This window comes from Trichocoleus sp. ST-U2, assembly GCF_039961875.1.
Classification (GTDB): Bacteria; Cyanobacteriota; Cyanobacteriia; order Cyanobacteriales; family FACHB-T130; genus FACHB-T130.
In genome coordinates this window covers 1-57,671 of record NZ_JAMPJY010000028.1, presented here as the reverse complement: position 1 = coordinate 57,671, position 57,671 = coordinate 1, and the positions used below count along the sequence as shown (strand labels likewise).

44 protein-coding genes, 1 pseudogene and 1 CRISPR repeat array (1 of these 46 running past the window's edge) are annotated in these 57,671 nt (G+C 45.4%); of the genes and pseudogenes, 19 read left to right on the top strand and 26 right to left on the bottom strand.

The window, feature by feature from the left end:
* Both NC996_RS18275 and NC996_RS18270 read left to right on the top strand, forming a co-directional pair.
* Nucleotides 1–1,215: the 3' portion of a C2 family cysteine protease gene (locus NC996_RS18275; protein WP_190686491.1), read on the top strand. 999 nt of this gene lie to the left of the window's left edge; only the last 1,215 of its 2,214 coding nucleotides appear in the window; its start codon lies off the left edge, out of view; its stop codon occupies nucleotides 1,213–1,215.
* Between the two features lie 94 nt (nucleotides 1,216–1,309).
* Entirely contained in the window at nucleotides 1,310–1,900 is a 591-nt protein-coding gene (locus NC996_RS18270) for a hypothetical protein (protein ID WP_190686488.1), read from the top strand.
* A 133-nt stretch (nucleotides 1,901–2,033) separates the two neighbouring features.
* Here NC996_RS18270 and NC996_RS18265 read toward each other — a convergent pair whose 3' ends face one another.
* The 3 genes from NC996_RS18265 to NC996_RS18255 form a co-directional block, all read right to left on the bottom strand.
* Nucleotides 2,034–3,542: a TldD/PmbA family protein gene (locus NC996_RS18265; protein ID WP_190686485.1), complete on the bottom strand. Its 1,509-nt coding sequence runs from the start codon at nucleotides 3,540–3,542 to the stop codon at nucleotides 2,034–2,036.
* A 79-nt stretch (nucleotides 3,543–3,621) separates the two neighbouring features.
* Nucleotides 3,622–4,308, bottom strand: coding sequence for an ROK family protein (locus NC996_RS18260; RefSeq protein ID WP_190528509.1), 687 nt, complete (start codon nucleotides 4,306–4,308; stop codon nucleotides 3,622–3,624).
* A 125-nt stretch (nucleotides 4,309–4,433) separates the two neighbouring features.
* Nucleotides 4,434–4,904 carry an ABA4-like family protein gene (locus tag NC996_RS18255; RefSeq protein WP_190686483.1) on the bottom strand — a complete coding sequence of 157 codons (471 nt, stop codon included), beginning with the start codon at nucleotides 4,902–4,904 and terminating at the stop codon, nucleotides 4,434–4,436.
* A gap of 107 nt (nucleotides 4,905–5,011) precedes the next feature.
* On the opposite strand from NC996_RS18255, the gene NC996_RS18250 reads away from it, so the two are divergent.
* Nucleotides 5,012–6,451 (top strand): radical SAM protein, encoded by a 1,440-nt coding sequence (locus NC996_RS18250; RefSeq protein WP_190686480.1) that lies wholly within the window; start codon nucleotides 5,012–5,014, stop codon nucleotides 6,449–6,451.
* 121 nt (nucleotides 6,452–6,572) lie between these two features.
* Nucleotides 6,573–7,205, top strand: a complete 633-nt coding sequence (locus tag NC996_RS18245) for a D-Ala-D-Ala carboxypeptidase family metallohydrolase (protein WP_190686477.1) — start codon at nucleotides 6,573–6,575, stop codon at nucleotides 7,203–7,205.
* A gap of 123 nt (nucleotides 7,206–7,328) precedes the next feature.
* On the opposite strand, the gene NC996_RS18240 is transcribed toward NC996_RS18245, so the two are convergent.
* From NC996_RS18240 to NC996_RS18225, 4 genes are all read right to left on the bottom strand, one after another.
* Nucleotides 7,329–7,673 carry a hypothetical protein gene (locus NC996_RS18240; protein WP_190428074.1) on the bottom strand — a complete coding sequence of 115 codons (345 nt, stop codon included), beginning with the start codon at nucleotides 7,671–7,673 and terminating at the stop codon, nucleotides 7,329–7,331.
* 75 nt (nucleotides 7,674–7,748) lie between these two features.
* Nucleotides 7,749–8,033, bottom strand: a complete 285-nt coding sequence (locus NC996_RS18235; RefSeq protein WP_190412676.1) for a hypothetical protein — start codon at nucleotides 8,031–8,033, stop codon at nucleotides 7,749–7,751.
* Nucleotides 8,034–8,270: 237 nt separating this feature from the next.
* On the bottom strand, nucleotides 8,271–9,413 hold the full coding sequence (locus NC996_RS18230) for a class I SAM-dependent methyltransferase (RefSeq protein WP_190686474.1): 1,143 nt from the start codon (nucleotides 9,411–9,413) through the stop codon (nucleotides 8,271–8,273).
* A gap of 244 nt (nucleotides 9,414–9,657) precedes the next feature.
* Nucleotides 9,658–10,392, bottom strand: a complete 735-nt coding sequence (locus NC996_RS18225) for a glutathione peroxidase (RefSeq protein WP_190686472.1) — start codon at nucleotides 10,390–10,392, stop codon at nucleotides 9,658–9,660.
* 320 nt (nucleotides 10,393–10,712) lie between these two features.
* On the opposite strand from NC996_RS18225, the gene NC996_RS18220 reads away from it, so the two are divergent.
* Nucleotides 10,713–11,414: a Crp/Fnr family transcriptional regulator gene (locus tag NC996_RS18220; RefSeq protein ID WP_190429073.1), complete on the top strand. Its 702-nt coding sequence runs from the start codon at nucleotides 10,713–10,715 to the stop codon at nucleotides 11,412–11,414.
* Between the two features lie 110 nt (nucleotides 11,415–11,524).
* Here NC996_RS18220 and NC996_RS18215 read toward each other — a convergent pair whose 3' ends face one another.
* The 3 genes from NC996_RS18215 to NC996_RS18205 all read right to left on the bottom strand — a co-directional run bounded on the left by NC996_RS18215 (nucleotide 11,525) and on the right by NC996_RS18205 (nucleotide 14,047).
* A complete protein-coding gene (locus NC996_RS18215; RefSeq protein WP_190686469.1) occupies nucleotides 11,525–12,298 on the bottom strand; it encodes an EcsC family protein in 774 nt (257 codons plus the stop codon).
* A gap of 245 nt (nucleotides 12,299–12,543) precedes the next feature.
* Nucleotides 12,544–13,029, bottom strand: coding sequence for a cytochrome b6-f complex subunit IV (petD, locus tag NC996_RS18210; RefSeq protein ID WP_190429071.1), 486 nt, complete (start codon nucleotides 13,027–13,029; stop codon nucleotides 12,544–12,546).
* A gap of 121 nt (nucleotides 13,030–13,150) precedes the next feature.
* A complete protein-coding gene (locus NC996_RS18205; RefSeq protein WP_190686466.1) occupies nucleotides 13,151–14,047 on the bottom strand; it encodes an AraC family transcriptional regulator in 897 nt (298 codons plus the stop codon).
* 48 nt (nucleotides 14,048–14,095) lie between these two features.
* Here NC996_RS18205 and NC996_RS18200 point away from each other — a divergent pair, with 48 nt between their 5' ends.
* Nucleotides 14,096–14,317: a hypothetical protein gene (locus tag NC996_RS18200; protein WP_190412909.1), complete on the top strand. Its 222-nt coding sequence runs from the start codon at nucleotides 14,096–14,098 to the stop codon at nucleotides 14,315–14,317.
* A gap of 289 nt (nucleotides 14,318–14,606) precedes the next feature.
* Here the strand turns inward: NC996_RS18200 and NC996_RS18195 are convergent, their stop codons facing one another.
* Complete coding sequence (locus tag NC996_RS18195) at nucleotides 14,607–15,884, bottom strand: family 10 glycosylhydrolase (RefSeq protein WP_190686462.1); 1,278 nt, start codon at nucleotides 15,882–15,884, stop codon at nucleotides 14,607–14,609.
* Between the two features lie 574 nt (nucleotides 15,885–16,458).
* Between NC996_RS18195 and NC996_RS18190 the strand changes: the two genes are divergently transcribed.
* Genes NC996_RS18190 through NC996_RS18180 form a run of 3 tightly spaced genes read left to right on the top strand, consistent with a single transcriptional unit; the run spans nucleotide 16,459 to nucleotide 19,747 of the window.
* Nucleotides 16,459–18,324: a Mu transposase C-terminal domain-containing protein gene (locus NC996_RS18190; RefSeq protein ID WP_190686521.1), complete on the top strand. Its 1,866-nt coding sequence runs from the start codon at nucleotides 16,459–16,461 to the stop codon at nucleotides 18,322–18,324.
* Between the two features lie 2 nt (nucleotides 18,325–18,326).
* Entirely contained in the window at nucleotides 18,327–19,181 is an 855-nt protein-coding gene (locus NC996_RS18185) for an ATP-binding protein (protein WP_190686456.1), read from the top strand.
* Between the two features lie 50 nt (nucleotides 19,182–19,231).
* Complete coding sequence (locus tag NC996_RS18180) at nucleotides 19,232–19,747, top strand: TniQ family protein (protein WP_190686518.1); 516 nt, start codon at nucleotides 19,232–19,234, stop codon at nucleotides 19,745–19,747.
* A gap of 16 nt (nucleotides 19,748–19,763) precedes the next feature.
* Here the strand turns inward: NC996_RS18180 and NC996_RS18175 are convergent, their stop codons facing one another.
* The 5 genes from NC996_RS18175 to NC996_RS18155 are packed head-to-tail and all read right to left on the bottom strand — an operon-like array spanning nucleotide 19,764 to nucleotide 26,605.
* Nucleotides 19,764–22,787: an SMC family ATPase gene (locus tag NC996_RS18175; protein ID WP_190686454.1), complete on the bottom strand. Its 3,024-nt coding sequence runs from the start codon at nucleotides 22,785–22,787 to the stop codon at nucleotides 19,764–19,766.
* Nucleotides 22,774–23,943, bottom strand: a complete 1,170-nt coding sequence (locus tag NC996_RS18170) for an exonuclease SbcCD subunit D (RefSeq protein WP_190686451.1) — start codon at nucleotides 23,941–23,943, stop codon at nucleotides 22,774–22,776. Before NC996_RS18170 ends, NC996_RS18175 begins: the two co-directional genes overlap by 14 nt.
* A 12-nt stretch (nucleotides 23,944–23,955) precedes the next feature.
* A complete protein-coding gene (locus tag NC996_RS18165; protein WP_190686450.1) occupies nucleotides 23,956–25,689 on the bottom strand; it encodes an ATP-binding protein in 1,734 nt (577 codons plus the stop codon).
* Entirely contained in the window at nucleotides 25,686–26,429 is a 744-nt protein-coding gene (locus NC996_RS18160; protein ID WP_199303133.1) for a hypothetical protein, read from the bottom strand. The genes NC996_RS18165 and NC996_RS18160 overlap by 4 nt, the downstream gene beginning before the upstream one ends.
* A gap of 2 nt (nucleotides 26,430–26,431) precedes the next feature.
* Nucleotides 26,432–26,605 (bottom strand): hypothetical protein, encoded by a 174-nt coding sequence (locus tag NC996_RS18155; RefSeq protein ID WP_339380348.1) that lies wholly within the window; start codon nucleotides 26,603–26,605, stop codon nucleotides 26,432–26,434.
* A 651-nt stretch (nucleotides 26,606–27,256) separates the two neighbouring features.
* Between NC996_RS18155 and NC996_RS18150 the strand changes: the two genes are divergently transcribed.
* The 4 genes from NC996_RS18150 to NC996_RS18135 all read left to right on the top strand — a co-directional run bounded on the left by NC996_RS18150 (nucleotide 27,257) and on the right by NC996_RS18135 (nucleotide 35,278).
* Nucleotides 27,257–29,992 carry a DEAD/DEAH box helicase family protein gene (locus NC996_RS18150; RefSeq protein WP_190686448.1) on the top strand — a complete coding sequence of 912 codons (2,736 nt, stop codon included), beginning with the start codon at nucleotides 27,257–27,259 and terminating at the stop codon, nucleotides 29,990–29,992.
* A 91-nt stretch (nucleotides 29,993–30,083) separates the two neighbouring features.
* Complete coding sequence (locus NC996_RS18145; protein ID WP_190686444.1) at nucleotides 30,084–31,856, top strand: class I SAM-dependent DNA methyltransferase; 1,773 nt, start codon at nucleotides 30,084–30,086, stop codon at nucleotides 31,854–31,856.
* A 4-nt stretch (nucleotides 31,857–31,860) separates the two neighbouring features.
* Complete coding sequence (locus NC996_RS18140) at nucleotides 31,861–33,246, top strand: restriction endonuclease subunit S (protein WP_190686441.1); 1,386 nt, start codon at nucleotides 31,861–31,863, stop codon at nucleotides 33,244–33,246.
* 139 nt (nucleotides 33,247–33,385) lie between these two features.
* A complete protein-coding gene (locus NC996_RS18135) occupies nucleotides 33,386–35,278 on the top strand; it encodes an RNA-binding domain-containing protein (RefSeq protein ID WP_190686438.1) in 1,893 nt (630 codons plus the stop codon).
* Between the two features lie 177 nt (nucleotides 35,279–35,455).
* Here NC996_RS18135 and NC996_RS18130 read toward each other — a convergent pair whose 3' ends face one another.
* From NC996_RS18130 to NC996_RS18090, 9 genes are all read right to left on the bottom strand, one after another.
* Nucleotides 35,456–37,030 carry an ATP-binding protein gene (locus tag NC996_RS18130; RefSeq protein ID WP_190686435.1) on the bottom strand — a complete coding sequence of 525 codons (1,575 nt, stop codon included), beginning with the start codon at nucleotides 37,028–37,030 and terminating at the stop codon, nucleotides 35,456–35,458.
* Nucleotides 37,027–41,208: an N-6 DNA methylase gene (locus NC996_RS18125; protein WP_190686432.1), complete on the bottom strand. Its 4,182-nt coding sequence runs from the start codon at nucleotides 41,206–41,208 to the stop codon at nucleotides 37,027–37,029. The genes NC996_RS18130 and NC996_RS18125 overlap by 4 nt, the downstream gene beginning before the upstream one ends.
* Nucleotides 41,209–41,606: 398 nt before the next feature.
* Complete coding sequence (locus NC996_RS18120; protein ID WP_190686429.1) at nucleotides 41,607–41,777, bottom strand: hypothetical protein; 171 nt, start codon at nucleotides 41,775–41,777, stop codon at nucleotides 41,607–41,609.
* On the bottom strand, nucleotides 41,750–46,654 hold the full coding sequence (locus NC996_RS18115) for a hypothetical protein (RefSeq protein WP_190686426.1): 4,905 nt from the start codon (nucleotides 46,652–46,654) through the stop codon (nucleotides 41,750–41,752). The genes NC996_RS18120 and NC996_RS18115 overlap by 28 nt, the downstream gene beginning before the upstream one ends.
* On the bottom strand, nucleotides 46,651–48,018 hold the full coding sequence (locus NC996_RS18110; RefSeq protein ID WP_190686423.1) for a P-loop NTPase fold protein: 1,368 nt from the start codon (nucleotides 48,016–48,018) through the stop codon (nucleotides 46,651–46,653). Before NC996_RS18110 ends, NC996_RS18115 begins: the two co-directional genes overlap by 4 nt.
* A gap of 208 nt (nucleotides 48,019–48,226) precedes the next feature.
* Entirely contained in the window at nucleotides 48,227–48,478 is a 252-nt protein-coding gene (locus NC996_RS18105; protein WP_190686420.1) for a hypothetical protein, read from the bottom strand.
* Nucleotides 48,479–48,574: 96 nt separating this feature from the next.
* Nucleotides 48,575–49,057, bottom strand: a complete 483-nt coding sequence (locus tag NC996_RS18100; protein WP_190414902.1) for a PIN domain-containing protein — start codon at nucleotides 49,055–49,057, stop codon at nucleotides 48,575–48,577.
* A complete protein-coding gene (locus tag NC996_RS18095; RefSeq protein WP_199303131.1) occupies nucleotides 49,054–49,770 on the bottom strand; it encodes a hypothetical protein in 717 nt (238 codons plus the stop codon). Before NC996_RS18095 ends, NC996_RS18100 begins: the two co-directional genes overlap by 4 nt.
* A 213-nt stretch (nucleotides 49,771–49,983) precedes the next feature.
* Entirely contained in the window at nucleotides 49,984–50,499 is a 516-nt protein-coding gene (locus tag NC996_RS18090) for a hypothetical protein (RefSeq protein WP_190686414.1), read from the bottom strand.
* Nucleotides 50,500–50,574: 75 nt separating this feature from the next.
* Here NC996_RS18090 and NC996_RS18085 point away from each other — a divergent pair, with 75 nt between their 5' ends.
* The 3 genes from NC996_RS18085 (at nucleotide 50,575) to cas12k (ending at nucleotide 53,261) form a co-directional block, all read left to right on the top strand.
* A complete protein-coding gene (locus NC996_RS18085; RefSeq protein WP_199303130.1) occupies nucleotides 50,575–50,922 on the top strand; it encodes a hypothetical protein in 348 nt (115 codons plus the stop codon).
* Nucleotides 50,919–51,224 (top strand): hypothetical protein, encoded by a 306-nt coding sequence (locus NC996_RS18080; RefSeq protein WP_190686411.1) that lies wholly within the window; start codon nucleotides 50,919–50,921, stop codon nucleotides 51,222–51,224. Before NC996_RS18085 ends, NC996_RS18080 begins: the two co-directional genes overlap by 4 nt.
* Before the next feature lie 108 nt (nucleotides 51,225–51,332).
* Nucleotides 51,333–53,261 (top strand): type V CRISPR-associated protein Cas12k, encoded by a 1,929-nt coding sequence (gene cas12k, locus NC996_RS18075; protein WP_190686408.1) that lies wholly within the window; start codon nucleotides 51,333–51,335, stop codon nucleotides 53,259–53,261.
* A 524-nt stretch (nucleotides 53,262–53,785) separates the two neighbouring features.
* A CRISPR array of direct repeats spans nucleotides 53,786–54,187; the repeat unit is 37 nt; unit sequence GTTTCATCAACCCTCCCGCCTTGGGGTGGGTTGAAAG.
* 614 nt (nucleotides 54,188–54,801) lie between these two features.
* On the opposite strand, the pseudogene NC996_RS18070 reads toward cas12k, so the two are convergent.
* Nucleotides 54,802–55,176 (bottom strand): annotated as a pseudogene (locus NC996_RS18070) (ATP-binding protein); the annotation flags it as partial.
* Between the two features lie 201 nt (nucleotides 55,177–55,377).
* Here NC996_RS18070 and NC996_RS18065 point away from each other — a divergent pair.
* From NC996_RS18065 to NC996_RS18055, 3 genes are all read left to right on the top strand, one after another.
* Nucleotides 55,378–55,695 carry a hypothetical protein gene (locus NC996_RS18065; protein ID WP_190686405.1) on the top strand — a complete coding sequence of 106 codons (318 nt, stop codon included), beginning with the start codon at nucleotides 55,378–55,380 and terminating at the stop codon, nucleotides 55,693–55,695.
* Nucleotides 55,696–55,789: 94 nt separating this feature from the next.
* Nucleotides 55,790–56,104 (top strand): hypothetical protein, encoded by a 315-nt coding sequence (locus NC996_RS18060; RefSeq protein ID WP_190686402.1) that lies wholly within the window; start codon nucleotides 55,790–55,792, stop codon nucleotides 56,102–56,104.
* Between the two features lie 301 nt (nucleotides 56,105–56,405).
* Nucleotides 56,406–57,542 (top strand): hypothetical protein, encoded by a 1,137-nt coding sequence (locus NC996_RS18055; RefSeq protein WP_190686400.1) that lies wholly within the window; start codon nucleotides 56,406–56,408, stop codon nucleotides 57,540–57,542.
* Nucleotides 57,543–57,671 lie beyond the last annotated feature (129 nt).

The following is a 57,671-nucleotide window of genomic DNA, read 5'->3' as shown; positions in this document are numbered from 1 at the left end:
GCTTTTGGAACGGTACTTTGGCCCGCTATGCTTGAAAAAGCTTTTGCAAAATTTGCCGGTTCCTATCAAGCGATCGCTCCCGGAAGTTTAGATCCCTATGAATGTATCACTGGTCGTGAAATTAAAAGAGAGGAATTGTTTGAGAGTGTCAATGTTCAGCAATTTTCTACTTTAAAAACAAAGATTCCTAAGCTGAGCGACCCAGAGTACGCGAAAGATTTAGATAAATGGCAAAATTTTCTAGATTCAAAACTTAGCGATCTGCAAGATAAGTATAAGATATATGACATCCAGTATAACGATATGAAATGGCTACTCAAAAAAGCGGGTGTCAGTCAAGCTTTTGCCGATCTCATAATGAAGTATTATGAAAAACATTTTGATGGAGCAGTTGGCAGCGGGGATTATTCTGAAAGTACGCTTGCTGGTTTTAATAAAATAAAGGAAATCCTTGATAGAGGAGAGTTTGTAGAAACGGGCACCCGCAACTGGAAAGGTGAGAAGAAGGGCAGAGGACATTCCGGTGGCGAAGACGTTGATACTGTTCCTGGATTAGCCTCACCCCATGCCTATGCTGTTGTAGGAGCCGAAACACGCAAAAATAAAGAAGGTAAGGACATACACTACATCAAAGTCCGCAATCCTTGGGGAACAACAGGACTCGATTATGACGAACACTGGAAACGCAAGAAGATTACTAATCCAGAGTTCGATTTAGAGCTTTCTGATGCTCGTCGTTTCTTCGGTGAAGCTACCAGGAATAATTTCCAATGGAGATATACTGAGATTCAATTAGACGATTTATTTGCAAATGCTGAAAAGCAGTTAGAACGGGATGAAAAACTGGATGAAAAGATGGTAAATACTTTGCAATTCCATTCTAATAAGCTTGCTGAACAGTTATCAGAGCAACAAAAAGTTAAAAATAAAGCATTTCAAAAATTGCTAGATTTACGGAACGAATTTGAAGAAATTAAAAATGAATTGCAGGAATTAGAAGCCGAAGAAAATGAGTTATCTAATAAATCTAAAGAAACAGTAAATATTGATAACGAATATAATAAATATTATAAAAAATACAAGCTGGCTTCACAAAAAAAGGAAAGGAGTGAAGAATCTATCGGGAAACTGGAAAAAGATATTAGCGGATTAACTCAAGAAATTGAGAAAATTGAAGCAGCAATAGCAACAATAAAGAGTTACTTAGAAAATTGAATCAAAGGTAGGCTATATAGTAATTAAGCAACTGCTACAAATGCGGAACACCAACGTAAAAAGTGGCAGTTTAGTAGTATAAAAGCAGCAATTAATGATAAATAAAAGACAGGATTTTCCAATTTGGACTCAGGCTATAAAACTAGAAGGCTGGCAGACCCAAGTTGTAGAAAGTAAAGCACTTCGCTACACAGTGCCCCTTTGCCAAGGTTGGGATACAATTCCCCAAGTAAGCCAAACTCCTCTGGAGGTCGAACACATTTATCGAGGTCGGTATTTGTCAGAATGGTTTACTATCACTTTTATCGAAAATGCAGATCCAACAGCTGACCTGCGGAACTTAGTAGAAGTAATACTAGCTGCCACTGGGTTTCCCTTAGTGTCAATTTTGCCAGTAAATATCCAACCCAAACTTTTAGAGTGGCAGCCAGAGGGAAATTGCACGGCACTATCACATCGTTTAGGAGTTCATGAAACCTATCTATACCAAGGATTAGCGTTGCTTCCTATCAAACCTATAGAATTGTCTCGTTTCTATATTCTCTTAGTTAGGCGAGGAATGCTTGTCTGGAAAATTAGCTTATCATTTATATCTGCCTGCTCACCTGGCACATCCGAGGATATCGCGATCGCCAACGATCATGTACGCGCTGGAGCTACCTTCGGTTATCTACATCTTCTTTGAATCTGGCAATGTGTCTAAAAATCTAGTTTTAGCTAAGTAAGCGCGCACAACTCAAAATTCTACGAAATATAAAGAGCGATCGCGTTTATATAACACTTAGAGTTCACGCTTGCGATCGCATCTCCATTTCAAATCACGAGGAACTGCCAATCTGAATATCGCGCACTCGCACGGGTACGCAGGCGTGAGTCATTTGGGCAATTTGGATCGGTTCGCCTTTACCGCAATTGTTAGCACCGCACTGCATCCATTCTGAGGCGGGACCAACTGCATCCACGCTATTCCAGAAGTCAGTTGTCATTGAATGGTAGGTAACATTTTTGAGCATCCCTACCACTTTCCCTTTCTCGACTTTCCAGAAAGCATCGCCGCCAAATTGGAAATTGCGGCGCTGTTGATCGATGGAGAAACTGCCAATCCCGTCGATTAAAATCCCGTCTTCGGTGTCAGCAATCATCTGGGCTAAAGTGGCGGTGTGGCTGCCTCCCTCTGGCCCTGGCTCTAGCCCTAAATTAGGAATGCGAACCATCGGCACGCTTGACCAACTATCAGCATAGGCGCAACCGTTACTGCTGGGGCGTCCGAGTCGATGGGCAGTTTCGCGGTCTGTTAGATAGTCTACTAAAATGCCATCTTTGACAACGTACCAATCTTGTGAAGCAACGCCTTCATCGTCGTAGCCTGCGGTACTGCGTCCTCCCGGCTGAGTGCGATCGCATTTAAAATTCACCCAAGGCGCGGCATATTGCAGTTTGTCCAATTTATCAGTCGTGGCAAAACTGGTGCCTGCAAAGTTGGATTCGTAGCCGTACACGCGATCGAGTTCTGTGGGATGTCCGACTGATTCGTGAATGGTTAAAAATAAGTTAGTCGGCTTGAGAATTAAGCTGGAACGAACCCCCGAAGGACCAACCGGCGCGTGAACTTTCTCCATCGCTTCTTCAGCAACCCGATCGACTTGGCTGAGGATATCTGACTGATCGATATGCTCATAACCGATGTTCAAGGGCGGACGTTCGTAGCTGCGGCTTTGAGCATCGCCATTGGCGATCGCTGTACAGCCAAATCCCGGATAGCTGCGATAAATTGTCTGCTGGATCAGAGAACCTTCTGTAGAAGCGAAGGTTTTGTCTTCGCGGCTGAAGCTGAGGTAAGAATAGGCTTTTTTGATGCCGCGACTGCCATAATTCAACAACTGTTCGTTCAAATTCAGCAGCAGTTCCGCCTTTTCGGCAATTGGCACCGTAAAAGGGTCAATCTGGATCGGAGTGATGTAAGTATCCCGGTGCGCTTCAACCGGAACTAACTGTACCCGCGTGAGTTGGGAAAGGCGGCTGGCTTTAGCGATGTCTACCGCTAAGGCAACAATTCTGGCAACTTCTGCCGGAGTTTTGTTATGGCTGGCAGCGAAACCCCAAGCGCCATCTAGCAGCACCCGCACCCCAAAGCCAGAATTGACATTGTCTGACAAATTGCTCAAAGAGCGATCGCGTGCATAAAGATTCTGAGTTCGGTAGGAGCAAAAGCGGACATCTCCGTACTCGCACCCAGCTTTCCGAATCAGGTTGATCGCGAGTTCGCTCAATTCAGTCGTATAGCCTGGGGTTTTAACCTCAGAAATGGGTGCAGGAGCTTGTACCATAGCGATCTCCAATTAAAAACTAAAAATGTAAAATTAAATGCAAAAAGACTCTTTTTTAATTTTACATTTCTAATTCATTCTAATCCCGCCATAAAGCAATTCCACCCAATAAACCTGTCACATTGGGCACGATTTTCGTGTTTGACGGTAACTCAAACGCGATTTTTTTCGCTTCGCCGCCGCCGATATAAAGAGAATCGTAATTAAACAAATGTTGAAGAGATGCGAGCGCTTTTTCTAGACGATTATTCCATTTTTCCTTACCGACTTTATCCAAAGCAGCACGCCCCATCTGCTCTTCGTAGGTTTCCCCTTTGCGAAACGGATGATGACCCAGTTCCAGATTGGGTACCAGTTTCCCGTCTACAAACAAGGCGGAACCAAAGCCGGTGCCAAGGGTAATGACCAACTCAACACCCTTGCCGGAAATTGCCCCCATTCCCTGAATATCGGCATCATTTGCCACCCGCACCGGCTTGCCCAAGCGATCGCTCAGCACGGTTGCCAGATCGAATCCAATCCACTCTGGAGTTAGATTAACCGCCGTTTTCGTCACCCCGTCGCGCACAACACCTGGAAAACCTACTGATACGCGGTCAAATTCACCGGCTCCAGCAGCAAGACTTGCGATCGCATCAATCACAGGCTCCGGTTTGGCTGGAGCTGGAGTCTCTACTCGACTACGTTCGGTCTGTGGCTCTCCAGCTTCGTCTAAGACGATTACCTTGATGCCACTGCCGCCAATGTCAACCGCTAGGGTACGCATACATCTATTCTCTCTATTTGATAATGAATTGATTGCGAATTTTAGATTGACAATTTACGACTCGTGCAAATGTTAAAACTAACCTTTTTACACCGCTAGATTGTAATCCAAAATCCAAAATTCTCTTACGCCTGTGAAGTTGGAGTCGAGGCAGCTACGGAATCGGTTCCAGTTGGAAAGAAAAATTTATTTGTCACCCACTTTGTCAAAATATGAGACAACAGTCCCATTGGCCCTGCAAATAAGCACAACACCAGCGAGTGGATTGTCCAGACACCAGTACGCTGTCCTTCCCAGTAGATATAGCGACCGACGAATAAATCCATTACCAGAAAATGAACCCATCCGATAGCAGCAGCTTTCTCGTCTGCAAAGAATTGAGCAATATCAGCTAGCTGAGGATTGGACATTGCTTGAGCAGATTCCGGTGTAATGGATGTAAAAAACCAATACACATATAAAGCTGCTAAAGCTACAAAGGGGAGATAAGATTCCATCACCCGCTTCGTCACGCCCCAGTTGGGTAGGAAAATCATTAGCGCCCAGAAAGGCAGAACAAACAGATTCGCGCCGTTGAATAGTTGAGCAATTGTCATAGATATGAAGAATTAACCTGACTATCGTCATCGTAAGCGACTGTTAAGCAGATTGCCGGTTAAAATCGGTGCCCAGAAACCTACCAATCGTCGCAGGAGCTTTCTGAATGAAGGTCAAAATGATTTTACCGGCTTTGACTGAAGCCCTCAGCCCCCACTGGCGACCGATTAAATATTCGCTGTTTCCGCCACTGGGATTAGCGACGATTGCCAGTTTTTTCAGCGAAGATGATGAAATTATCCTGCAAGACGAACACGTTGAGCGACTGGATTTAGATGATGAGCCAGATTTGGTAGTGATTCAGGTTTATATCACCTCAGCTTACCGAGCTTACGAACTAGCCGACCATTACCGTAAAAAGGGTGCATACATTTGTCTGGGTGGATTGCACGTTACCTCCCTTCCAGAAGAAGCTGCGACTCATGCGGATACAATTTTCCTAGGTCCTGGTGAAGATACCTGGCCTGAATTTCTCCAGGATTTCCGGGCAGGTCATCCTGGTAAAGTGTATCAGTCGAAACTGCGATCGCTCCTCGGCGTTCCTCCCATTCGCCGCGATTTAATTAAGCGCCATCTGTACTTAATTCCGAACTCCATTGTCGTTTCGCGGGGTTGTCCTCACACCTGCGATTTTTGCTACAAAGAAGCTTTCTTTAAAGGCGGTAAATCTTTCTATACGCAACCTGTAGACGACGCACTGGCTGAAATTGAGCGGCTACCAGGGCATCATCTTTATTTTCTCGACGATCATCTGTTTGGCAACGCTGAATTCGCCGCCGCGTTGTTTGAGGGGATGAAGGGGATGGGGCGCGTGTGGCAAGCAGCCGCAACGGTACAATCTATCTTGCAGCCGGGATTGTTGGAAAAAGCAGTCGAATGTGGCTTACGCAGCTTGTTTGTTGGCTTTGAAACCCTTAACCCGACGAATCTCAAAGAACAGCATAAATATCAAAATCTCAATAGAGATTACAGCGCTGCGATTCGCCGTTTGCGGGATTTGGGCGTGATGGTGAATGCTAGCTTCGTTTTTGGCATGGATGACGATGATGAAACCGTGTTTGAGCGCACCGTTGAATGGGCGGTGCAGCAAGGGCTAGAAACTGCCACGTTTCACATTTTGACGCCTTATCCCGATACTGCTTTGTACAAACGCATGGCAGCGCAGGGACGAATTACTCATTCCAACTGGGATTTATACGATACTCGTCATGTTGTCTACAAGCCAACTAAGATGACGCCGGAGGTGCTAGAGGCAGGCTACTGGCAAGCGTATCGAGATTTTTATCGTTGGAGTAATATTTTCCAAGGTGCTTGGGCTAAGGATCGTTGGTCTGACCGGATGCGGCATTTGGTCTATGCTGGGGCGTGGAAGAAGTTGGAGCCAGTTTGGGACGGGATCATTCGGGCGAAAAAGGTCACTCAATGCTTGCCAACGTTGGAAAGTGTTTTAACCAGTTTTGGCGCTCATCCATCCCCGCAACCGCGAGAAAAGTTACCCCTTAAGAGGGAGGCATCTGTTTTGAAAGAGCAAATGCCAGTTTCATGAAAGTCTCTCTAATCTTCCAGAGCAGGGTTTTGTCCCTCCAGCCGAGAAACGAAAGAATAGTGGTACAGGTTGCGCGGTAGGCTGGTATTTAGGGAATTGCCCGCTGGAGGGATAGACCGAGATGGAGTTCAAACTAACAAATGCCTTTAAGTTTTATCAGAATTTAGAGCATCAAAATCAAGCGATTGATGAGCTTGAGCAATGGTTCAAAGATAATCACCCAGAGCAGTTAGAGAAGTTTCACCAAGCTTTATTAAATGGCCCAAGCCCCGATCTTGCCCCGGAAGCGATGGAGAAACTGACACTCAAAAGTAGTCAACCGTTGGCTTTGGCAACCTATTCGTCTTCGTCAGAAATTCATCTGAACGATCCGATCATTGCGGGTGGTGACTTGACGTGGGCAGACGCGATTCCTAATGGCGATCGCCATCTCCCCGAAAATCTAGAAGTCGTGGAGAATATTATCGCTCTTGCCAAGCAGCTACAAGTTGCCAGAGACCAGATTGGTAAGCCTTTCCTGATCACCAGTTGGTATCATCACAAACCCTTTGGGGCTAAGGTTCATGGCGCGTCCAAAAATCAACCGATGACGGGCGGTGCTGTTGATTTCAGGGTGGAGGGCTACACCGGGCGACAGCTCGCAAAGATGCTGGATTGGTGGGAAGGCGGTTTAGCGACCTATATGTATGTGCCCTATATGCTGCATCTGGACATGGGTCCCCAGCGACGCTGGCAAGCACAATATCCAGGCTAGGGAACAATTAAAGATTAAAAAGCCTCAATTTTTAATTCTTAGTTTACGCGGTGTGCAACCTTTTCTTAACCTCCCTTGGCAAGAGAGGCAGAAATACAGAAAGTCGCACGCCGTGTTAGTTTCTTACCGAACGCCGGGAAAGTTATTGACAAACTGAATCTGGATATCGGGAAAATTCTCGACAATCTGCACCTTGAGATCGGGAAAAGATTCAACAAATTGCCACTGACCGCACCGTTGGGGAAAAGCGGTGACAGGTTCGACGATTAAATCCGGGGAGGATGAGACAATCTTTACCTTGATATCTGGCAAGCTTTCAACAATTTTTATTTTGCCGTAAAGTGGCTTGCCATTGTAGGTGCAAGTGGCTTTGTTAATGACACTTTGAGCAGAAGCGATCGCTCCTAGCGGCAGCGTCACCAGTAGGCTAGTGCCAAATACAACCCAGTTCAACCAACGTTTCATCATCAAGATACCTGGAACAAGTTTAAATCTGCTCAATCTCAATCTATAAATTTAGGATTTGTGACTTTTATATTCTGCTTATTCAGTTAATGTATCCAGTTCCTCTTTGACAACCCGTAGAATTCGATCGAGATAGGCTTGTCGCCACTGTTCTCTCTCTTGTTCTACCTGCTCACTTGGCTGGTAATTCTCAATTTCTTCAATCGAAATCAGACCTTTTGTTTGAGCCAACCGTTCAACTGTATCGAGACGTTCGTGTAGAACAGAGACTTCCCCAGTTAGCGCCAAAACCATTGCCAGTAACTTGTCGCTTTCGGGATTTTCAAAATAAATAGGTTTTTTTCCCTTAGCTTTTTTTGCCATTACTACAAATTCTCTTGAATAACTTTATTTGTATTTCTTCGTTTTTGACAAATGGGTAAAAAATGCTGGAAATAGACTTTTTATAGAAGTCGGGGAAAGGTTAAAGTAACTATTTTTTCCTTCTTTTTTACCCAATCAAATCAACCAGTCGATGATTTTTACCAGAAGTCTCATGACGAGTCTTTAGTCAGTCGTTACTCACTCATCACTGATGACCGATCGCTAATCACTGGTGACTTATTTACTGGCAACCAAGAGAAACCAATTGCCCCGACTGCCAAAACCGCCTCCTTGGGATGTGCCTTTCCAGCCACCTGTAGCAGCAACAGTTGGGGTAATTTTATCTGCTTCAAAACCAGCTTGGCTAGTCAGCGCTACCAAGTCTAGATCGCGCATGGCACTCCACCAAGGTTCGTTGTTATTTTGCGTTTCCCAATCAAACATGAAGGCGCTGTAGGGTTCCATGTTTTGATAAAGGGGAGCTTCCACATGAACCATCAGTCCACCCGGTGCTAATAGTCGATAGCATTCGCGCAGAATATTCGCGATCGCTGGTGGCGATGCTTCGTGCAACAAAATATGGGAGACGATCAGATCGAACGACTCATCGGGGAAATCTGTAGACTCACCATTCTGCTGCGAGAAGTGTACTCGCTTACCCAAAGCCTCCGCTCTTGCATGAGCGTACCGCAGCATCGGTGCCGCTACATCAATCGCATAAACTTCAGCTTCTGGGTAAGCATCCACATAAGGAAGCGTGCTGTGACCGACGGAACATCCGATGTCGAGAATTTTTCGAGGGCGCAAGTTGGGATGCTGCGGCTGTAGATAATTACGAACCACAGACTGCCCCATGTCGTCGTTCATTGGTCCCAGACGACCCATTACATAAACATAAACACCGCGATCGTAGACAGCCCCGGCTGCGATATCGTCTTCGGTATATTCGCTATGGTATCCACCCGGCATACAGTGAATATCGACTGCGGTGTGATAGGCGGGTATTTTTAAATCTGCATTTAAGGTTAAAGAACCCAAAGGGCTATCCTTGTCCCGCGCCTGCTCAATTAAATCGGCAAGCTGCCGATCGACGCTCGTGTTGACTGAATCCCACATCATCTCTTGAGTTGTACGCCGTAATGCACCCCATGTTCGGTAATAGGGTTCGTGCTGCATCAGACGGCGAACTTCATGCCGATCTTGAGGCGATCGCTGATGCTCCTGCTCAAACTGCGGTTTAAGCCGCTTCTCGTAAATTTCTTTATTTCCTGGGGTAACCTGACTGGTCAGGTAGCCTTTTAAGCTATTGACAAAGTTTTGGCGTGCTAACTCGTCATGGGTAGCTTGAGGTAACATCCGGTGTTGGAATTGTTTATCCATATCCTATTTCCTAACCCCTTATTGTTTACTCTAACAAGTTATCGTTAGCTTTCAGGGGTTTTGGTGTAGGTAAGCGCTCCCATTCACATCACGTTACTCTCACCGAAGCGATCGCTAACCAACATAAATGCGAGAGCGATCGCGCCTAGGACAAAATCTAGAAGCGATCGCTCTTTCCTCAGTTAAGGACTCAGTTAAGGACAGAATCGCTTACTTGAGGTGACTGGCTGTTTTTTGCCTTCTTCTATCTAGCACTGAGGTAAGCTTCTAGCTTCTCAGAACCCCCAATCAACTTGCCATCAATAAATACTTGGGGAACCGTTGTTCCGCCTGTGACAGCCCGTAAAGAGCGAGTAGTAATTTCTTTGCCTAAGACAATTTCTTCGTAATCCAACCCATGCTCCTTCAGCATCACCTTTGCACGAGAGCAGAAAGGACAACCTACTTTTGTGAACAGGGAAACGATCTGAGGCTTTGCTGCCTCAGGATTGATATAGTTGAGCATTGTCTGGGCATCAGACACCTCAAAGGGGTCTCCCTCCACAACTGGCTCAATAAACATCTTTTCAATCGTGCCATCCTTCACCAGCATGGAATAACGCCACGACCGCTTCCCAAACCCTAACTCAGCTTTATCAACCAGCATTCCCATGCCTTCGGTGAATTCACCATTCCCATCGGGAAGCAGAGTTAGATTCTCTGCTTCTTGGGATTTAGCCCATTCATTCATCACAAAGGCATCATTGACGGAAATACAAATAATGTCATCAACGCCATTTTCATGAAAGACTCTAGCCAACTCGTTGTAGCCAGGGAGATGGGTTGATGAACACGTCGGAGTAAAAGCACCCGGTAGCGAGAAAACAACCACTGTCTTCCCAGTAAATAAGTCGTTAGTCGTCACATTCACCCACTCGTTGTCATGGCGAGTACGGAAGGTGACGTTGGGAACTTTTTGTCCTTCTCGATTAGGAAACATGAATTTCACTCCTTGACTACAAGCGATCTGAATGATGAACTTCTATTAAGCGTACTCATTATGACTACATTTTGTCAAGACAAAGACTTTTTTAACTCGCTTTCACGGCTAGAGAAAAATTGGATAAAACTGGGAAACCTGGCTCTGAAGCGTGGGGCTACATAAACGAAGCCTGCTCCCGGCAGGCTAAAATTCTTCAGGCTGCTCCCAGCAGCCTTCGCACGCGCCAGCCCCGCCCTTCAGGGTGTGGGCGCATACATTGGGTGGGATGCTCCCATGATTTTCTAGTCGTCTTATCGTCTTCTTGAAGCTCAGAAAAAATGCAGGCAACGGTCGAACAGCTTTCTCGGATTTTGGTTTTTGTAGATTTAACTTTGCCAGAATTAGAGCGTTTACAACCCCACACGCAGGTGCAGCACTACAGCCAAACAGAGATTGTCATGCAGGAAGGCGATCGCCTTCCTGCAAAGCTATATGCTCTCCTGAGCGGTTCCTTACAAGTCGTTAAAACGGCAATAACCGGCAAGGAAACGATTCTCCGTACTTTGCCACCAGGAGAAATCTTTGCGGCTCCCGCCTTATTGGGTGATGGAATTGCCCCAGCGACCGTTACTGCTGAGTGTGATTCTCAAATTCTGACGGTAAAAAGAGATGCGCTGCTAGAAGCGATTCAGCAAACTCCGGAAATTGCCTTACGAATGCTGATGGTTTTCAATTCTAGGCTGCAACAACTCCATGAAACGGTGCATGGATTGGTTTCTGAGCGGGCAATTGTGCGCTTAGCTAGATTGATTCAGTATTCTGCAACTCGATATGGTACCTCTCCAGCGGCGGAAGGTCAGTGTTTGAAGGAGAAGCTTTCTTATTATCAAATGGCTCGCAGTATTGGTATTACCTATGAGGAGTGCGTGCGACTATTTAAAAGTTTGAAGCCGGTTATGGCTTACAGTCGGGGTGGAAAAATTACGGTGCTTGATGCACAGAAATTGGAGGCGATCGCTTCTGGCACCGTTAATTGCTAAGGAATACGCTGGGTGCAAGGTTTCTCCCGGCTGAAGTTGGTCGCCACTTTGCGATCGCCCAAAAGCTAGGAAAGCCATTCAACTTTTTCTTCCCTACCTAACAAGCAGCTTTAGTTAGCAACACTCCCAACACCATTTCCCTCAGCTTGAACATTAAACTTTCTTTTCGCTTCATAGAATCGGCAGGCGACAGATCCCAGCGAGTAAAGCAATGCAGCGTTATTCGACGCTCCAACGACGGCACCGATTACAGGCAAGAGTTCTATAAAGCCTAGCCCAACTTTCAGGACTCCAGAACCGCCAACAGATAAACCGAAAATGGCTAGAACTTCGCCTCGTCGAGTTGGATCTTCTAACGAAAAACCGTATGCAGCCGCAATGCGGTAGATCATCTCTGCTTGAAGCGCTGTAACCGCTGCCACATCGACTGCAAACAGAGTGAGCGCTATCGGAGGCACGAAGTTAGTGAGTAATCCAACTCCCCCGCCTTTCAGGGAGGTGTCAACAATAATTCGGTGAGCAAGCTGCTCAGAACTTTCTAGAGGATATTCCTGTCGGAGCTTGTTTACCTCATTCTGAGCTTTTTGGGCATCAACTTGACCCAATGCAGTCGTTAACCAATTGATGCCTGGAACCTTGGCAGCAAACTTCACAACTGGACTTTCAGCGATTGGGGTGACGATTTTGCCTACGTTTTCCGTTCCCTGCTCCACGAAGCGCACAGCCGCAGATCCAACCGTTTCTCCTAGGGCAGTAGTAGTGCTGGTAACGTTTTCAGCAGTAGACTGCAATGTATCAGAAGCTAATTTAGCAAACTGAATTGCTGTAGCGATCGCTTCACTCATTGGGTCGGTGCTGGAACCTTCTTTGCCTGGTGCTGCCATAGATTTTGGTAACTTTTAAACTTTAGACTGAAACCTACTTTATAAAAGGCAAAGACTCCGTAGCCTCTATCCTCTGATAGTGATTGAATCTTCTAAAAGTCTGAAATTCAGTACCCAGTCTCATCGCTCAGTTTTTTACAGATACCAGTCTTTGGAAGTTTAGAACAATAAGCGATCGCGCTTTCTCTGCTAGATTTCGGTGCTGGAGGCGATCGCTTTGAAATAACTGCCACGCTTCAGCAACTTTAGAACAAACCCAAAGTCAGGGATTTGTCAATCGGTAAAGTAGCACCAATTCCTAGCCAGAGTGTAACTAAGGTACCCACTAAGAAAACAACTGTGGCAACTGGGCGACGGAATGGGTTTTGGAACTTGTTAACGTTTTCGATGAAAGGAATTACGATTAAGCCCAAGGGAATCGAAGCATTGAGTACAACTCCCAATAGTTTGTTAGGAACAACGCGAAATATTTGAAACGTTGGGTAGAGATACCACTCTGGCAAAATCTCTTGAGGAGTCGCAAAAGGATTTGCCGGTTCTCCTACCATCGCTGGATCGAGAACTGCCAGCCCTACACACAATGCAATGGTTCCTAAAATCACTACTGGAAAAATATAAAGCAGATCGTTAGGCCAAGCTGGTTCTCCATAGTAGTTATGCCCCATCCCTTGAGCTAGCTTTGCCCGCAGTTTTGGATCGCTCAGATCGGGTTTCTTCTTGATTCCTGTCATATCACAAACTCCACTGCTGCCATGTAACGCAAGTTTTTTGCTTATGGCTGTTGAGTTTAGCGATCGCTTGTTATTGCTGTCTTGCCTATTCTTCTGAAAATGTTCTAATCTTCCAAAAATTTTAGAGAGCGTCTCTGTATGCCTTTGGCGTAGTTGCAGTATATTGACGAAAGACTCTGGTGAAGTGACTCTGACTCTTAAAACCTACTTGCTGAAGTATTTCTGCAATTGTCAACTCTTGCCTAGCTAGCAGCAATTTAGCTTTCTCAATCCGACATTTGGTTACATATTGATGCGGTGCAAATCCGGTAGATTGTTTGAACAAGCTGGCAAAGTAATGTGGACTCATCTGAACGGTGGCGGCAATTTCAGCCAACATCAAGTCTTGATCTAAATAGTCGTTGATGTAAGCGATCGCTTCTCTTAACTTGTGAAGAGGTAATCCCCCGGTGTAGTCTGACATGAGCGATCGCTTGACAGAGTATCGCTGTAGCAAATGAGCCGAGAGAGCAGTTGCCATAGACTCAGCATACAGACGACTATCTACTCCACCGGATTCAAGTTCAGTTTTCAGTGATAAACCAATTTGCTGAATCAGTGGATCGTGTACTTTGAATTGCGGCACTATCTCTACTCGATCTGCATCAACTGATTCATACGCAACACGAGCAAATGTTGCTGGTTCAAGATAAAGATTAATAAACTCAGCTTTGCGATCGCATTTAGCGATTAAATCTGATTGATTTGCCGGAAAAATGCCAACATCATCTTCTGTATAGTACTCACTTTGCCAGTGTCCATTTCTTTTTAGCCTTATTTCAAATTGCCCAACACAGATGGTGATAATATGCTGGGCAAAGCAACATTCAGGAAGTTCGTGAGCAGACTGTCGATGATAAGCGAAGTGAATACCTGACCACGCAGAAGTATTACTTGAGAGTACAGGTGCGTTTAGGACAAGCTGCTTCCAAACTTTTTCTTGTGTGAGATCGATATTCGGTAGTTGAGCTTCTGGCATGACTGGTATAGCTTTGCATGGCTATCCTTAGTTTATGGGGTTAACCGAATGAATGTGACACCGGGACACTTTATCCGTGAAAAGAAAAGCTTAAAGCAGTTATTAGAGTTACCTTTTTTGCGATTATTGATTCTGGTACTTACTATTTACCCTGCTATCAGAATGGACAACGATATCGTTCTTTTTCTTGCCGGTGTTGGCGTACTCGTCTTCTATCTCATCTTCTCGGCGCTGACTGAAATGGGGACTAAACTCCCCTGGAAGAAATAGCTAGTTTTGTTGTATGGTGGGCTTCTGCCCACACGTTTTGAAGCATTTATAGAAAGATGCGATCGCGTCCTTCTAGGCCTAAAATTATTGAAGATCCGCAATCATCCTTGGGCAGAAAGAAGGGCGATCGCACTTGCTTCTTACGTTACTTTTCACAGTTACAGAACCATTGGAAGCAGGCGTTAGGTAAACATTCTCTCAGTTTTCCGTTTTGGGGCTGCTGAGAAAGCTTAAATTATTCAATCATGTATCGTCAAGAAGTTAGAGGCAAACTGCGGAAATCATTGCCTTACTTAGTGACTGGAATAGCATTTTTGAGAAGAGCAGCAGTCTCTTCGGGTTTTCCAGAGGATGGAAAAACCAAAATACTCTTAATTTTGGGGTTATTAACCAATTCTTTTAAGCGATACAACTGCTTATCTGAGATGGCTACTCCCTCATACTTTTCGGCATAATCTAGCTCCTGGTTGAAGTTAGCATCGTTATAAATTTGAATGAAAACTCGATCGATATTCCAATTCTGCCAATCAGCCGCAAAATAACGTTTACCCCAATAAGGATTATGATGGCAAAGATCGAAACTAACAGTGGGGTTAGCTTTTTTCATATCAGCTCTCATTTGCCGCACAAAATTAGTCAAATGGGCGGTGCGATCGACTTTTCCGGGTAATTCAGCATGATAACCAAGGTAATCATCCCACTGAACCGCATCGATGTTTGGATACTTTTTGACAAATTCTACTGATATCTTTTTGAAGAAGTTAGCCACTTCTGGGAGTTCCACATCCAGTAAGTAGTGATCGATGCCAGCATAGGTTTTATCCACCCCAGGCACAATCCATCGTTTAGAAATTGCCAAGTCGAAAATTGGGCTATTTTTATCAATTTTAATGCCCTTCTCAAAATAGGCGTGAACTTGCATTCCCTGCTTGTGCGCCTCATCAATCAGCCAATCTAACCATCGATCTTGAAATTGGTTAGGACAACTTTTATATCCGAGGGTTTGCTGCATCACCTCACTGTTATACATCGTGCAACCATTCCCCCACACTCCATGAATAATTGTATTGATTCCTTGAGAGCGGTAATAACGAACTCGTTCGCGAATCGTTCTTTCGTTAGCATTATTAGTTACTTGATATCGACTTAAATAAATTCCCCTTATTTTCTTCTTCTCCCAAGGATTTTGAGGTAATGGTGAATTTTTGGGGGTTACGGGTAATGCTGAAACTTGTGGTTTGGTTGTTGGTGTGCCAGCCGGAGTCGCTTGCGAAAGGGGCGAATTTGTAACAGGTAATGGTATAACTTGTGGCTTTGTTGTTGGTGTGCCAGTCGGAATCGCTTGTGGAAGGGGCGATTTGACAACTGTTACACCCTGGCTAGGCGCAGGGGTCAAAATAGGAGTCGTTGGTTGTTGATTATTTTGTTGATTATTAGGCAAAAATTGGCTGATATTTAGACGATCTAGCTGCCTAAAACCCCAATAACCAACCCCAAACAAAACGATGATTAATGAAAATGGAATACTCGCACATCCACATCCATTATTTTCTTTTTTAGGTGGCATGATAACAAGGGTGATTGTTCAACTCGGAGAGTAACTCTCTTGACTCAATTAAGGCTTGCTTGTAGTAACCGATACTCGGGAAGCGCGGAAGGGAGAATTTAGAGAGAATGGTGGTATATCAAGGTACTTCACTTCGCGATCGCTTAATTCCGCATCACTGCGGCGACGAAAACCAACAACCTGTCCTAAGACTGCGTTCATCGTTGTCAGAATTAATTAAATGACACGAATTGGTTTACAACGTCGTTAAACGACATTAATCTGTTAACGACGACAAATAATGTGTTAATTGACAAAATATGTACATTCGCAAATTAAATGTCGCAATTTTTGCATAACGACATAGCTGCTACAAACCAGCAAAAGCTTTTCCCTGCAAGTTTTTCAGGCTTTTCAATTCTAAAAGCGGCAACTTGGTCGATTTCGCACATTCTATGTCGGAAATTCTATTTTGCAAATTAATTGTCGTTTTTTAAATTTAGCGACATCGCAAATTGAGTGTCGCATTGTCTAGCTATTATTCAGAAGGAATGGTACATTTTTACTATTCCTCAGAATGGATGATCTTCCCCTCATGCTAGACGACCCATCTGAACTGATAGAAGAATTGACACAAGATTTAGACACTCTCTACCTCGGCGAGAGTAATTTTGAAGTCGATCCCTCACAAATTCTTCAAGAAACTGCTGATAAACACAAATTAAAATTTAATCTCATTCAATGGCTTGCCGAGTCTCCGAATCGGACGATTAAGTCTCAGAGGAAGCAGGCGATCGCAAAAACTCTAGATGTTTCTACTCGGCAGGTAGAGCGCCTCCTCAAGCAATACATTAAAGATGAGCTACCAGAGACAACAGGAGTGCAGCGAGCGGATAAGGGGAAGCATCGCATCAGTGAATACTGGCAAGAATTTGTAAAGACAACTTATGAGAAGAGTCTTAAAGATAAACACCCACTATCTCCAGCAGAAGTCGTTCGTGAAGTGAAGCGACACGCAATCGTCGAGCTGGGACTTGAAGAGGGTGATTATCCCCATCCAGCCACTATCTATCGATTTTTGCAGCCGTTAATCGAGCATCAAAACCGGAAAAAGCGCGTTCGTAATCCGGGTTCAGGCTCTTGGCTGGCAGTTGAGACAAGAACTGGGCAACTCTTAAAGGCTGATTTTAGCAACCAAATTGTCCAATGCGATCATACAAAGTTAGATATTCGGATTATCGGTAGTGATGGCGTGTTATTACCTGATCGACCCTGGATAACCACTGTCGTAGATACGTTCTCAAGCTGTGTTATTGGTTATCACTTATGGAGAAAACAACCGGGTTCTGATGAAGTAGCTCTGGCTTTAAGACACGCCATGTTACCCAAGAACTATCCCTCCAAATATGAGCTGGAAAAACCCTGGAAAGTATGTGGCTCTCCACTCCAATATTTTTTCACTGACGGAGGGAAGGATTTTCGCTCCAAGCACCTAAAAGCCATTGGAAAGAAGCTAGGTTTCCAGTGCGAACTGCGCGATCGCCCTCCTCAAGGCGGGATTGTAGAACGAGTTTTCAAAACCATCAATACTCAGGTTCTCAAAGCACTTCCCGGTTACACAGGTTCAAATGTTCAGGAGCGCCCGGAGCAGGCAGAAAAGGAAGCTTGCTTGACCATTCACGATTTGGATAAAATCCTAGCTCAGTTCTTCTGCGATGACTATAACCACCAGCCATATCCTAAAGACCCTCGCGATACAAGGTTTGAGAGATGGTTTAAAGGAATGGGTGGCAAATTGCCTAAACCGCCAGACGAGCGAGAACTAGATATTTGTCTAATGCAAGAGGCTCAGCGAGTTGTTCAAGCTCATGGCTCTGTCCAATTTGAGAATCTGACCTATCGAGGAGAATCACTAAGGCAACATGGCGGTAAATACGTCACATTGCGATACGATCCTGACAATATTCTGACATTGTGTGTTTACTTTCACGAAACGGATGACAAGCTGGGAGATTTTCTGGGATATGCTCATGCCATAAACCTGGATACTCAGGATTTAAGTTTGGATGAGTTGAAAAGGCTCAACAAAGAGCGAAGTAAAGCTCGTAAGGAACATTCAAACTATGATGCTCTGCTAGCATTAGGCAAACGCAAGAAACTTGCTGAGGACCGTAAACAGGACAAGAAGGACAAACAACGAGCTGAACAGAAACAGTTACGGCAAGCCTCCAAGAAAGACTCGAATGTCGTCAAGTTACGTCGGCGTATGGCTTCAAGCTCTTCACAGAAAGATGAGCCGCTTGAAGTTTTACCTGAGCGGATTTCCAGGGAACAAATAAATCCTCAACAACCCGAACCACAACCTAAAGAAACGTTGCCTTCTACATCTGATGCTCAAGAGCCGGATAGGCATCGGCTGATAATTTCTAATCGTCAAAGCAAATCGAAAAGGATCTGGTGACTATGGTGCGATCACAACTTGTAACTCAGACACCTGTTGAAGTTCTGGCTCCTCAGTTAGATTTGACCGCTCGACTTGCCAAGACTGCTGAAATAAAGGAGCTATTCAGGACGGCTTTTGTCCCGACTGATCGCGCTTCAGAATACTTCAGATGGTTGGATGAATTGCGGTTCCTTAAACAATGTGGGCGTGTTATTGGGCCGAGGGATGTTGGCAAAAGCCGTGCATCAATCCACTATCGACAAGAAGATCGCAAACGAGTTTCTTATACAGTAGCGTGGGCAGAATCGAGTTCCAAACGATTATTTACGCAAATCCTCAAGGACATTAATCATGTAGCAGCAAACGGTAAGGGGGAAGATGTGCGCCCTAGATTGGCAGGTAGCCTTGAACTATTTGGCATTGAACTCGTTATCGTTGACAATGCCCACAATCTTCAACGGGAAGCCCTGCTCGATCTCAAGCAACTTTTTGATGAATCAGGTGTTCCTATTGTTCTAGTTGGAGAACAGGAGCTGGACAGCAAATTGCATGGCTTCGACTTACTGACTTGTTTTCCAACGCTGTTCGGCTTTGAACGACTCAACGAAGAAGACTTTAGAAAAACCTTACGGACTGTCGAGCTTGATATCCTTGCCCTACCGGAAGCATCTTGTTTAACGGAAGGAACGATGTTTGAAATTCTAGCGAGCAGCACAGAAGCCCGTATAGGAGTGTTAATGAGGATTTTGAGCAGGGCGGCTTTCCGCTCGCTCAAAAAGGGTTTTGTCAAGGTTGATAAAGGAATTTTGGGAAAAATTGCAAATCGAGATGGAATGAGATATGTTCCCCTTCAACCAAGAAATGACAGCGAGTGATTGCTCTGTTGCTCTCTAGCAGTCCTGAAACTTTATTTGACAAGACTCGAATGCAAGAAGGGGATGATAACTTACCAAGATTAGGCTATGTTGAGCCTTATGAAGGCGAGAGCATTAGTCATTATTTAGGACGCTTGCGGCGGTTCAAGGCTAACAGTCTTCCTTCCGCCTATTCATTAGGAAAACTAACCGAGCTTGGTGGAACTTTGGGAAGATGGGAAAAACTATATTTCAACCCGTTTCCCTCACATAAAGAATTGGAAGCATTGGGAAAGGTAATTCGAGTGGATGCAACCAGACTCGCCGAAATGCTGCCGCCCAAAGGTGTAACGAGCAAACCAAGACCCATTCTGTTGTGTGCAGCTTGTTATGCGGAGAACCCCTATCATCGGCTTGAGTGGCAGTTTAAGGAGGGATGGGGGTGCGCTCGCCATCAGTTGCGTTTGTTAGCGAAATGCACCAACTGCGAGACTCCGTTCCCAGTTCCTGCGTTGTGGGTACACGGTGAATGTACGCATTGTTTTCTGCCTTTTGCGAAGATGGCGAAACGACAGAAGCCATGTTAATGCCAAAAAACTAGCTTTAAAATGCCTCAACTACCAGCCGCGAACCCTCTGGAGATTTGTGAACCTTTACCTGCGTCGGCAATTGCTCTGCCAAGGCTCGAATGTGGGTAATCACCCCAATCAGTCGATCTTGCTGTCCCAGCGATCGCAAAATCTGCGTTACGCTTTCCAATGTTTGTGCATCTAGAGTTCCGAATCCTTCATCTAAAAACAGACTGCCCAATTCGACACCCATTGATAGTTTTTCCGAGAGTGCCAGCGCCATAGATAGGGACGTAGCAAAGGTTTCGCCACCGGAGAGAGTTCGCACACGCCGAATTTCGCCTCCGTTCCAATTATCCTCAACCCAGTATTCCCCGTCTTGAATCCTCAAGGCATAGCGAGAATCCGTTAACTCCTTGAGCCGTTCCGTGGCACAAGCAACTAACTCGGCTTGTAGATTCTCTAAGATGTAATCTTGAAATTCATCAGACTTGAGATTGCGCGATAGGGTGTGATAAATCTGTTCCTGTTCGGCAAGCTTGGATTGCTGTTCTAAGAGTTGTTTGGCTTGCTGCTGCCTGTCTAGAGCTACCTTCATCTGTGCTGATAGCTCTGCCCGTTGTGAAGATGCCTGTTGAACTTTTGCATCGGCAGAATGCTTGGCTTGACGACGTTGCTCTAACACTTCCTCATTAGTCATCCTGTCACTGATTGAGCGATTTACCTCTTGAACAAGGGTAGATACCTCAAGGTTTCGGCGTTCGTAATCCGCGATCGCATTCTTCCACTTTTCCTGTTTCGCAGGAGTGACTTGAGCTTCTAGGAAGCTTTCCTCAGAAAAGTTTACTGATTGCAATGCTTTTTCCCACTGAGCCTCAAGTTGTTCTCTTTTAGCACGGGTAAACTCAGCTACTTCTCTAGCTTGTTTATCGCCCTCTTCTGCTTGAGCCACACACTTGTCCGCAACTTGATAAGATTCTTCTACGGCTTTTTGTTTACTTTCCAAGACTTGCTTATCTTGCTCTAGTGCTTGGCGCAGTGTTTCGTAGGGTTTACCCTCAGATAGCTGATGTAGCTTGGCTTGTACTTCCTGAAGGTTACGCTGACGAAGCTCAACTTCTTGACTGGTAACTCGTACTTCCTCCAATAGGGCAGCATGACTTTTCTGGGCAAATTCTAAAGTCTGTTCCAACTTTTCCAGTTCATTCACTGCCTTGGCTTGTGTAGCTAATAACTCCTGATGTTGAGTATTACTATCAATCAGTGTCTGATGTTCCTGCTTTAGGGCGGAAATTTGCCAGTTTTTGGTATCTAAGACAGCACTAATATTAGCGTGGCATTGAGTTAGTTCAGCCTCATGGCTTTCCCAATCCTGACGATCCTCTGAGTCTTGCTGCTGGAGTGTTTCTAACTTCGTTTGTGCCTTTGTCAATTCGGTAGAGGCTTGATGATATGCTTGCTCGGCTGCTGTTGCTGATTCTTGCAACGGGGTGATATCGACTCCAGCAGATTCTGACAGTGGGGGTAGCTGATGAGATTCAGGGTAAACACCACCGCAAACGGAGCACATATCTCCCGGTTGAAGTGAAGCACGCAAGGCGGCAGAATGGTTGTGTCGAGTTGCGACCGCATTGGCTTTCTCGGCTTCTTGGAGTACAGCTTTAGCCGCTTGGAATGTAGCCTCAGCTTGTTGGTGCTGCGAAGTCGCCTTTTGAAAATCGCTTTCAGCTTTTTGCCTATCTTTGGCAACTTTTTCCTGTTTCTTACGGGCAGCTTGGGTGGTTTTGTTGATAGTTTCCCATTGAGCTAATGAGGGGACAACTTGGTTAAGTATCTCTAGCCGAGAGCCTCCCGCAGATGACTGTGCCAGTTTTTCGTTAGCAGCAGCAAGCTGGTCGAGAGCAGCTTGTTCTTTGTCCTGGGCTGATTGTAATTCTTGCTCTACTTCTGAACGCTGTTGCTCTTTTGAGGTAAACGTATTTAATGCCTGTATCACCTCCTGTTCGTACTGTTGGCGCTGTTCCCCGTAGGCTTTAGCCGTTGTTAAGTTACGTTCACGAACCTCTAGCTGTTCTTTTACTTCTGCTTGCTGAGTTTTAAAAAGCTCGAATTTTTGATGCTGATCTTCTAACTCGGCTTGAGCTTGAGCCAGTTTTTCAGTAGCGGCTTTAACAGCATTTTCTGCATTAACAGCTTGATTCTGAGCCTCTTGTACGAGTACCCAATCTGCTTGAAGATTATTTGCAGATTGAGCTTTCTTTAACTTTTGCTGAAAAGATTCGATTGTGGAAGCTTGAGCCTCTAGCTTAGCTAAATCGTTTTGTAATTCAGCTCGACGTTTGATTTGAACAAATAGCCTTTCTTCATCATCAAGTAATTTGTGGGCAGTGGCGGCTGATTCAGCCAGTCGAGGGATTTCGTCTTCTAAAGCTTTCAGTTGCTCTTGCTTTTCCCTCATTTCAGCTTCTGTTGGAGCTTGGATTTCAGCCAACAATCGATCTCTTACTTCGCGCTCATCTTTAAAGCTTTTGGCTTGCTCACTCGCTTCTTTCCGCATCCGCTCGAAGATTTCAAATCCAGCTAGCTGCCGCAGAAGCTCTCGACGCTTTGGGGCGTTTCCTTTGAGAAACTCGTCAAACTGTCCTTGAGGAAGGACAATAACGCGAGTGAAAGTGTCGAAGTCCATCCTTAATATGTCTTCTACTTTCACTGTGCGATCGCAGGGTTGCCACTTCCCATTTTGAAGTTTTTCCAGCAGACACTTCGTTACTGGAGTACTAGGACGATACCGCCACGTTCTGACTACTTTATACTCTGTCTGTTGTACAGAAAACTGGAATTCGACTTTTAACTCAGAGGCTCCTTGGCTCACCAGTTCGTCGATATTCGATTTTCGAGCAACTTTTCCGTAAAGCGCATAGGTAATAGCATCGAGTAAAGACGACTTTCCGGCTCCAGTTAGCCCTGTAATTGAAAATAAATCAAGGGTGGAAAAGTCGAGACTCTGATGGGTGCGAAAACTGGTAAATCCTTCTAACGTCAGTTTAATGGGTCGCATCGCTCAATTCCTGATATAATTTTTCAAATGCTTTAAAGACAGAAGAGTCGGGAGTTGTTCCTAGGCGATCGCGCCAGTAGTTGCGGAACTCTTCAACCGCATCAAACTGATTAGCTCCTGGGAACTGTTGCCGCTTTTGAGATTTAACCTCTGGGTATTTAGGTTCAATAATTAGGGCTTGAGGGCAGACTTTTCGCACCCTGTCTGCTAAACCAATTTTTGGGCTATTAAGGTCAACAATTACTTTTAAAAAACCTGGATGTTTTTGATTCGCTTCCAAAGCTTCATCTAGGTTGTTTTCATCGCATTGGATAACCTTCAATGGTTTCTGGCAAGGAATTGATTTAAACTCAACTTTAGCCGGTCTGCCAGGTTCAACGGTCACTAAATTGAATCCCTTTTCCTCCCCAGCTTCTCCAAAGTCTACTTGAATCAACGAACCTGAATAATAGGTAGGAGCCGCATTGGAAACCTGTTGAGGTTTGTGGATGTGACCTAATGCAATATACTGAGCTTCTGATGGTAGAGTTTGCCCAGAGAGACTGTAGGTATCTCGCGTGTAGTAGTCCACTTCTGAGTAAGCTCTTAGAGCGCCATCAATGGTGAGGTGTGCCATTACTACATTGACGCTATCCTCTCGAAAGTTGCTGGCTAAGTTTTTAAATAAGTAAGCAACTCGATCTTTGTAGTGCTGGCGTTGTTCTAAATCATCTTTTTCCCACAAATCCTCAGCCTTCAATAAGCGTCGTTCTGAGGCAAAAGGCATTGCTGCTACAGACAATTTGCCGCTAGGCGTATCTAACTGAATGACTCCGCCTTGATTGGCTTTTCGAGGTCTGCCTAAAGCCTGAACTCCCACGTGAGATAGAAGTCTGGATACACCATCAATCCGAAAAGCAGAGTCGTGATTTCCCGCAATCACAACCGCTGGAATTTTTGCTTCTCGTAGTTGGCAGAAGAAGTTATAAGCAACTTTTTCTGCGTCAGCCGTAGGACTGGGTACGTCGAAGATATCACCAGCTACTAAGACAGCATCGACTTCTAGCGTTTTGGCTGACTCAAGTAATTCATTCAATGCTGCGTCAATTTCTGGGGTACGATCAATACCTTTAAGTCGTCTTCCTAAATGCCAGTCAGAGGTATGAATTAGACGCATAATTTTTTCCTATTAAAAACGGTCGATATCGTCTTCCATTTCGGCAATTTCTGCTTCACTGCGCTTTGCCTCAATCTGACGAGTAGCATACGCAGGGAAGGGAAAATTAATCAGTAGCGGTGCTGGGACTTCGGGTTGATGGACGAACATACTGCCGGATTTGAGGAGAAGCGATCGCTTTCGGCAAGCTCCGGTGAGAAAGTTGTATTCTGGGCGTTCTGCTTCAGCAGAATCGAGTCTGCCAACAACCCGAATTGCCGCTTGCCCGACTACACGCCGTTCGACTTCTGAGGCGGTTTGTTGTGCGCCAATCAGGATAATGCCTAGAGAACGCCCCCGTTCGGCAATTTCCACCAGTAAATTCTTAATAGGGCTACGACCTTCGCGAGGGGCGTATTTGTTCAACTCATCAAGGACAATGAAGACAACTGGGTTTTGTCCCCGTTTTTCTTTCTCGGAAAACAGCTTTTGCAACAGCACACCCACCACAAACTTTTGAGCTTTTCCTCCCAGTTTGTTAATATCCACGACTGTAAGCCGGTGTGCGTCTGAGAGGGGGTCAAGCTGGTATTTGGCCATTCGTTCTGGAGGTAAGTCTCCCCGAATCAAGTGACCCATTTCGTTGTTAATTCCCCACAGGCGACGAATCAATGCTTCGGTAGTAGCAGCAGCGTTGCGCCCCAACCAGCTATTGTCGGGATTCTCTACGAGTTTGTCTTCTAGAAACTCGATTAAGTCTCTGAAGGTTTCGACTTCTTGCTTATCTAGAGCGCCAAAAGGCTCGACTTCTAACCGTACTCCCAATTTGCGGTTCGCTTTTTTGTCCGTGCGGTCGTTATCTTCAGCTAACCGTGCTAGTTTTTCCTCAACACCAGAAACCAAAAAGCCCAAGTTGCCGCGTTCTAAGTCCTCCCCAGCAAACAGAAAACTGAATAAGCGATCGCGGCACAGTTCCCGGATACTCCACAGGTATACTGAGACATTATCGGGACGCTGGTCTAAATGGGGATCGACATCGTGAGTGCCTTTCCTAGGAGCTGCACAGAAGCGGACATCTTTAAACGCCTCGACTGGAACGCCCAAGGTTTGATAGTTAGCGTAATCTTCGGCTCGGAGTTTGCTATTGGACTTATCGAGAAAAAATAAATCCTCACCTTTAACATTAAAAATCAGAGCTTTCGTATTTGCTCGTTGAGCACCAAGAGCAGCAGAGTTAAAAATGGAGTGGAGAAGAAATAAGGCATAAGAGGTTTTGGTTGCTACCCCTGATACCCCAGAAATGTTGATGTGAGCGCCCTTCTCGCCATTGATAAATTCATAGTTCAAATAAGCTGGATAACTGTTACGCATCATGCCTGCTGGAATGCGTTTTTCCATGCCATCAAAGTGCAAGGCACGCTTCAAATCTTCATCCACAGCCAGATTTACGGGGTCTCCAGGCTGAGGTGGTAAATATTCCTCCGGTTCAATCCGCGTGACTTGGACATGAGCAGCGTAGGATATGTTTGCAGGTAAACTGCCACTTTTGACCAGAAAAGTGTCGGTGTCGAATTGCGTTCCTTCATACATCGTGCGAACATAATCCACCACACCATAAAAGCGAACAATTCCTTCACCATCGGGTCGATGCGTCCGCACTTCTACCACATCATCCAATCGCAAAACATGACCGGGTGAAACGGCGACCCAAAACTCCAAAGGGGTGGCTTCCAAGGTGCCCAGAACAAAACCAATACTCGTCGTCATGACATCACTCCTAAAGAAGCAAAGAAAGACCGTAGACGCCTTTCAATCACTGCTTTGTCACCCATTCGCCGTCCAAGTTCCCTCTCTAGCGCTCCAACAGGTGTGAGGTTTTGCGGGGCGCGGGGGTCACGCGAAGGATGAGAGGCGTAGTGCGGAATTAGGTAGGTACTTTGGTCAGCGATTTCTTTTGCCCTGTCTAAGGGAACGGCTTCGCTGTATAACTCCAGGCGTACAATTCCCTGTAGCTCGTGATAACCTAAGCGCTTTGGGCACACATCCGAGGTGCCAGAGCGCAGATACCAACTCCAGCGTCGTCTTAAGTTACTTTTGCCTCGAATAGCGAAAATTGGGGTTCTTTCTCCTGGTTCTAACTTCCATAGGAGAGCGGCATAGTCTCCAGATAGATAGTTTTTATGCATGGTTTTGACGTAACCCAGCGTTATATCAGGTTTGCCATACCAGCGCAATTGTCCATCCCGAATGACCAACGTTTCCGGTTCCTTTGTCAACAGTTCAGCCGCCAGTCGATCTTCTGCTTTCAGCATGATGTTTTGAATCAGAGACTTCCGAACTTGAGGAGTATTGTCACAGCTCGGTTCGATGGGTTCGTAGACTAATTCAGCCGTGCTACCCAGAGGGCAGGGGATACGGGTAAGCGGGGCTTGTTGGTTGCCGCCAAAACCGAGAATTCTCCGAACCGTCAAGTGTGAGTAGGTTGCTTTGCCAGCCGTTCGATTCACGTCTACAGCACCAACGGCAATGGTGCCAAAAGCTCCGTAATAAACGGTGTCTCTCTCTCCACCAACAAGAGCAGCATCGATGCGGCGGCGACCATCAATAAAGATGAGTCGATTAGGGAGTGAAGGTTGTTGGGGCTTAAATGGTGTCCAATTTTTTGTTTCAACTGTAGGGTCAACCTCACTTTCAGAAATAGAAAGCTCTTCGCTCAGCCCAATTGGCGGTTCGTAGTCAGTCCCCCAAGGTTCAAGGCGAAAATTATTATCTCGCCAGAAATTATTTATAAAAGTAATTTTCTCCTCCTTTGAGCCTTAGAAGGGTAGATAAAAAAGACATAATATTTATTATCTTTAATGAATCAAAATAAGGTTTGTTTATCGGTCGTACATCCGTGGAAATACTGGTTAACGAAAGTGCGTTACCGATTTACTTAAGTAGACCAAACTTTTTGAACATCAGATTCAAGGAATTTTAATAATTAAACGCAATATTTTTGATGTTCATTCGTGATGAATCTGTTGAGGTGCGAGTTTGGCGATCGCATTTGCTCGACTCAGAGAACGCCTGAAGGTTAGTACAAATGTGTATTAACCTAACCTTACATTTCCTCTAAAATCGCTTATAAGCTCTCTTTCCTTTGTCATACACATCCCTAGTCAAAATGAAGTGTAGTTCGCTCATTCCTCAGAGACTTTAATTTAGAATCAATATCTACATCTATGAAAAAAGTCAATAGAAAAACCAGAATAATTGGAGGTGATACCGCCCCTCTATTAGTGGGAACACTAAGAGTAGCGCAGTTGAGCTAACCAGTTTTTGGAGATTTTGAATGTCTCGCAATGAAGCAAATACTCGAAAAGATTTAATCGATCCAGCGCTAGTGAAAGCGGGATGGAATCTAGAGAAGGAGAAAAACCAAGTCGGAATTGAAGTTCCGGTAGATGGGTACAATGCAGAGCCTTGGAATGGTGTCACGGATTATTGTCTCTATCGTCCTAATGGTGATGTAATCGCCGTTGTTGAGGCAAAACGACAGAGTTTCGAGCCTCAGATTGCTCAAACGCAGGTTGAGTATTACGTCAAGGAAATTGAGAAGCATCAGAGTTTTCGTCCATTTGCGTTTATGACCAATGGACAGGAGATTTATTTTTGGGATGTGGGGAATGCGGCTAAGCGACCAGTGGCTGGCTTTTTCTCGCTAGACGATTTGGAGAATTTGCTTTACATTCGCCAGAACAAAATTTCGTTGATGGACGTGCCGCTCAATCCTCAGATTGCGGAACGGGTGTATCAACAGGAGGCGATTCGGCGAGTTTGTGAAGTATTTGATGAAGGAAAGCGGCGTGCTTTGTTGGTGATGGCGACGGGAACGGGGAAAACTCGCACCGCCATGTCAATCGTTGACCTGTTTTTGAGAGCGAACCAAACCCGAAAGGTGTTGTTTGTCGCAGATCGGAATAATTTGGTCGATCAAGCGTTGATGGATGGTTTTGAGGCTCATATCCCTAATGAACCTTGCGATCGCATCACAACTAATAACATTGATAAGACGAAACGGCTGTATGTAGTAACAGATAAAACGCTGAGGAAGTGCTTTAAACAGTTCACTCCTGCCTTTTTTGACCTGATTATTTTTGATGAGGTGCATCGGTCAATCTTTAACCTCTTCCAAGAGGTGATGGACTACTTTGACGGACGGATGATTGGATTGACGGCTACCCCAGCGGGATTTGTCAATCGCAACACCTTCAACACCTTTCAGTGCTTTGACGGTATCCCGACTTTTGATTACCCCTACAGTCAAGCGGTTGAAGAAAAGTACCTGGTTGACTTTAGACTGTATCAGGCTCAGACGAACTTACAACGTGAGGGAATTCAAGGGGCAAGAATGAGCCAAGCCGATCGTAACGCCCTAATCGAGCAGGGGATTGACCCAGATGAGGTTGATTATTCTGGCTCAGAGTTAGAGAAAAAGGTTAGCAACGCAGACACCCTACGCAAGCAATGGGAAGAAATTATGCAGGTCTGCTATAAGGATGAGTCGGGGCAGTTACCGGGAAAAACAATCGTATTTGCTCTGAGTCAGGCTCACGCTGTCCGCCTGTGTGACGTGTTTGAAAAACTATATCCTCAGTATTCTGACTTGGTGCGAGTCGTTACGCATAAGACGGAGTACAAAGGTAAGTTGACCAACCAGTTCAAAACTCAGAATATGCCTCGGATTGCCATCTCCGTGGACATGCTGGACACCGGAGTAGATGTGCCAGAGGTAATGAATCTGGTGTTTATGAAGCCAGTGTACTCCTACATTAAGCTGTGGCAGATGATTGGACGGGGAACCCGCAGCCAGAAGACTTGCAAGCATTTAGAGTGGTTGCCCGATCGCAGCAAGAAGGACTTTTTGATTATCGATTTCTGGGACAATAAGTTTAACGTCCAGCCTCAAGAAGATATAGCGCAGTCCCTGCCAATACTTCAGCGAATCTTTAACACGAGAGTACAACTGCTGAAATCGTATCTGGGCGAGCAGGAGTCAGAGGACTGTCAGCGGGTGATTACTGACCTGCGATCGCAGATTGCTCAGATTCCAATTGACTCGTTTACAGTCAAAAAGCAGTTGAATGAGGTTGAACAGGCTTTGTCGGATTCCTTCTGGAGTTACATCACCAAAGACAAACTCAAGTTTCTCAGCGTGAAAGTTGCCCCGTTGTTGAGGTTTATCCCAGAAGTCGATATGGCAGCAGCGACCTTCACGGGTAAAGTGGAACGGTTGAAGCTTGAGATTCTGAGCGATGGGGCAAAACCGGAGACACTGGAATCAATTGCTAATGATGTTAGCCGTTTGCCTGATTTTGTACATCAAGACCCTCAACGGCAAGCAGCAGTAGAGTTGTGCCTATCGAAAAAGCTACAGACGGCGACAGCACAGGAGTTGAGTCAGGTGATTGCTTCCTTAGCTGACCAGATGAAGTATCGACGGGAGCGCCTTAATACACTTTTGACGCTAGATTTGCCCGATTTTATTCAAACTAAAGGCTTTATTACTCTGAGTGAGGGAACTGAGCCTATATATGTGGAGGAGTATCGGGAGCAAGTGGAGAGCAAGGTGATAGAACTGGTAGAACATCATCCGGCTATTGCAGCGATTCGCCGAGGAGAGCAGGCGACAGATCGGCAACTGATAGACTTAGAGCGCACTTTGCGCCAAGAATTGGGGAGTGGCGATACGCAGCTATCTGAGTCCAATATCAGCAAGGCTTACGAATTAAAAGTAGGAAGTTTATTGGCGTTCGTGCGCTATCTCCTGGAATTAGATGCGATTCCTGACTATGAGGAGGTCGTTAAGCGCCAGTTTGAGGAGTACATTGCCCAGCAACCATTCAACGCGGCTCAGATTCGTTTCTTGAGGGTAGTTCAGAATGTATTCTTACAAAAGCGCAGTTTTGAAAAGGCAGATCTATATGAGGGGTCACTGAAGCGGTTTGGTAAAGATGCGGTCGATCAGTTGTTTGCTGAGAAAGAGGTGGATGAATTGCTGGCGTTTATCGACCAGTTGGCAGCATGATGGGCTGGTTCAGCAATCCTTCTAGATAGCAAGCTTTGAGTTATCGCCAAAGCTGTTCCTTCATTTCAGTTTCAGATAAAAAGGTTTGAAAATGCTCACTGACCCCGACTTAAAATCAAAAGTTGACCAAATCTGGGACAAGCTCTGGACTGGGGGCTTGTCCAATCCAATGGATGCGATCGAGCAGTTTTCCTTTTTGCTGTTCCTGAAGCGGTTGGACGAGAGTGAAGACGACCGACAACGACAGGCAAGACTGCGAAACCAAGATTATAAGCCCCTTGTGCCACCAGAAATCCGCTGGCGGGAATGGACTAACAAGGAGGCGAAAGATGCCCTGGAGTATGTAAGAACTAAGGTTTTTCCCTGGTTGAAGGAAATGGGGAATGAGGGCAGTTCTTTTAAGCAGTACATGCAGGGTGCTGAGTTCAAAATCAATAATCCACGCTTGTTGATTGAAGTCTGCAACGCGATCGCAGCACTGAAAATCTCCGAACAGAATCAGGATGTTCAGGGCGATTTGTACGAGTACTTGCTGTCAAAGCTGAGTATTGCGGGGCGTAACGGGCAGTTTCGCACGCCGCGCCACATTATCCGGATGATGGTGGAGATGAGGGAACCTAAGCCAAGGGACAGAATTGCGGATTTGGCAGCGGGAACCTGCGGCTTTCTGGTGAATGCCTATGAGTACATTTTAGAAACCCACACCAGCCCGGATATTTTGTACGACGACAAGGGGCAAAAGCAGTTAATCGGCGATTTGCTTTCTCCTGAGCAAGGTGAGTTTCTCCAAAAGGAAGCGTTTACTGCCTATGACAACGATTCCGGCATGACCATGTTACGCATCGGCTCGATGAACCTGATGCTACACGGAATCGAGCATCCCCGGTTCTTTTACATGGATACCCTCTCGAAAGAATTTACCGATAAGAAAAGCTATGATTTGGTGCTGATGAATCCGCCCTTTAAGGGAAAAATCGCGGAGAAAGTTGTTGAGGGGAAACCCGAAGACAAATCTGCTAATGGGAAAAGAGCCAAGCAGTCTGCTAAGGGTAAATTAGACCTGGGTCTAGAGTTGCCAACTAACTGCACGAAGTCAGAACTGCTATTTTTGCACCTGATTTTGCGAACGCTGGATATGGGCGGACGCTGTGCGGTGATTGTACCGGATGGGGTGCTATTTGGTTCGAGCAAGCAACACCAGGAGATTCGTCATAAGATTGTTGAAGAAAATCGCCTGGATGGAGTGGTGTCAATGCCATCTGGGGTGTTTCAGCCTTATGCGGGAGTATCGACGGCAGTGTTGTTCTTTACTCGTGGCGATACGACGAATAAGATTTGGTTCTATGACATGGAACACGATGGGTTTTCCCTGGATCAAAAGCGGCAACCTGTAGCGGAGAATGATATCCCGGATATTCTCACCTGTTGGAAGAATCGGTTTAATCCTGATTTCACGACGCAAAGAGCGGAACGCTTGAGTGAGTTAAAATCTGAAATTGCGCCGATGAAGGCTGAACGGTTGAAGCTACTCAAGGAAATCAATCGCCTGACGTTTGAGAATGCGATCGCACCCGCCGATGATGAACCAACCCGCCTCGCATTGGAAAGCGATCGGCAACGACTGGCACAACTGCACGAGCAAATGGCACCCCTGCAAGCGGAAATCAATCAATTGAATCGCCAGTTTTGGGTGACAAAGGCGCAGGTGAAGGGGAATAAATACGACCTTTCAGCGAGTCGTTACCGCCAGATTGAGCAGGATGAGCCTTATTATGAGTCACCGCAGGTGACGATGGAGCGATTGCTGAAGCTAGAGTATGTCATGGCTGAAGAAGTCAGAAAGTTAGATAAGTTATTTAATTAACAATATGGGGATTCAGGGCATTCAAGAGAAGCTACCAGAGGGATGGCATTGGGTGCGCTGTCAGGATGTTATTGATGTGAGAGATGGAACTCACGACACTCCTAAATACGTTCGGCAGGGTATTCCATTAATCACATCTAAAAACCTGACTAGAGGTTTTATTGATTTTAGTGATGTATTTTTTATCTCAGAAGCAGACCATGAGCATATTAAAAAGCGGTCAAAGGTAGATAAAGGTGACATCATCATGCCGATGATTGGAACAATCGGCAATCCGGTAATTGTCGATACAGATAAGGAATTTTCAATTAAAAATGTAGCTCTTTTTAAATTTAAAAATAGTTCCGTTTTCTCTCCATTTTTCTATTACCTCCTTCAGTCTCCTCTAATTGTTAATCAACTGGCTGCTGACGCACAAGGAGTAACACAACAATTTGTATCTCTAGGAAATCTTCGTGATTTACAAATTCCTCTGCCACTGTTAGCAGAACAAAAGCTGATTGCTGCGATCGCACAAAAAGCCGACAGACTCCGACGCACCCGACGCTACGCTCTACAACTCAGCGACACCTACCTGCAATCTGTCTTTTTAGAGATGTTCGGCGAGCCAGTAACGAACTCGAAAGGATGGGATATTGAGCCTTTAGAAAACAAGATTTCCTTCCTGACAAGCGGTTCTCGCGGTTGGGCGCAGTATTACTCGACTAAAGGTGATAGATTTCTGAGAATTCAGAATGTAGGTTCAAATGAGCTTTTATTAGATGATTTAGCCTATGTTCAAGCACCAGAAACTGCTGAAGGCCGTAGAACTTTAGTTAAAAGCGGTGATATATTGCTATCAATTACCGCTGATTTAGGACGGACTGCCGTAATTCCCCCAAACTTTCCTAAAGCGTATATCAATCAGCACTTGGCTTTGCTCAGGTTGAAAGGTATAAATCCAATATTTTTGTCAGCCTATCTCAGTTCACCAGGAGGAAAAGCACAAATTGATGCTCTTGACCGAGAAGGAGTCAAGTCTGGTCTGAACTTTGATGATATTCGCAGTTTAAAAATTATTGTTCCTCCCTTCCCTCTGCAAGAAAAATTTGCCCAAATCGTCCAGAAATTTGAACGCCTCCGCACCCAACAACGGGAAGGCGATCGCCAAGCCGAGCATTTATTTCAAACCCTGCTGCATCGTGCCTTTCGGGGTGAACTGACTCCTCAAGACTCCAATGATGAGCCTGCATCCGTCTTATTAGAACAGATTCAGGCAGAACAGGTAAAAGCCGAAGCGGAAGCCAATGCCGCTACTCAGGCGATGGGTAACGTTGCTGAGTATCTTGGCACGAAAGCCAAACAGCAAGACACAGAACCCATCCAGCTAAAGCTACCAGGAATGGAATAGGGCAATGAGGTGGTAACGCTCTGACCTCAAAAATAGCTTCCCCTTTTGAGAAGGAATCAGCACTCAACCAGAGGCTAAAACTAGAATGATAGAAGGCAATCTTTGCTGCCTGGAGTGTCTACCCCTATTTTTCAATTGAATGGACGTAGAAACCTTACTACAACGTCTGGACATCGGAGAAGACCAAGACCTTGAGTTTAAGTCTGCCGATGGAGGATTGCCAAAAGATTTGTGGGAAACGGTATCCGCCTTTGCTAATACAGATGGTGGCTATATTGTACTCGGCGTAAGCGAGAGTAAGGGCAGACTTGTAATTTCTGGGGTCCGCAACCCCGATGGCGCACAGAAAAACTTTTGGGATATTCTTAATAACCAACAAAAGCTCAATGTCCCAATCTGTTCTAACTCTGATGTGCAAGTTCCAAAGGTTGATGGACACAGCTTAATCACTATTTGGGTACCCAGAGCTGCACGTACCCAGCGACCTGTGTATATCAACAATAACCCCATGACTGGCACTTATAAGCGTAATTATGAGGGGGATTACCGCTGCACTCAAGATGAAGTGCGGCAAATGCTGAGGGATGCCAATGATGATCCTCAAGACTTTCAAATTTTAGAAGGTTTTGACCTCACTGACCTCGATTCAGAGACACTCAAATCATTTCGCCAGCGCTTTAGTTCTAGGGAACCCGATCACCCTTGGCTGGCACTAGACGATCAGAATCTGCTTTGTCAGCTAGGTGGTTGGCGACGGGATCGCGCTACAGGTAAAGAAGGACTTACACTAGCTGGTTTGCTCATGTTTGGTTGTGAGCGCAGTATTCAAGATGCTCTGCCTCACTACCAACTTGATTATCAGGAGCGGCTTTCTGACGATCCAGAGACACGATGGACTTATCGCCTGACGCTTGATGGAAGATGGGAGCCTAATCTTTTTAACTTCTACTATCGGGTATATGGTCGTCTAGTTAATGATTTAGATGTCCCATTTCAACTTGACAAAGATGCTGTGCGCCGAGGTGAAACCCATGTGCATGAGGCACTGCGCGAAGCTTTAGTCAATACCCTAATCCATGCCGACCATCAATCTACACGTCCTATCGTAGTTATTAAAATCTCAGACCGTTTTTTATTCTCTAATCCTGGTCGTTTGAGAATCCCTCTTCAGCGTCTTTATGAAGGTGGTGTTAGCGATGCTCGTAACCCCAACCTGCAAAAGATGTTTCAAATGTTGGGTTTAGGAGAGAAGGCAGGCTCTGGCTTTCAGAAAATCCTCCGTGCTTGGAGGGAACAGCAATGGCTGATTCCCTTGGTTTCAGAAAAACTAGACCTAGAGGTGACATCAGTTGCTTTACCAATGGCCAGTTTCATTCCCGAAGATGTTGAAAGGGAATTAAAGGAGATTGTGGGGGATAACTACTGTAATTTGACAGAGCTAGACCGAATCGTCCTAGTGCTAGCCCACTGCTCTGGCGAGATTAATAACATGGGTGTTCAGCGTTACAGACATGAACACCCTAGAGAAATCGGTGAATGCCTTAAGCGTCTGGTGAACAAGGGTTGGCTTGAACAATTTGGTCGTGGTCGCGGCACCCACTATACTCTCCCAAGCCAAGGTCAATCAGATTTACTCTCACTGTTCCCCAGCTCCGAACATTACGAGCCAAGCTCCGAACATTACGAGCCAAGCTCCGAACATTACGAGCCAAGCTCCGAACATTACAAACGTTTGCAAGAGATTGCAGCTCCTATCCGTGAGAAAGGTCGCGTAAACAAGAGCTTAGTAGAGAAAGTCATTCTACAACTCTGCTCCGAACATTACCTATCACTCCGAACATTAGCTGACCTGCTAGACCGCGAGCCAGACAGCATCCGCAACCACTATGTAAATCCCTTGTTATCACAAGATTTGCTGGAACTTAAATATCCCGCTCACCCGAATCACCCTCATCAGGCATATAGAACCAAATCAGTTCCAGATAAGAAACTTGAGCGAGTCTCTGACACTTCGCCAATGTCCCAAACCTAATAAATTTGGTGCATTTAGCGCGATCACTTCTGCTGCCGTCTCCGCTTCAAATCCTTAGTCAGTCAAGGTGATCGCATCTGGTCAGCATAAGGAACTCGCTAACGGTTCGTTCAAAATTTTACAGTCATTAGTTCCGAAGGAAGCAACTCATGCTTTGTAACCTGCTCATTCGCGAGATTATGGCAACTCACGCCCCAAATTCTCACAGAGTTCAATGGCAGACAAGCAAAAAGCAACAGCCGTCTCTAGCGATACTCTCTGCCCTCCCGTATGCTGACCGAAGTCCCCCACTGATTGGATGTGACTCATAAGAATAGCCGTTTGCTTTGAAACAAAGCGAGCAACAGCTTGAGTATTGCCTCGGCGCGTATTTGTCATAACGCGAAGAATCTCACACTGGATGCCGCGACTAACTGGAAGATTGTTTGTCTGTGCTGTCCACTCGTTATCTTGCTGCCACTGGTTTATCCAGTCTTGCGGAATTTGGCGGTTTGAAACTTCAGCATTCCAAATTAAGTCGAGTGCTTTACTTGCGATGCTGCGAAAGGAAATGACGCTATCAGTTGGTTCTGGATGCAAGTCTGCGATAGCCCGTCCAATTAGACGTTGCAAATCTTTATCTGGATTTGGAATTTGTGCCAATCTCAACTCAAGTAAATTACGGACATTTCTGCCATACTCGTTGAGCTTGCCAAATAAGCGTCGTAAGTCAGTGACCTGGCTTCCTTGCTTTTTGGCATACTTCTGCATTAAACGGCAGGAACCTTTAATCTGATGGCTGGATGTGTAAGCGTAACCACACTCTTGCAATATCTCACATCGAGGATTGGGGATTTGGGATAAAGATAGTTCTTTTTCTATTAGCTCAATTAAGTCGCTTTGAACTTCTACTGAGCAGCCATCCCACAGTTCATCTAAAATAATTTGATATTCTTCAAATACCTTGTTGGCTACCCCATCAACTTGTTCTTTAGAAATGGTGGCTCCTGATTCAGACAGGTCAAAAAGGTAATTGCAGATAGCAGCACCCAGAATAGGTACTCCTCCACTCCAATTGATGAGTTCCTTGTGACCACTACTATCAAATACAATTCCTTTTTCTCTAAGAGGTGTTAACATCTCAGACCAGTCATCCTCAACAAAGGGAGTAACCCTTAGAGGAGTGGGGTTGAATATATTCCAAAAATCAGAAGTTTGAGACTCCTCTGTTTTACAAAGTTCGCGAAGGGGGCGGCGGCTACCTGTCACAAGGGTCAGACTCTTCTTTTCTGCTAGGGAGCGTAGGTAATCCCAAAGGTTGCGAGTAATGCCCGTCATGCTCAGCACTCTGTCGAATCCGTCAAGGACTGCTAGCACTTTTTGGTCTTCGTCCTCCAAAAGCTCCAATACTTCCGGCAGAATATCCCATAAGTCACCAAGCTTTGGATCGAGTTCATCAGCTATATCTGGTCTGACGGGTAGGAGTGCTGACCTGATTTCTTCCGAAAAACGACGTAGAAATTCATTGTCTGTGCTTGGGGTTAGATGACCTAGATCCCAGTAAAATGCTGTAGTGTAGGGTTCCTGTCCTCCCTGGTAAGTAAAGGCAAGATGCTTAAGAAAAACTGTTTTACCAACAAACTTTCGTCCGACAACCTGTACATGGTCGGGGGTTGGCTTAGTGATTTGACGGGTCAGTTGCTCAAATAGCTTTTTTCTACCGCGAAAAATAACTGGTTTTGTACCTAAGACTTGATACGGGTTGATCATCATAGGAAATTTTCTTGCCCTTCTTCCACCGCTTTGCGGCGAAGGTCTTCATGGTCGATATTCTGCCTTATCCAGTCTGCCATTAGTGGAATCGCCAGCTTGTAAACAGGTAAGGCTCCTGTGGTGTCGAGTTCCAAAAGTTCGAGTTCTCGCAGAAACTCAATATCTTCACCCAGATGCTTCCTAGACGGAATCAGAATCTCTGCTTCTTCTAACTTAATCTCCAGTAGAGCCATATTCACAGGGTCAGATCCTGGTTCGAGTTTGTGGCATAGTGACAAAAGAAATCGCCTCCGTTCTGTGCCTGCGTAGTCCCATAATGTGCGGAAATGTTCATTGTCACGCACCATTTCATCAGCGGCTGCTTGTACAGCACTGAGGGTAATCATCCGTTCATTACTTTGGGCTGCACGTTCAAAAATGCGGTTACATAAAGACTGAATTAAGAAAGGCTGGTAGGCACATAGCTCAACAACGCGGTCTCTTGCTTGGGAGACGTAGACAAGGCGACCTTCCACTGGCTGAGTGACAAGTTCACGGGCTTCATCTCGTTCAAGTGGGTCAAGCCCTATCCGATAGCCCAAACCAAATAGTACAGACCAATATTCCTCACGCAAACGCTTCAAACGACGAGAGCCAGTGATAATGCCCGACAAATTAGAATAGCTCTGGAACAAATAGCGGATGTTTTCAGGAACCTGAGAGCTTGTGACTCCGGAATCGATCCCTTCTTGGAGCTTGTCAAATTCATCAAGCATGAAAAGAATACGCCGTGGACTCGCAGCTTCGAGAACCGATTGCAGGAAGAGTCCAAAGTCTTCAAAGGGATAGTCTTCGCAGAAGTATTGGCGGAGTGATCGCACAAATTGCGTTTTGAGAGGACGTTTTGGATCGTAGGAAGGAGCATTGGGAAGCTGCACGATTAGACCCGCATCAATCGCCGCCGTACCTAGTTTTTTTGCCATGAGGCGAAACACTTCCTTTGTCGGAATTCCTACTTTATCCTCGTCGCCTCTAGCTTCTTGAAAGGAACACTCTACAATAATCCATCCTGGAAGCTTTCCTTCTCGCTGAAGATATCTCAATATTGATGTTTTTCCTGTACGCCTGTTGCCTTCCAAGAGAATGACATTGGCATTGTTTGATGTAGATAGTTGCCGATGAATTGTGTCGATTACCTTCCTACGCCCGTAGAACATCGCCTCCCGGTCAACAGGCTTTCCCACAATGTATGGACTAGCCCCTAAGTCTTTTTCAAGCGATTCGAGCGGAAAAAAGGATAATGTCCCCTCTGTTTTTCCGGCTCCAGTAAATGTTGTTAAGAAGATAAGGGGTTTATCCGATATCTGCTCCAAAGGTCTGATTTCAATAGTGAGGGGAATTTCGCGCTCAATGCTTTCACCATTCAAAAGTGTACCTGACCACCGTACTTCAAGGTTTAGCATTCCCTCAGCTTCTTGTACCGGAACTGTCAAAGGTATATCTATCCTTTGTCCTTCATCAAAATATGGTATTTGAGCCTTACCAAATTCTGGGCGAGTCGAGATGCAAACTTGCCTAATGGGGATTACTCCTATATTGTGAAGAGTCAGAATCACTTCCGTACCGTAACCTAAAAAGTGAAGAGTCTGAATTCTTTCGGTTCCTGAAGCAGTTGCAATGACAGGTGGACTTAATTTAGCTTCCACACGGACATCTGTAACTTGTTCTTGTATTTCTCTATCAACTAAATCGAGCAATCCAAGTGTTAGCTGTTTAGCACGCTTATTTAATGGCACCTCTGAAACGGGTAAGCTCATAAGCGCCCTAGTGAGAAAAACTTTCACATTAGTCAGCACTGTAAGTCGTGCAGTTCCCGGAGGAATCTCCTCGAATCCATTCAAAATACCGAGACCTGGTGCTAACTCTAATATCCAATTAGCAAGGATGGGGCTAGTTTGTCTTAGAGAATGAGCAACCTGATTTCGGAGACGTAAAATTGCCTCATATAAATCACCGACGCGCAGAAGCAGGGAAAAATTACCTTCTCTTTTTGCATAACGTGATACATTCAGAACGCTTTGGATAGTTGAATCGGTTTCAAGCCATTCAGCAATCAGATCGAAATTTTCGTGAGATAGGTAAGCAAGAAGTTGTTTTGTCGGATTACTTGCACCGTTTACAGTCTGTTGAGCCAAGCTTTTCTGTATCCGCAGTGGTGGAACAGGAATTGGCAGTTTACGAAGCTCTTCGACAGATAATCTAGTGAAAGAGCTCCCAACAGTCCCAACAGAAGATGCATGGTCTTTAAGCCAAGTCTGATACCTAGGCAAGTGGAGTAGCACTGACAAGTATGCAGCCAGATACGCAGCAGAGAGTTCTGTCTCTAGTCCTCGAAAACGAATAACTACCAAACTGTCTGCCGCGACGGTACCTACAAGCTTTTGGGAAACAACTCCAACTTTGATATCACTGTTTAAACTTTGAACCCTTGGCAGTAGTAGGTCATCAGGTTGAAGCCTACTTCTTTCCAAAATTATTGGGTTTAACTTATCATCAATACTAATAACTGATGTAGGAAAACGAATCTTACCCTGCTCGACATCAGCACCTCGAACAACTCTGATTGCATTTTTAGCACTCGATTCTTGAGCATTCAAAGTAGCAGATAAGCGAGTGGAGTGAATACCAATAAAAATTTCTGCAATCTCTTCCAAACGCTTAATATGAACATTTGGAGCAGTTGAACGAACTGTTTGAAGAAATGTTTGCAAGCTATCTTCTCCAGTTTGCTTTGCATCAAGCCTCCATGTACGTTCAGCTAACTTTTTGATTGGTGTTTTCCATAGAATATCATTGAATTTTCCTTGACGGAATTCCTGTGCAATATCACGCGGAAGTAGTCCTTCACGGTTTAACTTAATATCGTCGCTCAATAAGTCTCTCACGTCTGCATTAAGAGAAAACCAGATAGACTTAATGGTAGATTGTCTAGAAAGGTCAGGAACTTGGTAAAACCGAACCGAATCAGATGGTTGCTGACGCGAAAAAACTAGAATACTTGTCTTAATTCCTGCATAGGGAGCAAATGCATTTGGAGGGAGTGAAATCACGCCCTCAACTCTATATTCTTCAAGTAGAATCCGACGAACTCTCTGTTCTGAACCACTGCGAAACAAAACGCCTTCTGGTAAGGCAACTACAGCACGCCCTCCTGGTCGAAGTGCTGCCATTATATGTTGTAGAAAAAGTGTTCCAGAGTCACGACCTCCGCTAGGAAAACGCCTAGCCACTTCTGAGTTAACCTTAGCTCCAAATGGTGGAACAGCTAAAATGCAGTCAAATCCTTCAAATGCTAGATCAGATGTTTGCTGGCTTGTAGACTGTTTTGCACGCTGTGGGCGCTGTCGTGCTAAGGGACTACTACTTGAATTTGTTGCTAAATCCAACCCTGTTTGGAATGGATTACTACCATGACCAATCTGCCCGATTGGACGCTCAAGTGTATCTCCTAACTCTAGTTCTGGATTGTCCACACCACTGAGCATCACCCGAACCATAGCAATCACATAGAGGTAAGGGTCGATCTCAACACCAAAGATGCTAGACCAGCTTGGCAGAAATAACCCATTAGTATTTAGTCTCCCCCTGCTTCCCCTGCTTTGGGAACTGGTGGGAAACTTTCGCCGTGAAGGTATATGGTTTTGGAACTTTAACGAATTCTCAGATGACTGCATTTTCACTGCTTCGCGCAAGCCTGGTACACAAGCAACCAAAAGACCACCTGTTCCAAAACATGGATCGTAGATACGCTCTCCAGGCTGAGGTTTAGCTAGTTCCACCATGAGTTCGACAACAGCAGGTGGCGTGAAAAATTGCCCAGAGTATTTCTGTTTCTTTATCAAGTTTTGTAGAAGTCGCGTGAAAAGCTCCCCAAGAACTTCTCTATCTTGCAGCGTCTCTAAAGGGACTTGACCTATCTGATCGACCAGAATATCGAGGGTTTTAGCAGTAAAATGCTCGATCTCAATGTGGTTGCCAATGGTACGCAAACACATACCCCATCCAGCTTGGGGAAGAGATCTCAATCGAGAGCCGAGTTCTCCCACTAAAAATTCGCGTAGTTGTTCTCCTCTAAGCTGGGTCCAGTTTTTCCAACTAAATTTACCTGGCAATAAGTACCCGTAGCCTTGACCGCTCAAGGATTCCTGCTCAGATTCGTTGAAGGATATCCAGCGCAGAAGAATAAGGGCTGCTAAGGGGGCAAGGAAAGTACGAAGCAGGTCATTTGATCCTGAGAGCGAACGATGCTCAAGAAGCACCCGTTGAATCGTTGTCTCTAGTTCTTTAATCTGCTTGAATCTCTCAGGCGACAAAGTGTTGCTCCTAAAGTTCTGTGATGAATGCTTTTTCCAAAATAGCCTTTAAACAGATTTCATCAATTTGTATGTTTGCTGTAACTCAAGTGTAGTACAAGTAACTTGGTAGGTTTGCTTGGCAAACTACCTCAAGTCTTTAAGTATTTGAACAATAACCAGCAAACAGCTCTGTCTGCTCTACCTACAGGCTGCGGTTGAGTGCAAATAGGCAGGTCTTTGGGTCATTTTTGCGATCGCTTCTGCTGTCGTCTCCGCTTCAAATCCTCTACCAGTTCCTCCTCCTCCCACACTTGGCTGTTCGGTTTAACGTGCCGTTGTGCGAGTTTTTGGAGTTCGATGTCAGAGGTACGATCGGCTTCGCCCTCTACTTGCGAATAGTGATGTCGTCGCAAAGGTGGCGATCGCTCTCATTCACTTTGGAGCTGGTCTTTAGATAGTCATGCAGCCAATCACATCCTCGTACCAGTAACCCGTTTAAATCATCCACTCTCCATAATTGAACTGTGCCATTCTCCCCTGCGATGACAATTTGTTTGTTGTTAGGGCTGAAATTGACGTGACCAAACCTGTCCTGTGTCCCCTTAAATTCTGCTAACTGCTGCCCAGCCAAATTCCATAGTCGGACAATACCATCCCCTCCAGCAGTGGCAATTCGTTGGCTGTCCGGGCTGAAACTAATGCTGCTGGCAAAACTCTGATGTGCTTTGAATTTTTTCAAAAGCTGCCCGTTTGTCTTCCAAAGCTGTACAAAACCATCCTCTCCAGCAGTAGCAATTCGTTGGTTGTCCGGGCTGAAACTGACACTGAATATTAAGTTCTTATCCACCTTGAACTTGACTAGCTGTTTTCCATCTAGATTCCATATGCGGACAATACCATTACGTCCAGCAGCAGCTATTTGCTTACCGTCCGGACTGAAACTGACGCTGGAGTTTGAGTCTTTATTTCCCCCGAATTCCTTTAGCTGCTGTCCGGACAAATCCCACAAGCGAACGATTCCATCGCCTCCAGCAGTAGCGATTTGCTTACCGTCAGGGCTAAAACTAATGCTGTGGATAAGATTTTGATGCGCTTTAAATTCGTTCAACAGCCGTCCAGACACATCCCACAGTCGAACGTTACCTTTGGGAGTGTGAGCAAGTTGATCATTTATAGACTCAGCTATAAATGTCTCTCCCGTAGCAATTTTTTTGCTATCTGAGCTGAAGCTGATACTTAGGATAACACCGAGTCCACGCCCCTTAAGTTCTGCTAGTTTCCGTCCGGACAGACTCCAAAGACGAGCGACACCATCATCTCCAGCCGTAGCAATTTTTTTACCGTCAGGGCTAAAACTAACTTCATTAATATTATCCTGATGCGCCTTGAATTCTGACAGATGCTCTCCAGATAGATTCCACAGTCTCATCGTTTCGCTCAAAGTAACCAGTTGTTGACCATCGGAGTGAAAGCTAACGTTCCAGACAGTACCTTCATGTCCCCCAAATTCTGCCAACTGCTGCCCAGACAAATCCCATAGTCGAGCAGTCCCATCATCTCCACCACTAGCAATTCGCTTACCATCGGGACTGAAAGCGACCTTCCTAACCCATGCCTGATGTCCCTTCAATTCTGCTAACCGCTCCCCTGACAAGTTCCACAACCGAGCAGTATTATCAGCCGAAGCTGTAGCAATTTGTTTACCGTCAGGACTAAAACTTATATCAAAAATAATGTCGTCGTGCCCCTTAAATTCTGCCAACTTTTGCCCTGACAAATTCCATAAACGGATCAAGCCATCCTGTCCAGCAGTGGCAATTTGTTTGCTATCAGGGCTAAGACTAACTTCACCTGATGCGTCTTGAGGAACTTTAAATGCTACCAGCTTTTGCCCTGACAAATTCCATAAACGAATAAAACCATTCTCTCCAGTAATGACAATTTGTTTGTTATCAGAGTTAAAGCTCGATATGAAGCTCCATTCGTCTGATGCATCTTGGGGAGCTTTGAATTCTGCTAGCTTTTTGCCAGACAAATCCCACAAATTAACAGTTCGCCCCCCAATAGTGACAATTTGTTTGCCGCCACGAACAAAATTCACGCTATGTAATACACCTTGAGAAACATTAAATTCTGCTAGCTGTTTCCCTGAAAAATTCCATAGACGAACAGTTCCATCCCTTTCAGCAGTAACAATTTGTTTCTGGTGGGGATTCAGGTCAGCGCTAATGAATGTTCCCGAATGCTCCCCAAGCTGGTTTTTCTCACGGATATTGTCAACAATCGTTTGCAAAGTAAACAGAGGGGTGACTGTTGGATATTCTTGAAGAGAGCGACCATCTTTGACCATACTTTTGAGTAGTTGCCCATTTTGCACCGCTAAAAGTAAAGCCTCTATTTCTTTTCCAGACTGAAACTCTCGCAGAGAGTTAACTCCTGCCTGCTCTAGTCTAGTAATTTCCTGGGCTTCTTTAAGAGCCTGGGCTGCTTTGCTTGCCAATCCCCCTGCTACTGCTGCTATAGCCAATGACACAACCAGTACTGCTGACCCGATGCGAACTCGCTGTTTTGCCTTTTGGTTCGCATTCTCCAATATCTGCTTAGCCTGTTCAGCTCTTCCTAACTCCTGCTCCGTTATCTGGCGTTTTACTTCTGCTTTCTGGCGTTGCTTTCTTTCTTGTTCCAGTTCTGCAATTAACTCATTTAACTTCGGTTCCTGTTGCTGGCGGATAAAGGCGGCTAAATAGTCATGCACCAATTGATAGCGGTCTGTTGGCAGTTCCGGCAATAAAATCACCAACCCAGAATCCACAAAAATTTTTAATACTAAATCTAATCGGCTAGCTTCTACACTCAAATCTGCTGCTAATACCTGTAAATCCTTTTCCACTTCAGCACGAGTCTTCACGGGGCGAGTTCCTTTTTCATCCGTGAGCAAGTACAGTATCAACTCAGCAACTTGCTTATTCTCAGCACCGCAGTCCTTCACCACTTCTGCCAAGTAGCGCTTGACCAGTTCTTCCTTTTGACCACGCTCCCGATACTCAGCCAGCGTTGTAACGTTCTCTGTTTGTAGCTGCGCCCCCACTATCTGTAACTCGATGGGACGCACTTCCTCCAGATTACCTGCCAGCTCTTGCACTAGCTCCTCAATCAAAGCAGGCTCTAAGTGAAAACTAGAACGTTCCGTTAAGCGCTGCACGATCGCTTTAGCATCGGCGGGTGAAAAGTTGCCTAACTGATAGCGGACATTCCGGGTCAGAATATCGTTGCCGATCGTCTTCATGCTAGGCAGGCGATCGCACTCCAGCAAATAGTGCAAGTAATCCTCCCGCAGCGATAGAATTACCTTCACAGGCAAAATGTTGAGGCACGCTCCCACAAATTCAAAGAATTGCCGCCTTTCGCCAGGAGTGGGATAGACAAAGAAAAACTCTTCAAACTGGTCAAAAATCAGTACCGTCCGCAGATTGAGCGATTCACTTTGTTGTAGCTGTTCCAAGATAGCTGCTTGCGAGTCGAGAGGAGTCGGCAAATCGATTCCCTTCTCTAAGAGTGCCTCTGCCAGTAATTTCCCCAATTCCCCAACCCAGCGCGTGTAAACTCGCATCGGTACAGGTAAAACATCAGACGTGCCAATCGCTTTCTGTTTCAAAGCTGGCACTAGCCCCCCATTGACTAGGGAACTTTTACCCACCCCAGACTGCCCGTGAATTACGATTAGCTTGTAGCTAGGCTCGCCTATCCGCTGAACTAAACGCTCCACATCGAACTGCCGACCGGAAGCGGTAATCTCTGGGGCAATCGTCTCCTGACTTTCAACTTGCGTCAGTGCCAATTTTGCCTGTCGTCGTGGCTGTATCCGACCTGCACCAACAAACGCCCGAAACCCATACTGTTGCTCAATCGATTGCTGCTCTAGCTTAATTTCAAAGGCTTTGAGATATTCCTTTTGCTCAAAATAGAGTTTCTGCAAATAGCACAGGATATCGAGATATAGCTGGGTGTCATGTTCAGGACTACCGACTCTTTTAGCTGTTTCTAAATTACGGATAGCCTCTTGAGGTTGGTCTAGATGTTGCTGTGCTTGCCCCAGAATAAACCAATATCGACTTAGGTCTGAAGAGATTAAACGTTTATCGGGTAGCTTATAGACAGCGCCTGAACGATTCGCTGATTGAAAGCTGGGAACATCTGATAAAACGTCTAATGCCTTTTGAGCAAACTCCTTCGCCTCAGCCCAATCTTCTTTCTCTAAGGCTACTTCAGCTAAAAAGCCATAATCTTGAGCCAGTTCAATTGGTCTGTTTTCAGTTTGATGCTGTTGCAAAGCTTTCTGAGCAAGAGTTTGCAACTGCTCCCAATCTTGTAATCGTCTCAGAATTCTACCAAATCCAAGAATCGAATTAGCAACTAAATCTGGACGTTGAGCTTGTTCAAAAACTTCAAGAGATTGCCGAAGATAATGCCGAGTTGCTTGCCAATCCGGGTGAGCTATTTCTCGACGCCGAAATGCTTTCAGGTAATAGCAGAAGGCTATATCACTGAGGATTTGACCCTGTCGCTCTAAATTATTACTCTGCTGCCAAAGTTCTAACCCTTTTTGATAATGCTCTAGAGCGATATCTAAATTTCGATTGGCATAATCCACATATTCAGCAAGCCCTAGCAAGGATTCTATATTCGCTCTGAGTTCTAGGTCTAATACTTGCTTGCGGCTTTGTAAATCCTGACAAGCTAGTTTGATTTCCCGGCAAGCTGATAAAGTAACGGTTAAATTTCTCTCAAAGAATCGCTCGGCTGTTTCCTTTAAAAAGTCTACTAATTCATGAGTGGTGAGCGTAAAGTCCGTTGTTGTTGCCCAACTCTCGAAATCAGGAGCTAGCTGAAGTAGTTTTTTCAAAACTTCATCACTGACCCAAAGCACAAGTGGGAAAGGGAAATTCTTGCGAAACTCCTCCCGTACTTGATTAGTTGTACTCAATAGCTCATCCAGATCGCCCACCAATTCTAAGCCAAATACCATCAAAGCATCTGGCTGTTGGGAGTCTAATTCCGCATGAATTCTGGCATAGAGAGTCTTTTCAGACTCATTCAGTTCCAGAATACGGATTTCGACGCTCATCAGTTCTCGCAACTGCTCGACCAACTGCGATCGCAAACTGGTATAGTTACAACGCGCCAAAAACAGCTTGAACTGCCCAACAGACGCCTCAATCGCCCAAGCCAGTTTTTTTAGCGATCGCTCGTTGTGAACAGCAACATCTTCAGCCCGGTGCGATTCACTCATGGCTGCAACTCTTTCGCCTCTGCCAAAATCGGATTGATATCAAACCAAGACTCGCTGCTATCCCGATATTCAAACACCAATCGGCTGCGGATAAGCGCCTGGTATCCATCATCACCACTTACCTTCTTTCGTTGCCGCACCTGACGCAGCAACTCCCATTCATCATCGGAAATAGGCATGGTCATTTCATTGCGACGGGCGCGAATCACGGCTTCCAACGTTGCACCGGACAGAGGAAGCTCCATTTCCTCCATAATCCACGTATTCAGCAACCTCAGTAAATCTCGAACATGACCCCCGCTAACACGGCACAGGCGGTCTAGTGTGTTGGGACTGTCAAAAATTTCAGTAATCTTATTAAGGCGCTCTTGCTCATCAAACTCTGGAAACACTCTCGCCAGTACCATCTGCCGCAGCAATGCTATCCCTGCCTCACACTCACTGCCATCTTGTAACTGTATCGATACCATTGGCAGTACCCTCGGTTCATCAAAGCGCTGAGTGAGGTTCCCATAATCATTTGAGAACTTCAGGGCTAGCGGCATCGTATAGACCAGATGACAATTCAACTTTTTGAGATACTCACCCTGATCAACAAACAGGTATTCCTGTTGAGGACGCCCCCAAGACTTGGTGCGAGTATCTAAGCGATCGAGATTATCCACAATCACCACTAGCCCCTTTTTGCCTTGCTGTTTCAGGGAAGCGATCGCAGGTTCTAGCAGTTCCTGATTAATAGCTTCCAACAACTGCGTTTTTTGTGGACCCAAATACTGGTTGAGTTTCTCCCGCAGCGTTGCATCACTTTTCGCCTTTGTCGTGATTTCGCCAATACCAAACGCGAGAGAAAACTTTTCGTTTTCCGAAGTGATACCGATATCACCAAGTTTGGGAACTCCAGGCATTTCGGGAGGCTTCAATTTAAACCCCGTCACCTCGGAGTTTAAGACCTTCCAGGCTCCTTGTAGCAAACCTTTGAGCCTACTGGGTTCCTCAAGTGTAATTTTGTCCAAACTCTGACTGACTCGACGTGCGATCGCCAGCAACACATCGCTAATATCAACATCCGTCATTTCCAGGTCTTCACTGGACTCAAAATAGACCACCTGAAAGCCTTCGTGTTCCAGTTCGGTCTTCAGCCGCATTAGCTCGGTGGATTTGCCACAACCGATATGCCCTGTAAATAAAACACAGGTAGGAGCATCGGGGGAGAAAAATGTGATTTTTTGCTTCAGCTTCTTGATAATCTCGCCGCCCCGAACCGAAGAAAAGTCAATGTAATACTTCTTGTCTTCCGGATTTTCTACGACCAGGGTCTTGCCAGGGTCAGTTGCCTGAAAAAATTTTCGTATATCTACCGTCATGCCACGTCCCAATTGGTTTCTTTGGAAGCCCTATTCGACACCATAGCTTTACCAGCAGGGTTTTATGGAAGATTGTTAGCTTCTGTTAAGCTCAGGCAGTGACAAGAAAGTTAAAGCTTGCAGTATCTGAGTGGTGTAGTCCTAAAACTTCGCTTTCCCAGCCAGAACACGGGAATCGCCAGCGTGGTTTGCCGAAAATGGTGGCTATTTACAACCTATAAGCGAACTCAATTGGTTGTTGAAAACAGGCAGGTCTTCGAGTCATTTTTTCGATCTGCGCTTCGCAGCAGCGCTTCTGCTGTCGTCTCCGCTTCAAATCCTCAGCTAGTCGAATATCCACCAGTTCCCCCTCCTCCCAAGCTTCACCATCCGGTTTAACTAACCGTTGTGAGAGTTTTTGGAGTTCTACATCTGAAGCGCGATCGCCTTCCAGTAATTCATTAATTCGTTCCACAGGCATTTCAGCATCAGCCGCTAGTTTCCCAAGCGCCCAGTCGCGGTTACTCAGAGTTTCTTCAATTAGAGATGCGATGGATTTTCATAAGCAGCAGAACCCTTATGTATTATCTTCAAAAAGGTCCAACTGGCTGGGAAAATACGGTCTTCTGATAGGGAGGAGAGGATTGCCAACTGTACCAGAGAGCTTAAGCAGATCATCATCAAAGGTTTCTAAAACATCTACCTTAGCCTGAACTGCTGTTGCCAGATGGGTAGCATCTTTTGGTTTTAACCATTCATACTGCCATATTAAATCTCTGGCTAATTCTCCAATTTTCCGATCCACGTTGTATATATAAATCCATTCATGCTTAAAAAATGAACTAATTTTTTCTTCAACATCCTTAGATAGCTTTGGCTTTCCTTTCTCGAGTTTGATAACTTCAATAAATGTTAATGCCGAAGTTACAATTATTAGTTTGCCATCATTAGCAGCCTTTATAACTGGTTTGCACTCATCAATCTTATCAGCTTCATTTTTAAGTAAAGCTAAGAATGCACATGAATCCCAGTAATGAAGTGGCTTGGATGAACGGCTCAATCTTCACCTCCCAGTATTCCAATTACATCTTCAATCCTTGGCAGTTCTCCTTTACTAGGGAAAACCTGCATCTCTTCAACTTCTATACTGACTTTTTCACCATCTTCCCTAGAACGAATCAGTCCATAAACAGATACTCTTTTACCAAAAGCATTCTTTATCCTGTCAAGAAAATTCGAGGGAAAGTAACACGCTACACTTCTGTCAGTTAGTAAATCATAAATTCTGAATGCTGGTCTTCTGTGTATGGTGATAGACTTAAGCACACCTTCTACAGAACCAAAACTTTTATAACGCGCACCGATTAACTCATCTACATTAGCGACTAAATGTTTAGTGAGATTAACCTTATGGGAATTAGACCCAACTTGAATCCCTACAATATCTTTCCCAACTAATTCAGCTAACGCTTTAGCACTCTCTAAAGCACGGTCAGAAAAGAATAGTGGTCGCTCTGGACGTTCTTCTAACTTAGCTAGACCTGTCTCGACTGTTGTAATAACTTCATTGATGTTATAGGGTTGCACCTCATCTGTAGGTATGCCTTCAAGCGTCAAGTGAACGCTACCGGTTGTTATCGATGAGACAACCCAACTTACAGATGAACGCTTATCTTCAGCGAGCTTCTGCTCTACCTCGCGCAGTAGGGTTGCGATTTCCTCTTGTGCTTTACGGAACTTGTCAAATGGAAGCGACGAGCCATCAATGTCCACAGTCAGGCTCGTATGGAGTTCTCCAGACCAGGTTAGCTCCTGTCGTTCCATCTCTGAAGCAAGGTATTTCCTTTATTAATCTAAGTTAAGTTGGCAACTTGTAGTGTGAGGCGTTTGACTTTCGCAATAAAGGCTTACGCGCAGAACCTGAGATAGGCTAATTCTCCAACAGCTACTCCAACTTCTCAAACAACAAGAGAGCGAGTGAGTCAGTTAGCTCGATCGCTTCTGTTGTCGTCTCCTCTTTAAATCCTCAGCCAGTCGAATATCTACCAGTTCCCCTTCCTCCCACGCTTCGCCGTTCAATTTGACCAACCGTTGTGCGAGTTTTTGAAGTTCTACATCTGAAGCGCGATCGCCTTCCAGTAATTCATTAATCCGTTCCACGGGCATTTCAGCATCAGCCGCAAGTTTACCAAGTGCCCAGTCACGGTTACTCAGCGTTTCGTTAATCAGAGACGCGATCGTGGGTACTGCCAGCGGCGCAGTCGATGCAGCCACTACTCCCGAAGACTCAGACAGTGGCGAGTCTTCCTGCTGTTGCTGTTTTTCGATCCAGTTAGCGATCGCTTCCTCTAAACCGACATTAATATCCTGACCCAAACTTTTACAAATTCCCTTGAACTTCAAGGAAAGCGTCTTAGGGACAAAACCCCGCAACTCCTGATAATTCGTAGATTTCCTTTTATCGACCACAAATAAGCTATACACGGGAGTTTCAGGCTTCATTCTCGCACAAACTCGCAAAAGCTCTATTTTCGCTAATATTGCTATTATTGCGTATATCGCGTATATCGCGTATTTTTGATTGTATTCACTCAACCCCCAGTAATTGTGATTCCGGACTTGCCTTTAATCGGTTTGGATGCACCGCCTCCATCAGTCCGCCTCCCCCCCAACTTCCCAGATAGCGCCCAAATACCGCGTTTTCTGTATGGTGATCGCCTCCAGTGGAAGCCGCTATCTGATACAGACGAAACTGACAGGGGCATTGTCATTGGGCGGTTCTACACCTTTGCTCCTCATCGCTACCAGTGGGCATGGAAATACCTGATTCTCATAGATCCCGAATCTCCCGGCGCTCAGTTCTGTGTCGCTGATACCTGCTGGGAAGAACACCTCGAACCTCTGCCGTTGGAGACAAACTCATGACCTCTCCTCGCCCTCTCGGACAACGAGAACTGGAGTTAATTCAGCTCTACGCCAATTGCCAGTTAGGGATGTCTCCCCGTGCCTTTGAAGCCAAATGGAACGTAACGCGATCACACCTAATTGAGCCGACAACTTTGTACAAGGATGATTTTGAGCGATTTTTTGAACTAAGGATGCAGGCACTGTCAGCAAGAATTAATAGAGCGATGGGTAAGGGTTTGGCTGGAGAGTCGTTGCTGGAAAATGGCAACAGTAATGGGTTCCATCCAAAGAGGTTTATCGATTATCACGCTCCCAGGTAAAAGCCGCGATCGCATCTTGTAATTAGAACAACTGTTTTTGTTTGAGCTGATGTAGTACACCTGTTTTCCTTCAGCTTCTCAATTAAACTCTCTTAGCTTTCCCAAGTCATGAGCATCATTACAGTTCAATGCCAGCTCAAAGCGACTGAAGCCTCCCTACACCATCTCTGGCAACTGATGGTGGAGACAAACACACTTCTAGTCAATGAACTCCTGAAGCAGATTAATACTCACCCTGATTTAGATAACTGGTTGCAAGAAGGAAACATTACATCTGAAGTCATCAACGGACTCTGCAAAAATCTCAGAGCCGAATCTCGCTTCCAGGATATGCCAGGTCGTTTCGCCAATGCTGCTGAAAACTTAGTCAAATACATTTACAAATCCTGGTTTGCTCAACAGGAAAAACGGAGGTTTCGCATTCAGGGAAAACAACGCTGGCTCGATATGCTTAGAAGTGATTTGGAACTAGAACAAGAAAGCGGTTGTAGTTTAGAAACGCTACGTGTTCAAGCCACGAAAATCCTCGCCAAGAAAAAGGCTGAGTTAGAGGGCACTCAAAAAGAAAAACCAGACCAAGCTCTCAATGATCATTCAAAAGCCTTATTCGATAGCCTCTTTCAAGCCTATGACAAAGCTAAAGCGCTCCAGCAACGCTGTGCGATCGCCTATTTATTAAAAAATAAGTGCCAGGTCAGTGAAGTAGACGAAGACCCCCAAGCCTATCAACTGGGGCGGCGCAAGAAGGAAATTGAAATCGAACGCCTCGAAGAGGAACTAAAGAGTCGGCTTCCTAAAGGAAGAAATTTATCTGACCAAGAGTGGCTGGAAGCCCTGGAACAAGCGCAGGGACTAATCATTGATGACGAACAATTGAGAGAAGTGAAAGCCAGTCTTACCAGAAAACAAAGCCCTGTTCCCTTCTCGATATCCTACGAAACCAGCGCCGACTTGCGATGGTCGAGAAATGAACACAAACGCATCTGCGTTAGCTTCAATGGCAAAGGCATCAGCAAGCATACCTTTGAGGTTTTCTGCGATCAGCGCCAACTACATTGGTTTGAACGCCTTGCTCAAGACTACAAAATTTTTACACAGAACAAGGAGCAGGTTCCTGCTGGATTGCTGACTTTACGTTCTGCTCGATTAGTTTGGCAAGAAGGTGAAGGCAAAGGCGAACCCTGGCAAGTGCATCGACTGTTGCTTCACTGCTCTGTTGAGACTCGTTTGTGGACAGCGGAGGGAACCGAGGAGGTACGTGCCGAGAGAATTGCGAAAACGCAAAAAATTATCGACAGCATGAAAGCAAAAAGCAGTCGGAGTAACAAGCTGACAGCCCATGAAACTTCTCTAAAGCTACTCAAAACCTTTGATGGCTTCTCCCGCCCCAGTCAAGCAGGCTACAAGGGCGATCCCTCAATTGTCATTGGGGTTAGCTTCGGACGAACTAAACCGGCAACGGTTGCGATTGTCAACATCAAGACTGGCGAAGTTCTGGCATATCGTGATGTTAAGCAATTACTGAGCAAGCCCATCAAGAAGGGGAAAACTAAGAAGGAAAAGACTCCGTATAAGCAACTCAAGCGTAGGCGAGAGCAACAACGCCTCAACAGCCACCAACGCCACAACGCTCAAAAAAATGGTGCTCCCTGTAACTTTGGAGAAGTGAAACAAGGGGAGTATGTGGATAGACTGCTGGCAAAAGCGATTGTGGAAGTGGCTTTACAGTATCGAGCTAGCAGTATTGTCCTACCTGACTTGAGACATATCTCAGAAGCGGCTGAGAGTGAAGTAAAAGCCAGAGCCGAACAAAGATTTCCCGGCTATCAAGAGCTTCAAGATTGCTACGCCAAGGATTATCGAGCCAGCATTCACCGTTGGAGTTATAACAGGTTAGCTGAGTGTATTCAGGTTAAAGCCCAAAGAGCTGGGATTGCCACAGAAAAAGCACGGCAACCGCATGGGGACACTCCTCAAGAGAAAGCAAGGAATTTAGTCCTAGCTGCTTGTGAAAACCGTAAAGAATCAGCTAGCTAAGTTAACCTATTGTGAACCTTGACAATATCAATATAATAAGAGATTAATAGCGCCGTTTGTACATGCTTATTGCCTCTGTACAGCGTTAAGTTAGGGTTTGTTTGACTGCTCGTTTGGCAGTCCTACTTTCTGAACCCTGGTAGCTACCCGCCCATGATGCTGGCTCTATGAATACCTTCTTCATAGGGTGAAAGGTGCGCTCCCAGCGAAATGTGGTAAAGCTGAGGGAGAAGGTAAATTTATCCCAAAGCCCTAGCCCTTGTTAACAAGGGTGCGGATTACCGTAGTGGTGGCTCCGAACTCGTCCCCTTCGGGGGAGCCTTCCCTATTTTTTTTCTGACGGCTGAAAGCGGGGTCAAAATCCTGGAGATGCCGTCAAAAAGTCAAAACTCTTGTCCCGTCTTGATTTTAGACTTTCACGCCAGTAATCTTTCTCCTAGAGAAAGAGCTGAAATGAGCAATTTAAAATCAGCCGACAAAAATGTATTTGTCAGGTTGTTTAGACAAGGGTTTCAGCGGGCGCGGTTTCATCAACCCTCCCGCCTTGGGGTGGGTTGAAAGTGTGCGACAACTTATTGATGGGTAGACCACCGTTCCGTTTCATCAACCCTCCCGCCTTGGGGTGGGTTGAAAGTGTGCGACAACTTATTGATGGGTAGACCACCGTTCCGTTTCATCAACCCTCCCGCCTTGGGGTGGGTTGAAAGTCCCCGATTTCTCTCCTGGCGGCTTCCCTGAAGAAGTTTCATCAACCCTCCCGCCTTGGGGTGGGTTGAAAGCAACGACTTATGGAATCAGCTTAACGACAAGATTGCGTTTCATCAACCCTCCCGCCTTGGGGTGGGTTGAAAGCCATGTATCGATGATGCAACAAGCCAAAACCGCTGGCGTTTCATCAACCCTCCCGCCTTGGGGTGGGTTGAAAGGAATCACGAATAGTTCAGGTTTCATCAACCCTCCCGCCTTGGGGTGGGTTGAAAGTACAAAATCAATGGCTGAACGAGGGAATCCCAGATATGTTTCATCAACCCTCCCGCCTTGGGGTGGGTTGAAAGGATACCTGGATAACAGAGCAGGCGGTATCTGAATCTGAAGTTTCATCAACCCTCCCGCCTTGGGGTGGGTTGAAAGATTTCAAGTTCCAATTGGCACTTAAAAATATAGAGTTTCATCAACCCTCCCGCCTTGAGGTGGGTTGAAAGTCGTTGCACCGTACTGAGACAGCCAAGTTTTTATCGTTTCATCAACCCTCCCGCCTTGGGGTGGGTTAAAAGGTCGCTGGCACAAATCCAGTTGCCGGAAATCTTGCCCGTTTCATCAACCCTCCTGCCTTGGGGTGGGTTGAAATGTTATAGAGCTGCGCCAGCAATCTCAATAATAATAGTTGTAGATAGTGCCACAAATTTAAGGGGGGTTGAAAGGAGCGCCTGCTTTGTAATTAACGTGAGTTGGGGATAAAAGACGGATAAGACAGATAGGCTGAAAGTGCTAACTTCTTATCCCTGTGCTTGCCCCATGTTTAGTTTAGAAGACCTGTTCTAATCCAGGTATTGAGCAACCTCCGCAAGTCTCGGACGTGCCCCCACTAACAGGGCATAAACGGTCTAGGGTTTGAGGACTTTCAAAAATTACAGTAATTTTATTGAGGCGCTGGTCTTCATCCAAGTCAGGAAAGGCTCTCGCCAGAACCATTTTTCGCAGCAGTGCAATCCTCGCCTCAAAGTGGCTACCATCCTGAAGCTGCACGGCTATCATCGGCAACACCTTGGGGCCTTCTGAAAATCGCTGGGTAAGGTTTCCATAGTCATTTGAGAACTTCTGATAACTTCAGCGCCAGTGGCATTGTATAGACCAGATGACAGCGCAGCTTTGTTAAACACTCACCCAGATCGACAAACAGGTATTCCTGTTGCGGGCTTCACCATTCGGTTTAACTAAGCGTTGGGCGAGCTTTTGGAGTTCTGTATCTCAGGAGCGACTTGTGATCTCATTAATTCATTCCGGTGAGACTTTCGACCATCCAGCAGACTCCGCCCACCCAATTTATCTCGTAATTAACAGACGCATCTCAACTCATGATATCTGTTAAATGAATAGTCACGAATCATGAGTAAAAATGCCGTTTAGATCGTGCAGAGGAATAGACAGCAATCGCCAGACAACTGAATATAGGATCGACGCACTCAGTAACCTGCCCTTGGAGCCTTTGGAATATTGTAGACGATGGGTTGAGATGTCCTCAGATGAGCGGGGGTATAGAAAAGCCTGCATTACTGCTCTAGCTGAAGCAACGGCGCTGAGTTCTAGGACTATCGGCAATTGGGGACAGAACTTCGAGAGGCGACCCAACTACGTCCTGCATATCCTACGCATGGCAGATATGCTCAATCAAATCAGAAAAATCATCCTACCTGCTGATTATCCTCAAGAATAATTTAGTCGTGATTTATGACTAAAACTCTTGTTTTGCGACTAGAGATTCCCTAATTTGGATTCAGTAAGCAGTAATTCACTTACCGCACCTAAGAATGCAGATAGGGAGGAGTTCCCCTGGGAATGGAAATCGGATTGATAGCATTCGCCAGTTGCCCCTGGAACCGATGGAGTATTGCCGCCGTTGGGTCACTCAAGAATCGGGTCTGAACTATCGAAAAGTTTGTATTAATGCGATCGCAGATATTACAGGTGCCAGCCCCAAGACCGTCAAAGACTGGGGACCCGACTTTCAGCGCCGTCCTAAATACGTTACCCGGATCTTGCGGCAAGCTGACCTGCTTAACCAATTCAAACAACTGGTTGTAACTGGAATCATCACCCTACCACCGGACTTCCCCTTTGAATAACCGATCGTGACTCACTACCAACTCGCCTTAAAACCCCTTGTTTCCATTAGGAATGCAAATTTATGCTGCTAACAGCCGACTCAAAAAACTCTAGGAGTGTAGATCGATGGCAACAACGAAAAATGGAAAAAACTCCATCTCTGATTTGAGTATTACTAAATACCCAGCAAAAATTTCGGTTTTGAATAACCAGATAAAAATCCACGAGCTAGAAATTGTTCTGCCTGATGCTGTACATTACCTACAACAAATTCCGCCTGCTGAATACGAACAGACTTGTCTGAGAGCCTTTGAAATGGGGTTGTTTTGCTTACAAAGAGTTCAAAACCGTACTGAGATTGAATTTGTTAAGCGGCAGATGGAGACCCTATTAACCGAATTTAATAAAGCGGTTGCAGCAATACCTGAAACCCTTGAGAAAAAGTTAGTCAGTCAAATTGGTGCAGATAATGGTCAAGTATTAGCTCCAATCAAAGCTGAAATTAATTTGACTAAAGCTGTCCTGACAACCCAAGTGGATGCGGTAAGAACTTTACTTGCTCAGGATATTGATCCCTCAAAAAATTCTTCAGTGCTTGGTGCTGCCTTGAATAAAATTCAGAATTTGTTAAATCCTAATCTCTCTAACTCAGTGCCTGGAATATTTACCAATGCCTTAAAAAATGTCACAGCCGAAAATGGGACTTTAGCTAAAACAGTTAAAACCGTTGTCCTAGAAGCTATTAAACCACTTGCCGATGAAGTAGATAAGTTGGGTCAAGAAATCCGAGAAAAAGAGGTAGCTCAATCAATTCTTCAACAAACCGTTGCCAAAGGCACCAGCTATGAAGAAACCGTTTTAGTGGAAGCCCAAGCCTGGTCAAAATTTAGCGGAGCTGAAGTTCATTATGTCGCCAAACAAAACCAACCAGGCGATATTCTCATCAAGCTTGCCCCTACTTCGGTAGCAGCAACAAAGCTATCAATCATCATTGAGGCGCGAAACCGAGAGTCAAAACCTTGGGGGCGTAAACAGATTGCTGACCAATTAAATAAAGCGATGGCTAGGCATAAAGCCAATGCGGCAATTTTCCTCAGTTGTTCTCTTAACGGTCTGGCGCAAGAAATAGGTAATTGGGCAATTGGTGAATGTGAATACGGTCTGTGGGTCGCGACTACACACGATCTACTTACTATAGGCATTCAATTTTTAATTGTTCGGCAACAATTAGCGGCTCAACAATCCAATTTGTCTAAGCTTGACTGTCGGGCAATAGAAGCTCAGCTTATGCGGATTCAAACAGCTATGGATTCCATTACTAACATCAACACTCACCTAACACATTTACGCACTCACGCCGATGGGATAAAGACAGAAGCTTTGACATTGAAGGATGAAATTAGGAATGCGCTCACCTCAATTGAAGATTCCATTCACATTGTTAAGCGTGAAACTTAACTGAAAACCCTTACTTAGAGCTGATTTATAAAGTAAATCTGAAGACAGGGAGTGGATAGCAATGCCGCCAATACCATAAGTGGATGTTGCCTAAAACTGCGGCTATGACTAGAAAAGCCTATAAAAGCG

Bases quoted from the DNA above. Each gene is read 5' to 3' on its own strand.
- NC996_RS18270 (WP_190686488.1), top strand. From the start codon at position 1,310: ATGATAAATAAAAGACAGGATTTTCCAATTTGGACTCAGGCTATAAAA.
- NC996_RS18265 (WP_190686485.1), bottom strand. From the start codon at position 3,542: ATGGTACAAGCTCCTGCACCCATTTCTGAGGTTAAAACCCCAGGCTAT.
- NC996_RS18260 (WP_190528509.1), bottom strand. From the start codon at position 4,308: ATGCGTACCCTAGCGGTTGACATTGGCGGCAGTGGCATCAAGGTAATC.
- NC996_RS18255 (WP_190686483.1), bottom strand. From the start codon at position 4,904: ATGACAATTGCTCAACTATTCAACGGCGCGAATCTGTTTGTTCTGCCT.
- NC996_RS18250 (WP_190686480.1), top strand. From the start codon at position 5,012: ATGAAGGTCAAAATGATTTTACCGGCTTTGACTGAAGCCCTCAGCCCC.
- NC996_RS18245 (WP_190686477.1), top strand. From the start codon at position 6,573: ATGGAGTTCAAACTAACAAATGCCTTTAAGTTTTATCAGAATTTAGAG.
- NC996_RS18240 (WP_190428074.1), bottom strand. From the start codon at position 7,673: ATGATGAAACGTTGGTTGAACTGGGTTGTATTTGGCACTAGCCTACTG.
- NC996_RS18235 (WP_190412676.1), bottom strand. From the start codon at position 8,033: ATGGCAAAAAAAGCTAAGGGAAAAAAACCTATTTATTTTGAAAATCCC.
- NC996_RS18230 (WP_190686474.1), bottom strand. From the start codon at position 9,413: ATGGATAAACAATTCCAACACCGGATGTTACCTCAAGCTACCCATGAC.
- NC996_RS18225 (WP_190686472.1), bottom strand. From the start codon at position 10,392: ATGTTTCCTAATCGAGAAGGACAAAAAGTTCCCAACGTCACCTTCCGT.
- NC996_RS18220 (WP_190429073.1), top strand. From the start codon at position 10,713: ATGCAGGCAACGGTCGAACAGCTTTCTCGGATTTTGGTTTTTGTAGAT.
- NC996_RS18215 (WP_190686469.1), bottom strand. From the start codon at position 12,298: ATGGCAGCACCAGGCAAAGAAGGTTCCAGCACCGACCCAATGAGTGAA.
- petD (WP_190429071.1), bottom strand. From the start codon at position 13,029: ATGACAGGAATCAAGAAGAAACCCGATCTGAGCGATCCAAAACTGCGG.
- NC996_RS18205 (WP_190686466.1), bottom strand. From the start codon at position 14,047: ATGCCAGAAGCTCAACTACCGAATATCGATCTCACACAAGAAAAAGTT.
- NC996_RS18200 (WP_190412909.1), top strand. From the start codon at position 14,096: ATGAATGTGACACCGGGACACTTTATCCGTGAAAAGAAAAGCTTAAAG.
- NC996_RS18195 (WP_190686462.1), bottom strand. From the start codon at position 15,884: ATGCCACCTAAAAAAGAAAATAATGGATGTGGATGTGCGAGTATTCCA.
- NC996_RS18190 (WP_190686521.1), top strand. From the start codon at position 16,459: ATGCTAGACGACCCATCTGAACTGATAGAAGAATTGACACAAGATTTA.
- NC996_RS18185 (WP_190686456.1), top strand. From the start codon at position 18,327: ATGGTGCGATCACAACTTGTAACTCAGACACCTGTTGAAGTTCTGGCT.
- NC996_RS18180 (WP_190686518.1), top strand. From the start codon at position 19,232: ATGCAAGAAGGGGATGATAACTTACCAAGATTAGGCTATGTTGAGCCT.
- NC996_RS18175 (WP_190686454.1), bottom strand. From the start codon at position 22,787: ATGCGACCCATTAAACTGACGTTAGAAGGATTTACCAGTTTTCGCACC.
- NC996_RS18170 (WP_190686451.1), bottom strand. From the start codon at position 23,943: ATGCGTCTAATTCATACCTCTGACTGGCATTTAGGAAGACGACTTAAA.
- NC996_RS18165 (WP_190686450.1), bottom strand. From the start codon at position 25,689: ATGACGACGAGTATTGGTTTTGTTCTGGGCACCTTGGAAGCCACCCCT.
- NC996_RS18150 (WP_190686448.1), top strand. From the start codon at position 27,257: ATGTCTCGCAATGAAGCAAATACTCGAAAAGATTTAATCGATCCAGCG.
- NC996_RS18145 (WP_190686444.1), top strand. From the start codon at position 30,084: ATGCTCACTGACCCCGACTTAAAATCAAAAGTTGACCAAATCTGGGAC.
- NC996_RS18140 (WP_190686441.1), top strand. From the start codon at position 31,861: ATGGGGATTCAGGGCATTCAAGAGAAGCTACCAGAGGGATGGCATTGG.
- NC996_RS18135 (WP_190686438.1), top strand. From the start codon at position 33,386: ATGGACGTAGAAACCTTACTACAACGTCTGGACATCGGAGAAGACCAA.
- NC996_RS18130 (WP_190686435.1), bottom strand. From the start codon at position 37,030: ATGATGATCAACCCGTATCAAGTCTTAGGTACAAAACCAGTTATTTTT.
- NC996_RS18115 (WP_190686426.1), bottom strand. From the start codon at position 46,654: ATGAGTGAATCGCACCGGGCTGAAGATGTTGCTGTTCACAACGAGCGA.
- NC996_RS18110 (WP_190686423.1), bottom strand. From the start codon at position 48,018: ATGACGGTAGATATACGAAAATTTTTTCAGGCAACTGACCCTGGCAAG.
- NC996_RS18105 (WP_190686420.1), bottom strand. From the start codon at position 48,478: ATGCCTGTGGAACGAATTAATGAATTACTGGAAGGCGATCGCGCTTCA.
- NC996_RS18090 (WP_190686414.1), bottom strand. From the start codon at position 50,499: ATGAAGCCTGAAACTCCCGTGTATAGCTTATTTGTGGTCGATAAAAGG.
- NC996_RS18080 (WP_190686411.1), top strand. From the start codon at position 50,919: ATGACCTCTCCTCGCCCTCTCGGACAACGAGAACTGGAGTTAATTCAG.
- cas12k (WP_190686408.1), top strand. From the start codon at position 51,333: ATGAGCATCATTACAGTTCAATGCCAGCTCAAAGCGACTGAAGCCTCC.
- NC996_RS18065 (WP_190686405.1), top strand. From the start codon at position 55,378: ATGCCGTTTAGATCGTGCAGAGGAATAGACAGCAATCGCCAGACAACT.
- NC996_RS18060 (WP_190686402.1), top strand. From the start codon at position 55,790: ATGCAGATAGGGAGGAGTTCCCCTGGGAATGGAAATCGGATTGATAGC.